Raw genomic sequence first — 57,671 nt, 5'->3', positions numbered from 1 at the left:
GATACGATTTGGTGCAAATGATCCGTTGAAGGACGAGCTGGTGCCGTTTCTTGTACGGCTTGAGGCTGCGCTGCTGGAGCGGCCGGCTGAACTTGTAATGGTGCAGGCGCGTATGTATGCGTAATTGGGGCCGCTTGCATATTCACCACTTCTGTTTTGCCAGGCTTGCGAATGAGCAGGCGAGTCCCTTCGTTTTCGATTTCCAGCTCATGAACGGAAGTTTGATCAACCAATTTGATCAACTCTTTGATCTCGCTCAATTTGAACATGAATATTTTCACTCCTTAAATTTGCGATAGCAAGATTGCTTCCATGGCTTGTAACCATTAATGGTGTTCATGCCATTATAACCAATTCTTTCACATAACGTATAACATTATATCATAAACAAGCCTGAACACGAATCATTTTTTGTTCAATCGCGGATGACAGTATAAAAAAAGGCCTTGCCGCCTCCAGCTAATATGCTGGAACGACAAGGCTTTTTCTCCGTATTAGAGCCATTCGTGCTGCTTAAGGGATATATTGTACCGATACTTGATCAGCATCTACATCAAGAGTGCTCATGACCAGTTTTATAATGTCAGCTGCTTGCTTTTTCTCAAGCTTCTCGCTTGAGACAACTACATTGTATTTGTCGCTTTGCTCATCGATGACTACATTTTCATATTGCTTGAGCAGCTCTGCTTCAATGCCAGTCAGCTTCGTATGTTTCTCTTCTAACATATCAAGCTCAGCTATTGCGGCAGATGCTTCTTCTGGTTTTTTGAGCGTATCGTTAACAGCCGCCATTACACGATTATCAATTTCGTTGTACTTCATTTCCCGTTTCGCGAGCAGTTCACTGAATACTCCACCTGCAGCCAAGCCTTGTGCATCAATTTGTTTTAATGCTTCTTTATCAGCTTCGCTTAAAATGGTTCCATCCACTGGCTGCTCCACTTCATTTACGACCAGACCATCACCGCTTGCTGCAGCCTCAGTCGCATTTTGCGCTGCTTGTTCCGTTTGTGTGCCATCCGTCAGCACATCTGGAGTCTCCACATCCTGCGTGAATAAATAATACGCTGATAATACCACCATCAAGCTGAGCATTGATACAAGCCATACCGTTTGTCTTTTCGTGTTCATGAGAACACCCTCCCCATCAATTCAATTTGGTTTTATTGTTTGCTTGGTACAACAGAAATTCGATTAACCGGCACACTGATGCCCTTCTCCACCGCATTGGTAATGATGCGTCTAACTGTTGCATTTTCAGCACCTTTGGCAACTATGAGGATACCGCGTATACGCGGGTTAATCGTTTTGGTTATGATCGGCTTTTGATCGCCGGAAACCTCATAAAATACGACCTGTCCGTCTTTTGAGATCGCCGTAATATGCCTCTTCCCACCGTTCGGGTCATTCTCATCGGTCACCTGTTGTGATTCTTGTGTATTTCGTTCATGGATGATTTCTTCCGTGGAATCGACCGTTACAAGTACATCAACCGTTCCCACGCCGACAATTTTCTCTAATATCTCCTTCAGTCTTACTTCTAAGGTATTCTCAATTGTGGTGAATACGGAACTTCCTGAGGACACCGAATTCCCCCAAGCAGCCTCGGTTTGAGGCGGCGGATTCGGATCCTGCACAGAGGGCTCAACTTCTTTAAAGGGTAAAAATGAATTCAATATCATTAGCGCTGCGCCAATCCCCCCAACGATTAGCAATATTCGCAGTGTCCGCACTCGCTTTGGACCGCCGGGACCGCCGCCAACCGCTGATTCTATGCCATCAAGCCATTTGGCCACCGCGCCTTACCTCCTCTCCATTCCTAACCTCTCACTTTGCCTCTTGTTGATCCGCTGGTTTTCTTACGATAATCTGTTCATCAGCAAGCCCCCACCCCTTCGCAATCAAGCTTTTTATCGCAACTGCTGTAGCAGGATCAGCTCTTGACCAATTCCCTTCAACCATCTCAGTCTCATTAGACGCTTCCAGATCAGCTTTATCATCCTTGCCGATTGGAGCTGAACTTCCATCTTCTATAGATGCTATTTCAACGTCTACAACAACTGGCTGCACCGCTTCCACGGAAGCACCTTCCTTTACTAATCCTTTTTTGTTATCTTCCGCTTTAAGAGTAACGATTACTTGACTGATATAAGGTGTTTGGGCTCCAGAAACCGTAGTCCACTTCAGTACGGCATCAACCTCGTCTACTGATGCTTTCGTCCGCTCGGTAAGCTCATTTCGAATGGACGCTTCCAATGTTCGTTCCGTCAATCTGGCAGCTTCCAGGCTGCGTTTGTTGCTCATCGCCTCAGCATCTCGCTTAATTTGGTTTAATCCACTCATTTGCGTCTCAACTGTCATAGCCGATTTGCTCCATTTCTCCATGCCTTCATCCAGCTTCGCACCGATGTCACTTTGTATGAGTTTCAATATGGGCGAGAGAATCGTCAGGAGAATGAACAAGCCGACTACTAGCCGAGCGTAGCGCTGCATCGCTTTGTTCGGGAGCAGAAGTTCGACGAACACTGCCAGTAGAATGACTGCTATAATATCTCTCAGCCAGTCGCTTAACCAAGCCATCACAGCTCTCGTCTCCTTCCTTACCTGACCATCATCGCCGCATTGCCTGCAGTCAAAATGATCGTAACCGCAAGAAAAAACATAAGACTGACAGCAGCCAAAGCCGCAAAAACGTAAATCATCGTCTTGCCTATTGTTTCTAAGCATGTGACGATCGGAGATTCTCCCAGCGGCTGCATGACAGCAGCGGCAATGTTATAGATGAGTGCTAGCGTCATTATTTTGATTGCAGGAAATGCGCTGATGAAGAGCAGAATAATGACACCTGCTAAGCCAATTGCATTTTTTGCAAGCATGGAAGCCGAGATTACCGTATCCGCTGCATCAGAAAACATTCTCCCTACAACAGGGACGAAATTTCCCGTTACGAACTTAGCTGTCCGCAGCGTAACTCCATCCGTGACTGCTCCTGTCGCACCTTGCACCGAAATGACTCCTAGAAATACCGTAAGCAGCACTCCCATTACGCCCACTCCGATGTTACGCAACAGATTCGCTAGTTGAGTAACTTTGAATTTTTCCGACAATGCACTTGCTATGTGAAGCACGGCCGAAAAGAACAATAATGGAAACACGAGCTTGTAAATGAGTGTTCCTACGGCATGAATCATGAAAATGATCAAAGGATGCAGTACCGATACGGTGACTACATTGCCCATTGATGCAAGCAGCGTAAGCAGCAGCGGGACCATCGCAAGCATAAATTGAATCATGCTCTCAATTGCACCTTTTGCATAACCCATTGCGACATGAAAGCTGTTCACCGCGATAATGATTAGCACCATGTACGTAATCGAGTATGCTACCTTGCTGACTGCGTTTCGTTCAAAAGCGTTTTGCAGCGTCTCGAGCACCATACTGAACACGGTCAGCATCACTATGGTCACAAGCAGCTTGCCATTGTAGAGCACCTCATGCCACAAATACTTCAGCAGGCCGCTCAGAATATCCGTAAGCTTAAGACCCTCACCTCCTGGTAGAATCATCTCCATGAAACTTGGAATATGCTGTTCTGGGAAATAACCGCCATATTCACTTCGGAGATTGTTCCAGTAAGACTCGACAGCACCCGTATCTAGTCCACCAATTTGCTGAGCCGTGAGCTCCTTAGAAAGCTCATCCGCATTAACTTGGTTATCTACAACTGGTGCTGCGCTCTCACCGCTTATGGCATAGGTGACAGTTGGCGCGATAGACAATACGATCATTGACACTAAGATGAACAGCATCAGCTTGGCCCTATCGCGCGCAGGAGTGAGCTTAATCATTCGCTTCACCCCCCATCCGGCAGCAGCCCAATAACTGTCTCAACAATGACGCTGATAATAGGGACAGCCATAACAAGAATAAATACTTTGCCGGCAAATTCGATTTTCGAGGCAATCCCCTCTTGCCCCGCATCTCTGACGATCTGTGCTCCAAACTCAGCAATATATGCGATTCCGATTATTTTCAAGATCGTCTTCAAGTAAATGGAAGGGATACCTGATCGATTAGCCAGATCCTCAAGCACGGAAATGACAATTTCGATTTTGCCGATCAAATACAGGAATATAAACAATCCCGTAAACGCGGCGAGCAAAAAAGAGAACATCGGCTTTTGCTCACGAACGACAATGATGAGTACCGAAGCCATCAGACCAAGACCAACGATTTGAATCATTTCCATTTGGCTCACCTGCTTGCATTCACGTCTGAATGATGACGTCTACTGGAACAAAAAAATCGATTTGATTTCCTGGAACAATTCATTAAGCATTCGAACAACCATAAACAATACGACAACAAAACCGATAAGCGTTACCCAGTGCGCCATATCTTCTTTTCCCATTTGCTTCAGTACCGAATGTATCATTGCGATAACAATTCCGATTCCAGCAATTTGGAAAATGGCGCTCACATCCATATTCATCAATGCGGCACCCCACTACACCATCAAAATGACGACCAGAACAGCGATCAATATACCGAGACTTTTCCACATCTTCTCGTAACGCCCCTGATCGTCTCTCGCAGCGTCCTCCTCAGCCTTCAGCTGCAATAACGCAAGATGTATATGCTTCATTTGATCTTCCTTATCGCTTATTCCAAGCGTTGATCCTAAACGTATAAGTACAGCCTGCTCGTTTTTTCGCATCGAGGTTGCATCCCACTGTGACTTTATCGCTTGCTCCCAGCTATCGCTAAAGGTAAAGCTTTCGGTTTCCCAGACCCCGCTTGCTGCCTTGCGAAATATGGTTGCTAGCGGCTCTGGCGTAGCTGATGCGGTTCTCTCCAGTGCTTCTGGCAATGGGGTATGACCATAGCCGATTTCTGTCTCCAGTCTTTGCAGCGCATGTGCCAGCTGTCTTAACTGCCTAGGACGCTCGGCGAATTTCGCCGCTTGTTGGAAGCCTATCATCGTGCCTGCAAACAGAACCAAAACCGCCCCTAAAAGCTTAATCACGGATCACCAGCTCGGTATCGTCCAGAGAAGGCAGGTGCGGTATCCGCAAGCGGCCGACCAGGTGGCTTAGGCTCGCGCACAGGGGTTCGATCGGCGACAGTCTCTGCCGGTACAACCCGGTGCATAATGCCTTGTTCTGTGCGCTTCAGCTCAACCACGTAGGTGAACGCTCCTTCTTCCAGCAGCTTCAGCAGTACAGGCCTGCCTCTAGCATCCTGCAAATCATAGGCGTGTGCAGTTGCGACCACACTGATTCCCGCATGGCTAGCTTCTCGGATGGCTTCCGCATCCTCTGGCCGTCCAATCTCATCAATGATCATGACCTCTGGCGACATCGAGCGCAGCAGCATCATCATGCCTTCTGCCTTAGGGCAAGCATCCATGACATCGGTTCTCGGTCCAACATCAAAAGTAGGAATGCCGCGAACGCAGGCTGCAATTTCCGAGCGCTCATCTACGATTCCTACCTTTCGGCCCTGCCAGCTGCTTGCTTCGAGAGTTGGCCACAACCCATAGCTGACTGATCTAGCGATGTCTCGCACGAGTGTCGTCTTTCCTTGCTGCGGAGGAGCTAGAATGAGAGTGGAATGCAACGTTTTTCTCGTCCGATCGATCAGCTTAGGCAGAAGAAGCGCACTCGCTCCGATCACCTCTCTGGCTACTCGGATATTGAATGCGCCAATATCGCGTATTCCGCGAACGGCTCCGCTGTCCAGTATCGTCCTGCCAGCCAGTCCAATTCGATGCCCGCCTGAAACCGTTATAAAACCTCTTCTCAGCTCCTCCTCCATTGCGTACAAGGAATAGTTGGTAATGCGTTCGAGCAGCTTGCGGCATGTGTCTGCCGAAGGCTTGTATGCTCCGTCGGCAGCTTGGCGCAGCGTCCCGTCAATCATCATAAATCGAGACTGTCCACGGAAACCTATTTCAAGCGGCCGTCCCTCTCGAATCCGAATTTCCTCCAGCTGCTCCTGCATTGGTTCAGGAAGGCGCTCTAGCAGCGTCTTCAGCTCCAAAGGCAATAAATGTGATACGCGTGCCAGCATATGATTATCACTCCCGGATGTTTGTCCTTCGTAGTTCCTATTTGTATGCGTGTATTGCGAAAATATGTCTGTCTCGTTTCACAAATGCTAGAGTTGAAATCTATTATTTTTTCAAAATACCGATCATCAAGCAAATAACGCCTGCTCCTACCCAAAGAAACTTCGCTGGGGACAGCTTATCGGACATCCCGACGAGCCCAACCGTTGTTGTTGCAATTAGAATGAGCGGACCAACTAAAGCTAGCGATGAGTTTACGACTAAGGCTTTGTCGATTTGGTTCAACCGAAGCATGAGCAGCGCAGCGCAAATCTCAATAGTCCCTGATGTCAGCCGTAGTGATGCCATCGTCAATACGATTTTATTAAGCATGAATGGAGTACCTCCTTTCAACAAACCCTCTATTTCTTAATCATATGCAGGCTTGTCTGCCTTTCATGCCCGCACCGGGTGGTAGCCCAGCGCATATCATATAGCATTGAGTTCGAGAAAGGCGGAATAACAACGATGCAAGTGCAGGTTATATCCAGTGTGAACGAGGCTAGTTCAGCAAGATTTCATCATAAGACGGCGATCATCATCGATGTTTTGCGAGCCTCAAGTACGATTGTTACCGCTATTGCTGCGGGAGCTTCATGCATAATACCTGCTGAAACCGTGATGGAAGCACGCGCGCTTCAGCGACCAGGAGATTTGCTTGGAGGAGAACGCTTTTGTCGTAAAATTGCTGGTTTCGATCTTGGAAATTCGCCAGAGGAATACACCGAACAGGTCGTTGCTGGCAAGAGAATCATCCTGACGACAACGAATGGCACTAGAGCGATTCATAAATCAATGAGAGCGGATTATGTGCTGACTGCATCGCTTCTAAATGCGGAGGCTTGTGCGCGCGCGGCGATTGAGCTGCGGAGGGATGTTGTCATTTTGTGCGCGGGGAGTCACGATGAATTTGCAATCGAGGACGGATTATGTGCTGGCTTTGTACTTGATAGACTTCAAGGCTTAAGTCATTTTGCGATAGAGATGGATGACTTCGGATATGCTATGCTGGCTTTGTACAGGAATCGATCCGCTCACATAAAAGAAACCATTATGAGCGGAATGACAGGAAAAAAACTAATGAAGCTTGGGATGAAAAAAGACATAGAGGCATGTTCTGCTATTGATATCTATCAAGAAGTTCCCAGACTTAACGGTGATCAATTAACGAGAAATGGATAACATCTTAAGTGTTTTTAGACAACAAAAAAAAGGCGCGCTCCTTAACAAGGGGCGTGCCTTCTTTACTTCTATTTGATTAACGACGATCCTGAGGGCCGCCAACGAATGCTTGTTCAGCCGTATCAAGGCCGTATGCAGTATGAAGTGCACGCACAACATCACTGAGAGGCTCAGCTTCAATAACGCAAGAACATTTGATTTCTGAGGTGCTTACCATCTTGATGCTTACTCCAAGTGAAGAAATCGATGCGAACATTTTCGCTGCTACGCCTGGATTGCTGACCATGCCTGCACCTACGATAGATACTTTAACAAGATCAGATTCCGACGTTGTCTCACGGAAAGAAACAGTGCCGCGAATTCCTTCGATAACCGAGATCGCTTTGTCTTTATCGTCGCCTGAAAGCGTGAAGGAGAAATCGGCTTTGCCGTCCTGAACACCGCTTTGTACGATAATGTCAACATCGATGCCGTTGCTTGCCAATGCGCCAAACACATTTGCAAGTACGCCAGGAACGTCCTCTACTCCCATAATGCTAATTCTTGCTACATTTTTGTCAAACGCGATGCCGCGAACGACCACGCCTTGCTCCATGACCGCTTCCTCCTTCACACTTGTACCTTCGTTTTGAGTAAAGCTTGAACGCACAACAAGCTTAACATTGTTATGCTTAGCGTACTCCACCGCACGCGGATGTAATACTGCAGCGCCTAAATTAGCAAGCTCAAGCATTTCATCATACGAAATTTCGTTTAGCTTACGCGCATTTTTCACTACGCGAGGATCAGTTGAGTAAATTCCGTCAACATCGGTATAAATCTCGCAAACGTCTGCTTTCATCGCAGCTGCCATAGCAACTGCAGTCGTGTCAGAACCGCCGCGACCGAGTGTTGTAATTTCCCCCTCTTCTGTCATCCCTTGAAAACCTGCAATAATAGCTACATTTCCCTCTTCAAGCGCTTTGAACACGCGCTCTGGATGGATATTCGTCATCTTCGCTTTTCCATGCACCGCTTCTGTACGAATGCCTGCTTGCCAACCCGTAAAGGAAACGGCCTTTGCACCAAGCTGGTGTACGGTCATCGATAGCATTGCTATCGAAATTTGCTCTCCAACCGTTAATAACATATCCATTTCCCGCGCCGGCGGATTTGGATTAAGCTGTTTCGACTGATCGATTAAATCGTCAGTCGTATCTCCCATGGCAGAAACAACAACAACGATATCGTTGCCTTCTTGCTGCCTCTCAATAATACGCTTAGCTACGCGCTGCATCCGCTCCGGCGATCCAACGGAGCTGCCGCCAAACTTCATCACTATCAACGACAAAGCCGATTCACTCCCAAACCTGACATGTACATACAAGTCAATATTATATCACATTGAGCTTATCTATGGGTATATCCTCTTACAAAAAAACCGTCCGAAATCCTTCGGACGGTTTATCAAGCTGCTTACTAAGCGCGCGAGATGTATTTGCCTTCACGAGTATCGATCAGCAAAACATCGCCTTCGTTAATGAACAGTGGAACTTGAACGTTAAGGCCAGTTTCAACCTTAGCTGTTTTTGTTGCGCCTTGCGCTGTGTTGCCCTTCACGCCTGGCTCTGTTTCAATAACTTTCAGCTCTACGCTGTTTTGCATTTGAATACCAAGGATTTCACCTTGATAGCTCGAAATGTTAACGTTCATGTTTTCTTTCAGGAAGTTTAGCTCCCACTCAAGCTGTTTCTTGTCCAAGTTAAATTGGTCAAACGTCTCGTTATCCATGAATGTGTACTCCGAGCCGGAGTTATACAAATATTGCACTTCACGGTTTTCGATAATCGCGCGGCCAATACTTTCGCCTGCACGGAACGTTTTCTCAACAACGTTGCCGTTGCGAAGGTTTTTCAGCTTAGAGCGTACGAATGCAGCGCCTTTACCAGGTTTTACGTGCTGAAAGTCAAGAACTGTAAAAATATCTGTGTCTACTTGCACGGTCAATCCTGTTTTAAAATCGTTTACTGAAATCATTGCTGATTCCCTCCTGAATGAATAGTCCTTAACCCAGAGTGATTAAATCCTTCGGGGATGAGGTTAATATTTTAATACCGGTTTCCGTAATAACGATGTCATCCTCAATGCGCACGCCGCCGAAGCCAGGTACGTAAATGCCGGGTTCTACCGTAACCGTCATGCCGGGGGTTAAAATCGTTTCACTGAATTTGGACAATCTAGGTCCCTCGTGAATTTCCATGCCTAGTCCATGTCCGGTACCATGTCCAAATAGATCGCCATAGCCGTATTTCGTAATGATGTCGCGAGTCAGCGCATCCGCTTCACGACCGGTCATGCCTGGCTTAATATGCTCAAGTGCATGTAATTGCGCTTCGAGCACGATATTGTAAATCTCAAGATGCTTAGCTGTCGGAGTACCGACCACGACTGTGCGTGTCAAATCGGAGCAATAGCCATTAAAATAAGCTCCGAAATCAAGCTTTACAAACTCATTATTCCCAATAATGCGATCACTAGCTACTCCATGCGGCAATGCAGAACGCTCGCCTGAGGCTACAATCGTATCGAAGGAAGAAGAAGTCGCGCCATGGCTGCGCATATAAACTTCCATTTCTAGTGCGATATCCGTTTCACGAACTCCCGGGCGAATCAGCTTCAAAATATGATTGAAGGTGCTGTCCGCAAGATCGGCAGCTTCCTGCATAATTTGAAGTTCAGCCTCGTCCTTAATGTTGCGAAGCTGTTCAACTAATCCTGAAGCAGGCTCAAGCGTGATGCCGTTTAATGTTTTCGACCAAGCTGTAAATTCGCTGTACACGACATGATCTTGTTCGAAAGCCAGCTTCGACAACTTATGTTGTTTTAGCAGCTCGAGCACATCCGCCAGCGGATTCGATCCATGCTCAACAATTTGAAAATTAACCGCTTGCTGCGGCGCTTGTGTGCGATAGCGGAAATCAGTAAGCAAATAGCTTTCGCTTAGCGTAATCAGCACCATTCCTGACGAACCAGTGAATCCGCTTATGTAGCGACGGTTATACTCGCTTCCAATTAGTATCGCTTCAAAGCGATGTTCTTCCATCAGCTGCCGAAGTCGCTTTACTCTATCGTTTGCCATAACCGCTACACCCTCTCTTAACTTATTGCTGTTTGTTCAAGTGACGCACGAGCGCAGTAAGACCAAGCTCATAGCTATCAGACCCAAAGCCAGCGATTTGACCGACTGCAATTGCAGCAACGACGGACATATGACGGAACGATTCTCTCTTGTGAATATTCGACATATGCACCTCGATGATCGGCAAACCAACGGTGCTAAGCGCATCGCGAAGCGCGTAGCTGTAATGGGTCCAAGCACCAGGATTAATGACAATACCGTCAACCTTGCCGTACGCACTATGTATTCGATCAATCATATCGCCCTCATGATTCGTTTGGAAAAATTCAACGGAGACGCCAAGTGTCTCAGCTTTATCCTTCAAGAGCGATTCGATGTCTGCAAGTGTTTCTGTCCCGTATACACTAGGCTCACGAATGCCGAGCATATTTAAGTTCGGTCCGTTCAAAACAACAATTTTGTGCATGAATGCACCTCCCAAGCAACCGAATCCATCATAGGTTCAAAGATCATTAGCCATTTTACCACAAATGTCTGCCGCTTGAGAAGTAGCACTCGTTACTGAGCTTTAGCAGGCTCTCTCGATGCTTCATCCGTAAACTCAAAAGCGATGGAATAACCTATGAATACACCCCATAGAAGAAAGACGCACAACTCCGTGTATAGCGTATTCCAGCCCGCTTTCGTGATACCTGGCATAACGCCGAGCATCGGACCCACAGCGATAAATATAATAGCCCACCACACAGCCCCATACAAAATACCCGGCCACGGTCCGCGCAGCTTCCCAAGTATTATTTTATAAAGAAACGCAGCAACAATTGAAAAGATAACGAACGCTCCAATCCCTACAACCTCTCCCCACCCTGTCTTCAGAAAGGAAGCCTTAAAAAATGGATCAGCTACGAAGCCGGGAAGCACTTTCGTAAAATTCATCTCAAAAAACATCCAGCGTACGACTCCCCATATTAAGCCTGCAAAAAATCCGATTTTGAATGAGTAGAGCCAAGGGTTTGTTACATGCTTCTGCCTATTAAATTGATTTCGTTGCGTTTTAACAGCCATTACAGCAATTCCTCCATTCCTATTTCCAAAGTTGTCCGAATTAGTATGTGAAATAATACCGAACGATAACCATACTTTACCGTCAGCTCACCTCGCGCTTCTTTTATGATGCTGACGTTGGCAATTGACTGATAGATCAAGTACAATAGACTTACAAAGTTAAGGTACATTCGTCGTAACAGCTAAGACGATATTCCATTCAAGGAAGGTGACAAGCACTTGCCGCAAGACTCCCGAAGCATATATGGCGGACAAGCGGTTATTGAAGGCGTTATGTTTGCTGGCAAACACGTTAACGTAACAGCTGTCCGACGCAAAAATGATGAAATCGTATTTTATGAAGTACCTCGCACAACCAAGAGCTGGATTCAAGCTCTAAAAAAAATCCCTCTCGTTCGAGGCGTTGTAGGCATTCTTGAATCAAGCGCCAAAGGCTCCCAGCATTTAAACTTCTCTATGGAAGCTTACGCTGAGGATGAAGCCGGTGAGGTTAAAGAAACAGATCACAATCAGCAACCTGCCGCAGTAAAGGAAGAAAAGAAACAAGGCTGGAGCCTCAGCATGGTTGTTGGCGTGGCTGTCGCCGGTGTACTTTCCTTTATTTTCGGAAAGCTTATATTCACCGCAGCTCCGGCAGCGCTCGAAGAGCTTCTCTTCTCTGGGGTATTTGAAAACAAAATCGGTCATAATTTATTAGAAGGACTCATCAAAATTATTTTGCTGCTTGCTTATTTATATTTCATTTCCATGACACCAATAATTAAGCGTTTGTTCCAATATCATGGAGCTGAGCATAAAGTAATTAGTACTTATGAAGCTGGTGAAGAGCTTACCATTCGAAATGTACAGAAATATAGCCGCCTTCATTATCGCTGCGGCTCCAGCTTTATCGTGTTCACAGTTATCGTAGGTGTTGTTGTATACTCGTTACCTATCTTTACTTGGGACACGATTTGGGAACGCGTCTATATCCGTATCTTACTGCTTCCACTCGTGCTCGGCCTTTCTTATGAGGTGCTTCGCTGGACTAATGCTTTGCGTGAAATTCCAGTGCTTCGTTACCTCGGATATCCAGGACTATGGCTGCAGCTTCTAACGACAAAAGAGCCACGTGATGAGCAAGTCGCGGTATCGATTGCTTCCTTCAAGCGTATGCTTGAACTAGACAAACAAATGAAATAATTCCTAATGAACAAGGAAAGGCGGTATTACAATGAGCAGAATACCAAGCAAATGGAATGTATGGTCCATCTCGTTTTTGGCGCTGCTGTTGATCGGTCTCGTATACAGCGTTATCCAAAGCCCAATAACTTTTTTAATTCCCATTGTGGTGCTTGGCGGCATTTTCTTGCTTTATAAATATCCGCCTTCTTTCTTAAGAGGATACAATACGCGACAAGGAGGAGCACATGTCACACAAAGACGTGCTCCAACTAGCAAAACAAAAACCAGCAAGAGCCGCTCCAAAACCGTGCCGTTTCGTGTCATTGAAGGTGGCAAGGAAGATGATGAAACGCCTAAATATCATTAACAACAAAAAAAAGGACTGAGGCTTAGATGCCCCGGTCCTTTTTTTTGTTCGTTCGTTTCGATATGTATTACTCGCTGTCCATTTCCGCACGCACGGCACGAAGCTCGTCCATACGCTGAGAGTCTCTCCGGAAATATTCAACTAAAGTTTCAATACAGGTTATAGAGTCCCAGCTAAGATGATGCTCAATTCCTTCAACATCCTGATAAATATTCTCGTCCTGTACGCCAATCGTCGTTAGGAATGACTCTAACAATTGATGTCGATCAACAAGCCTTTTGCCCATTTTCTTGCCTTTATTGGTCAGGACAAGCCCGCGATACTTCTCATAGATCAAATAATTATCTTTATCGAGCTTTTGAATCATCTTGGTGACTGAGGATGGATGCACCTCTAGTCCTTCTGCAATGTCCGAGACACGCGCATAACCTTTTTCATCAATCAACTTATAAATTCTTTCCAAGTAGTCTTCCATGCTCGGTGTCGGCACTGAAGAACCCCCTAACCATACTTCTTCACCTTTTTCGCAGGCGTTACTCATTGTATCATACACTGTTCATTGTGCTCACTGCAACCCAAGCACTTCTCCATAATAGATGACGAACCACAAATCCCACTTGAACTTACCAGTTTCAGTCCAGCTCCTCCTCCACACAATAAGATGATGTTGATTGTGATGAATCTACAGGAGGAATGAGCAATGAGCACCGCTATAATCGAGCGTCCAAAACCTGATCGCGCCACTCTTTCCTTTGTCCCTGAGCTTGTTTATTTTGAACCATCCGCACTCAATTATCCCAAAGGGCAGCGTATTTTTGAGTGGGTCAAAAAAGAAAGCATTCCTTATCGAATGACTACTTCCCATAACCGGATTACGAATTTACCTGGCGATACTGAGCTTGAACAATACAAAATCGCCAAAAGGACTCTAGTCGTCGGCATTCGCAAAACCTTGAAATTTGATACTTCTAAGCCTTCAGCAGAATACGCCATTCCGATTGCAACGGGTTGTATGGCTCATTGTCATTATTGTTACTTACAAACGACTTTAGGAGCTAAGCCTTATATTCGAGTTTATGTGAATATAGACGAAATTCTTCAAGCAGCACAGGGATACATCGATGAGAGTAAACCGGAAATTACACGTTTTGAAGCTGCATGCACATCCGATCCCGTAGGGCTTGAGCCGATTACTGGCAGTCTTCGCGAGCTTATCGATTTTATGGGGGAACAAGAACATGGTCGGCTTCGGTTTGTCACCAAATTTCACCATGTTGATTCCCTTCTTGATGCGAAGCATAATGGACATACCCGTATCCGCTTTAGCGTCAACGCAAAATACGTAATTAAACATTTTGAGCCAGCTACATCAAGTTTTGAGCAACGCATCGAGGCCGCCGCAAAGGTGGCTAGGGCAGGCTATCCAATGGGCTTCATTATTGCCCCTATTATTTGGCATGAAGGCTGGGAGGAAGGCTATGGCGAGCTTATAGCTTCTCTTGCAGACAAACTACCGCAGGATGTTACCAAGGATCTGACATTTGAACTTATTCAACATCGGTTTACAAAAACAGCAAAAGCAGTCATTGAAAAGCGGTATCCGCGGACGAAGCTCGAAATGGATATTGAAAAACGTAAATATAAATGGGGGCGCTGGGGTCAAGGAAAATACGTTTATCCTGATGAACAAGCAAATGCGCTCCGCATGTATATATCGGAGCGCATATTCGATCATTTTCCAGAAGCGAAAATTGAATATTTTACGTAGAAGACTTTGAAGCTTAAAATTTCAACCATTCTGGGGTAATCATATTGAGCCAGATCGTGATTTTGGTCATTTGATCGGTAAACAATAAAATACCCATCAAAATCATAACAGCTCCACCAACCTTCATCACACTAGCCGAATATTTCAGTATCCATCTTGCAGTACCAAGGAAAAAGGCTAATACAAAAAAAGGTATCGCAAAACCTAATGAATAAGCAGTCGTTAACTGAAACCAAGTTCCAGGCTCCGACGCTGCGAGGCCTAAAATTGCAGTAAGGGCGGGCCCTGTACATGGGGTCCAGCCTGCTGAGAAGCCAATTCCGAAAATAAAGGAGCTGACATAGTTTGCTTTTTTCGGAATAAGATTCATTCTTCTTTCTTTCATAAGCAGCTGCGGCTGGAATAGTCCAATAAGGAATAACCCCATCAAAATAATTAATATCGCAGATAATTGCCGTATCAGCTGTCTGTATTCGCTGAAAAATTCAGCAAACACATTCGTTCCATAACCTAATGCATAATACACGGTACAGAAGCCCAAAATGAAAAACAGCGTATGTGACATCGTTCGCATACGCTTTGGTTTTGCATTCGTGTTCCCTTTCAAATCGGCCACTGAAATACCAGTTATGTATGACAAATACGAAGGATAAAGCGGCAAACAGCAAGGCGATATGAATGATGCAAAACCAGCGCCAAACGCCAGCCAAATGTTAATATCTGACAAACCCTTTCACCCCAATTCTAATTAACTGCCTGGACGCACACCTCTACGGAATACGAGCAGCAATAGCAACACAGCAATTAGCAGCAAGACGATAGTGCCACCAGGCGCCAAATTCCACACACCTGCGATGAGCAAGCCCAATACAACAGCAATCTCGCCTATAATGACCACTGTTATAACGCTTTGACGAAAGCTGCGCGCGATAATTAAGCTGCATGCGGCCGGTATGGTCAACAATGCCGATACTAGCAGCGCACCTACTATTTTGATAGATACACTAATAACAAGAGCAGTAAGCACGCTAATCATAACATTATAAAATTTGACGGGCAAGCCGCTCACTGCCGCCGCGTCCTCGTCAAACGTAAGCAGGAAGAGCTCTTTCACTTGAAGCCTAATCGCAACAAGAACGATAAGCGTAACTACGCCTATAACGTAAAGATCAGTCGTGCTAAGTGTATAAATGCTTCCAAATAAGTAACTGTTCACATTGCTGTTGAAACCTTTGCCCATCGTAAATAATAACGACGCGAGTGCAACCCCGCCTGACATGATAATAGCAATGGATAACTCTGCGTATGATTTATATGCTTTCCTGAGCTTTTCAATGGCAAAGGAAGCTGCAATCGCAAACACAAACCCCATTGCTATCGGATACACGCCGATCAAGAAACCAAGCGCCACGCCAGCAATAGATACATGCGATAACGTGTCTCCGATCATTGAAAGTCTGCGCAGCACAAGAAATAAGCCGATTAGCGGAGCAGTTACGCCGATTAGAAGTCCGCCAATAAGAGCTCTTTGAAAAAATTCACTAGTTACGATCTCCAACCAAAACAACCTCTTTCCTGCTCTCCATTTGTTCCCTTAGCCCTTTCAGGCTGTGTGCTAGATCATTTTCTACGCAGTCCTGCGTTTCGTGCGAGTGTTTAATATGAAACTTGAGCTTCCCATTTCCAGCGGCTGGCTCTTGTCCCAAATAGGAGCGAATCATATCCAAATCATGTGAAACCATTAGAAATGTAATGTTATGATGCTGATGCATATGCTTGATCATATGAAAGAAGCTTTCCTGCGTTTCCGTATCAATACCTACTGTCGGCTCATCCAGTATAAGCAGCGACGGGTTGTTAATGAGCGCTCTTGCAAGAAATACACGCTGCTGCTGGCCGCCCGACAACTGGCCGATTCGTTTATCCTTTATATCTTCGATACCCATTGCTTGCAGAGCATCATCACATTTTTGGTAATCCGTTTTATTCATTTTCTTGAACAGCTTGCTGCGGCCATAAAGCCCAGATAGGACGACTTCCCGAACAGTGGCCGGGAATAACGGATTTAATGTGTTCTTCTGCGGGACGTATCCGATCCGCTCCCATTGCTTAAATTTGTCTACTTTCTCACCAAACAACCGAATGGTACCGCTGGTTGGTTTTATCAATCCAACGATCATTCGCAGCAGCGTCGTTTTACCAGCACCATTCGTGCCTATTAATCCGATAAAGTCCCGTTCCTTCACCGCGAAGCTAAGTTTCGATATGACCGTCTGCTGTTGATAAGAGAAGGAGACGTCCTCCAATGAAATAACCTCTTGGTGGCAGCTTGCATCTGCATTTGTCATTCGATTCGATTGCGCCATAATTTCTCTCCTCACAGCAATGCGGAGCATAAAACAGCTCCGCAGGTTTGCCTTTTGCTCTATTGTAATGCTTGCACAAGATTTTGCAAGTTTCGTTCCATTAGGGTTAAGTACGTTTCTCCCGCTTTATCTTGATCCGGCGTTAGGCCTTCGAGCGGATTAAGTACCATCGTCTCAACGTCAGCTTCGCTTGCAAGAGTTTTTGCAAGCTGATCTGAAACTAATTCTTCAAAAAATATATATTTTACATCGTTCGCCTTAACAAACTTCGAAATTTTGAGCAAATCCTGTGCACGGGGTTCAGCGTCTGGGCTAAGACCCATGATTGAAATTTGCTTCAAGCCGTAGTCGCGGGCTAGATAACCAAACGCTTGATGCGAGGTAACCATATTTTTGTTCGTTGTTTGCGCAAGCTTTGCTGTATAATCTGCATCGATTGATTCCAACTTTACTTTTAATGCTTCATAGTTTTTTTCATAATCTGCTTGGTTTACAGGATCAACTTCAATTAAGCTATTTTTCACATTCTCAGCTAACGTAAGTGCTGATTTCGGACTAACCCAAGTGTGTGGGTCTACTCCGCCATGCTCATGTCCTTCTTCTTCCGCATGTTCTTCATGTTCTTCATGTTCTTCATGTTCATCATCTGAACTCTCGATTAAAGAGATTCCTTTGCTGATTTCTTTGGTAACGACTTCGCTGTCCTTGGACAAGCCTTTCAGAAATCCGTCAACCCAGCCTTCAAGTCCCGCTCCATGATACAAAAACAACTGCGCCTTCGACGCCGTATCGAGGTCACGGCTCTTTGGTGTCCAATCATGCGGCTCTACGCCTGAAGCAACTAGATTAACCGCATGGACATGATTTCCGCCAATTTCAGATGCTAGAAAATATAAAGGATAAAAGCTGGTAACGACACCAACCTGTTTCACCTCTGTTTGACCAGCACCAGAACTGCCATTCGCTGGTTGGTTTGATGAGCCTGCATTATCCGTATTAGTGCCACAAGCCGCGACAATTAGCAGTATTGCCAATAAAAGAAAACTAAGCGCCATAGGTCTTGTCAATGATTTCAGTCTATTCATTTGGGTTTCTCTCCATTCATCTTTCTCTCTTGTTCGTAATCGTTATGATTACGTTTTGTATTATACGATGACCTGAAATAGACTGTCAACCTAATTTCATAGCAAAAGATAGTTTAGGTTTCATAACGATCATGAATCACGGCTGCGCAAAAATCATATAGATTATCTGTATTGACCAAAATGAAATGAAATATGATTAATGCTGATATCAGCTATTTTTGTATAACAAAAAATAAAGGCACCGCAGAAGTTATACAACTTCTGCGGTGCCTTCATATATAATCTTTTGACTTATTTCACTACCGCGCCGTTTGGCATATTGTCAGGAACAGTTGCAAGCGTAAGCTGATCACCATGCGATGCAGCAAGTATCATTCCCTGCGACATTTCACCGCGCAGCTTAACTGGCTTCAAGTTTGTGACGCAAATAACTTTGCGTCCAACCATTTGTTCCGGAGTGTAAAACTTAGCAATGCCAGAAACAACCTGCCGCTGCTCATACCCTAGATCCAATTGAAGCTTCAGCAGTTTATCTGCTTTGAGAACAGGCTCTGCAGAAATAACCTGAGCAACGCGAAGCTCTACCTTTGCAAAGTCATCAATTGCAATTTCTTCCTTGCTCTCAGGTGCAGCCTGTGGTGCTTCATCCGTTGCCTTCGCAGTATCCGCTTGCTCTGGCTGCGTACCGCCGCTCATTGCTGCCGCGATAAAAGCAGTCTCCTCCTCTGTATCAAGGCGTGGAAACAACGGCGTGCCCTTGCTAACTTTCGTTCCGCCAGGCAGCAAACCAAATTGCTTAGTGCTCTCCCATGAAGTTAATTCACCTTGCTCAAGTCCAAGCTGCTTCCACATTTCCCGAGGAGAATGCGTCAAGAACGGCTGGAGCAGGATCGACACGATACGCAGCGATTCCGCCAAATGGTGCATAACCGATGCAAGCTGTCCGTTTTTGGACTCATCTTTAGCAAGCGTCCATGGCTGTGTTTCGTCGATATATTTGTTCGTACGGCTTACAAGCTGCCAGAGTGATGAAAGCGCAACGGAAAACTCCATATTTTCAAGCGCCGACTCTACCTGAACAATCGTTTCACTTGTAAGGTTCTGCAAGGATTCATCAAAATCCGTTACACTGCCTGCAAAAGCTGGGATTACGCCGTCAAAATATTTATCGATCATCGCAACGGTTCGGTTAAGCAAATTGCCAAGATCATTCGCCAAATCGAAGTTGATTCGCTGAGCGAAGTTTTCAGGCGTGAATGTTCCGTCTGCTCCGAACGGCACTTCGCGAAGCAGATAATAACGGACTGCATCTAACCCGTAGCGATCAATCAGCATCACAGGATCAACAACATTGCCTTTGGATTTCGACATTTTACCATCCTTCATCAGGAGCCAGCCATGCGCAAATACTTTCTTAGGAAGCGGCAAATCGAGCGCCATCAGCATGATTGGCCAATAAATCGTATGGAAACGCACAATTTCTTTGCCGACCAAATGCACGTCTGCCGGCCAGAAATCTTTGTATTTCTGATCTTTTCCCTCATTGCCGTAACCTAGTGCCGTAATGTAATTGGATAGCGCGTCGATCCATACATAAATGACATGTTTAGCGTCTCCTGGAACTTTAATACCCCAATCGAACGTAGTGCGCGACACGGCCAAATCCTCGAGGCCTGGCTTAATGAAGTTGTTGATCATCTCGTTTTTACGTGATTCCGGTTGGATGAAATCTGGATTGTCCTCATAAAATTTCAACAAACGATCTGCATAATTGCTCATGCGGAAGAAGTAGCTCTCCTCCTTCACCAGCTCAACCGCGCGTCCGCAATCCGGACATTTGCCGTCTACTAGCTGACGCTCAAGGAAAAACGATTCACATGGCGTACAGTACCAGCCTTCATAGGTGCCTTTATAAATATCGTCCTGCTTGAGAAGCTGCGCGAAAATTTTCTCAACCACAAGCTTATGACGCTCTTCCGTTGTACGTATGAAATCATCATTAGAGATTTCCAGCTTCGACCACAGTTCTTTAATGCCTACAACGATATCATCAACAAATTGCTGCGGTGTTTGATCCTTTTCCTTTGCTTTACGTTCAATCTTCTGACCATGCTCATCGGTACCCGTCAAGTACAAAACGTCATAGCCGCGAAGACGTTTATAACGAGCCATCGCGTCACCAGCCACCGTCGTGTAGGCATGTCCAATGTGGAGCTTGTCACTTGGATAATAAATCGGCGTTGTAATATAAAACGTATTTTTTTTCGTCATTTGTACTCCTCCTATTGCATTAGTCTAAAAAAACGCAAAAAACTCCCGTCCATCATGGGACGAGAGTTAGAACTCACGCGTTACCACCCAAATTTCAATCCAGAAATGTTCGGTTGAACCGACATTTCTAGAAAGCTTCGTGTGCCGCCTGCATGGCGGCTTACGCCGTTAACGCCAGCTTCGCGTCGCTCCCTTACTCAGCGCTGCCGCTGAAGCTTGAAAGCGAATCCTCCCGGACCATTTTCCAATCGAGTTCCCTACCGGCTTGCACCATCTTTCCCGGCTCTCTGCAAAGGTTCTACCATTGTACTTATCCATTCCTCGGACATATAAACAAATCCAAAACTTATTTTACCACTTATAAATCAAAATATACCGAAATAGAGCCCTCTCTGTCAAGGAGCATCTATGTTGCTATCTTTTGCAGGCGGGACTGGGTCATAACCGCCAGCATTAAACGGATGGCAACGCGCAATTCGCTTCATGGCAAGCCATGAGCCCTTAGCCGCACCATGCTTCTCAATTGCTTCCAGCGCATACATGGAGCAGGTGGGATAAAAACGGCATGAGGGCGGGGTCAGAGGTGAAATAACCTTGCGATAAAAGTGAATCGGAGCTTGTGTCACTCTTCGCATGACTCGTTCTTTCGTCATTAGGCTTCGCTTACTGCTGACTCGTCTTGTACGCAATCCTTGCAATAACCGAATACCTCAAATTTATGCTTCACCACTCGGAAATCCTCAGGAACGCTCGTTTGCTCCATCGGGCAGAAGGTGATGGGATACGTCATTCCGCATTGCAGGCAAATCATATGATGATGATGATCATTTTCTCTGCAATGCAGCTTGAACTTGCCGCCATCCTCAAAAATAACTTGCTCCAGCACCCCAAGCTCTTCCATCACTCGCAAATTGCGATATACGGTATCAAAGCTTAAGCCTGTATACGATTTGCCCATATATTCATAGACTTCTTTCGGCGCCAAATAACCTTGCGTTTCTGAAAAAAGCTTTGCGAGCGTTTTCCTTTGATCCGTTATTCTCAATCCTTGACTAGACATGCGTCGTATAATGTCTTCCATTGTATGCATATGTCGAACCTCCGGACTAAAAATGATATATCTCCATAATGACGAAAAAAAAAGCTCTCGTCAATGAGAGCCTCGATTTAACCATTTAATCTCATGTTGATCATAAAGCTGGCCGACATCGCCACAAATAACAAAATACTGATTATTCCAACCAGTTTGCGCCTCGTATTCAGCTTTTTGATTAGTGCAGAATCGTTGGAGAGCCGCTTCGATTCCGAATAAGAGCGATGCATAAACATATAGCTGATAATGGAAACGACAAACAGCATGTTAATGAAAAACCATATAATTGTCCAGGTCAAGCCCTTACCTCCGGTTGTGATCAGCTATAAAAAAGTTATAGATACCACTTATTTAATATGTACATAAAGACTGCGAAACTAACGATCGCTCCAGCGAAACTAAACCAGCCTGTACGAAATTTTTGCTGAAACATCCGTAATATGCCAAAGCTCAGCAGACCGAAAATGAGCATTAAAAAAACGATTCCAAGTATGAATAGCGAAGGCGAAACACTGCTTACATCAACTAGTGACACTGAACACACTCCCTTTTTTAAAATATAAGAAACTATATCATTTTCTCATACTTATCTTATATTTCACCGTCAAAGCTACTTCAGCGTCTAAGGACGCCGAAGGCGTTTTTGCTTGCTAACATGTACATGTTCATTAGACATTATAAGGGATAGTGAGGCCATTAGCCAGCTGTAATCCCTGTCGATTTCGTGACAAAAAGAGCACATCTCATTCAGATTTGTGCCCTTACACTACTGGCATGCGTGATCTACCAGCGTACAATCGCTTCATGATACGTCCGATTGGTTGGCCGCTTCTGGAGCTTCACATGCATGATATTCTCCTTTACTAACGTTTTGCACACCCGGGGCTTCACAAGCTTAGGCAGCTTGATCGTCTCCTGTTTCCCATTCGGCAGTCCATCCAGGCGCAGCCGATCCTCTCTAACGAACAACCGCAGTTGCTCTTTATCAAAGCCTTCCGGCAATGTAATTTTCACATTCAAAAAATGACGAGTCTCGGAAAAAGTGGCTGATCCCCCTCCGATCATAACACCAGCCGCTTCAGGCAGTGCCTTAGTCATCATTTTACGTACATATTGTTCTACCCAAGCCGGTTCACGAAGCAGCTCAAAGCCTTTCGGCATCTGCTGCTTTTCCATCCACCGTTCCATATCATCCCATTTAGATGCCACAGCAAACACCCGCCTTCCAGCACTTCTACCAGCATATGCGCCTATCGGCTTTCAGGATACTTTCTGCTTAGTAACCTCTGGGCGAATGCCGCATAAGATATACCACGATCAATGCATTTATCAAAAATCATCTATACAAAGGGAGGAAGCTTATGCCAGCTGTCGTCGGTTTTGTCAAAATTGTTAGCGTTGGCTCCGGCTCCATTATTCAATTTGGAGACGCCTTGGAAGTGTCGCCAAATAGCACTTCCAAGACGTATGCGGGATCAGGATCATTCCTAACCGGTAGTTTAACGAACTCTAATAATGCTGTCAGCGCAACAAACACCCTTGATCCGGATGTGCAAGATAGCTCGAATAATGATGTGAGTGCAATATGAACCTGACCATTCACCAACAAATTACGATTCATCAGCTTCGTGTCGACAGCGTATCGAATAGCTCCGTCCTGCAGGTCGGCAGCGCCGGTTCGATACGCTCATTGTCACAGCTCTATAATTCAGGTGGGTTCACCGGACCCGCTCCAGAGCTATCCGTGGATAATCCGCTTTCCTTCGTACCTTTGCCCAACCCTAGATAAGCGGAAATTTGAACCCATGACGAGTAGGAGGAGCAAGTCACATGCAGCAGTCTAATCCGCTTTCCCCTTGGCAACTTTGGTCACTTGAAGTGCAAAATAGGCTTAAAGAGCAGTGTGAGCGGCTCGATGCACTTGAAGCGAAGGTCATCGCTTTATGTGAACAAGTAAAGCAGCTCGAAGCGCGCCCTACTTACAATATAGAAGGCATTCAATATCATTTTGATCAATTGAAGGTCGAGAAGCTGGATGGCACCCTTAATATTGGCATGACCGCTCCAGGCATGGGTGATGATTCAATTCCCGGAAGCATCGAGCAGATGGCTGTATCGAATACGCAAGTTTTCCCGACTGCTGGCACATCAATGCCATCGCCTAGCGGACTGTACAATGATATTTATGCAGGAATGACTCGTTATTTGGATACCGAAGCGGAGAAAAAGCTGCTTTCTTATGAAAACGAGTTCCAAATACCGCTAGATCCTTATCATAGACAAATCATTATTAATGATGTCCGCAAACAGGTCCCTACACGAATTCAGTACTATATGCAAAAGACTGAACGAAGTAGCGATGCTCAGCCATCTGCGAATGATTCCAATGCGATGGCGGCCGCCGTGCTAGCCAAAACAACGAGGGATGCTGATGCTGCGCTGCTCGCTTACATGCGCCAGCTGCAGAGTAACTCCACTTCAACCGGAGGAATGTCATAATGCTGTATTTTAAAGTGGTAAATCATCTTTTAAGTGTTGGTCAAATTGAAGTACTTGGCGTCTCAAGCGCATCTATGCTGCAAGTAGGAGATACCGATAACGTGGCCTTATACTCCATGTTCGATACACCTCCAGAGTCTGTCGTCATCGGACCGATGGCTCCTTTCCCAGCTCCTGAAGAACAGAGCGGCACGTTCGAGCAGAGCTAGGTGTCATCATGAATCGAATCAATGATCAATCTATAAATACCTACCACGTTCGAACAGCAACTGTCGGTTTCCTTCGTATTATATCCGTTGCCCAGGCAGGAATAGTACAGCTTGGAGATCGTGCTGAGACGAAAGCTAAACTTCGTGCGCTAGCTGTGCAGCGGAAGGAAGATCATCTGACATCAGGTGAAGTTTATTTTGATTCTTATGAGCTTTTTTCACGTCCCCTACCCATTCTCATCGATTCTGAATTTGACAACGCTCAAGGTATTGAACTGTTTCGAACCAATTGTGCACCGAATATTACGGTCGGATACATACAAGTTATTGCATCCGGCTCAGCTGCCAGCATTCAGATCGGCAATGGAGTGAATTTGAACGCAGAATCTCGAATCAAGCATATTCGGCAATTCCCACATCAAAATAGCGCTCCTTCTCTAGAAAGTTGAAAATGGAGCAAATCAAGTCTGCTGGGTGCTGTCTCCCTGCGGACTTTTTCTCATCTAATTCTTTAAGCCAAATGAAAGCTATGAACAAGCAGCAAACCGAGTCCAGCTAACAGGATCGAACCAATTAATCCCGCGATAAAAGGTTTTTTTCCAAGTTTCTTAAATACGACAAAATCGACTCCGAGGCCGAGGCCTGCCATCGCCATCGCGATAAGAAAATAAGCGGCGACAATCAGATTCCCTGTAACCGCAGTAGGAATGATGCCTAATGTATTGACTCCGCTCATTGCAAGAAACCCAACGATAAACCAAGGAATCGGCAGTTGCTTTAGGCTAACTTTATCTGCTTTATTGGCTTTGCGGCCATTCCAAATGCCAATAATAATGGCGACTGGGACAAGCATTGCAACGCGTGTCATTTTTACAATGACAGCCAAATCAATCGCTTCTTGCCCTCCAGGTGCCGCTGCTGCAATAACATGCGCAATCTCATGAAGCGTTGCACCTGAGAAAATACCATAACCGGTATCACTTAAATGAAGCACAGGATACAAGACCGTGTAGGCTAGTGTAAATATGGTTCCTAAAATGGCAACCGTCGTTGCGCTGACAGCTGTTTCATTTGGTGTTGCCTTCAATTGCGGCGCTATCGCTACAACAGCTGCAGCTCCGCAGATTGCCGTACCGCAAGCTGTTAAAAGGCCTAGATTCTTATCTATTTTCATCCATTTGCTTATCCCATACACTACAAATATCGTAAATATAATGTTTATAACGGAAAGCACAAACACTTTTGGCCCCGCATGTAAAATATCATTCAGGTTTAATCGCAGCCCCAGCAAAATAATGCCGAATCGCAGCAGCTTCTTGCTTGAAAACGTTATGCCGCTCGTCGCTTGCTCCGGCATGCCTATCCATGCGCGGCATGCAATCCCAAGTAGAATGGCTACGACCAGCTGCCCCATGACGCTAAAAAAAGGAAGCATCGCAATACATTTTGCAGCAATGGCAATACCCATTGTATAAGCTATTCCTTGCGTAAAACCAAAACCTCTATTGGGATTACGAAATAATACATTTTTTATGATCATAACTTTCACCTCTGTTCGTTGTTATAAGCAAGCGTTCCCTGTTGCATTCACTATAAAGCTCTGAGCAGTCTAAGTGAAATACCTATTTCCTATCCTTATCATTAGGAATGCTTATGATTGAATTGCTATTCTCTCGTTTTTGCCGTATTGTTACGATATATTTGAACAAATCGCAATCAATAATGAGGGATAATGATGATAATTGAAGCACTGCGTGTGTTCGTTACGGTAACAGAGCAAAGCCATTTTTCAAGAGCAGCAGATATATTAAATATTTCTCAGCCAGGTGTAAGCCTGCATATTCGAAATTTAGAAAATGAGCTCGGAACAAAGCTTTTGCATCGGTCTCCTAAGCAGGTTCGTCTTACTGAAGCTGGTGATATCATGTATCAACGGGCAAAGCAAATTTTATCTTTATATGAAGAAGCTAAGCAGGACATACAGCTTTTACAGGATAAAGTGACAGGTAGTTTACAGATTGGCGCAAGCTTTACGATTGGCGAATATGTTCTCCCAAGACGGCTAGCTGAATTTGCTGTTCAATACCCACTCGTCTCTTTACAAACGACAATCGGAAATACGGAGGAAATTGTTCAAGCTGTGAGGTCCAATGAACTGGATATCGGACTCATTGAAGGCGAGGCAAGCGCGACGGACTTAGTTGTTACGCCTTATATGAAAGATGAGATGATTCTGATCGCACCTTCTACACATCCGCTCGCTGCAGAGCGCTTTGTTGACGCCGAAATGCTGCAAAACCAAGTATGGGTGCTGAGGGAAAGCGGTTCAGGTACACGTGCTTTTAGTGATCAATTCATCCGTGATGCGAAAATAATCCAAAAACGCTCCTACATTTTCAATAGCAGTCAAAGCGTCAAACAATCCGTAATATCCGGTTTAGGTATTGCCATGCTGTCACGCTGGGTCGTAAAAAAGGAAATAGATTCCGGGGAATTGATCCAGCTCCGCTTGCATAAACAGCGCTTTGAACGTGATTTTACTATTATTCGACATAAGGAAGGAGCAGCTTCAATGGCTGTAACCATGCTGCTGCAGCGGCTTCTAACCAACAGTGAATAAGCGGATTAAACAAGTCATCTATTCCCATGCGATGATCTCCGACTGTGAGTGCTACTTGGCGCATATATATTAAGCAATTACGGTTGCAAAGGATGATTGCGCCAGATGGATATGAAACGAATCCGTGCAAGGATAGATGCTATGACTTCCGAACTGATCCAGCAGCAGTCTCAGGACGGTGCATGGCGAATGTGCTTTGATTCCGGTACGATGACGGATAGCTATTTAATTATTTTGCTGCGCCTATTAGGAAGAGCAGATGAGCGATTGATTCATATGCTTGCAGCGCGAATTGCCTCTAAACAAGAGGAAAATGGTGCTTGGAAGGTATATCCGGATGAGTCGGAAGGCAATTTGGACGCAACTGCTGAGGCTTATTATGCGCTGCTTTATGCAGGATTCTATTATGAATTTGATGCGCGTATGGTAAGGGCCAAGCAATTTATTCTCAAGCGTGGAGGCTTATCCGAAGTTAGATCTTTACTCACGCAGGTTATCTTTGCCGCAACAGGTCAAGCGGAATGGCCTCGGATGCTGCGTATTCCTCTTGAAGCTTTTTTCTCTGACCTCGGAATCGGTCTGGATTTATTCTCCCTTTCTGGACACGCGCGCGTTCATCTTGTACCGACTATCATTATGTCCAATAAACAATTTGTACGCAAAACGGGTACCATGCCTGAGCTATCTAATCTCTTTGTTGATGCCTCGCGCAAATTTTCGAATGATACAACTTGGATATCGGCCTTGAATGAATTTATATCCAGCTTGCCTTTAACCAGCCTGCTTCCTTCCAGCTCCAAAACAACGTTTGAGAAAGCTGAAGCCTTTATGTTCGATAGACTCGAGCCAAATGGTACACTGCTGACCTTCTCTACTGCGACAATATTGATGATTTTATCTTTACTTTCACTAGGCTACTCCGTTGATTCACCAGCCGTTAACCGATTATTGTCAGGTATACTCTCAGTCATGTGCGTCGATAGGCCTCATCTACAAGTCGCTTCTGCTGAAGTATGGGACACTTCAATGCTGACTTACGCTTTGCGAGAAGCAGGTGCCTCTCCGAGCATGCCTGCTCTTGAGAAGGCTGGGGTCTATTTGTTAGCAAGGCAGCAGGTTCGTTTAGGCGATTGGACCAAACGATTGCCGAATACGCCTGCGGGAGGTTGGGGTTTCTCAAACGTAAATACGCTGTACCCAGACGTCGACGACAGCGCTGCTGTCCTTCGCGCTATTCGACCCTTTACTTCTGAAGCAAATGGATTGCATGCCAACTGGCAAAGAGGACTGAACTGGGTATTAGCGATGCGCAACGACGATGGAGGTTGGCCTGCGTTCGAGCGAGAAGGAAACCAGCTGCCCGCCAGCTTCTTCACTTTTGAAGGTTCCTCTGACATCTCTACTGATCCTTCTACAGTGGACTTAACAGGTCGTGTACTTGGCTTTTTAGGGGATGAGCTCGATATGACTATCGGCAATCGCTGGCTTGATGACAGCGTGCAATGGGTTCTCTCGCAGCAAATGAGGGATGGAAGTTGGTACGGTCGCTGGGGAATCGCATACACGCATGGTACAGGTGCAGCAATAAAAGGAATGACAGCTGTTGGGGTACCAGACGACCATCCCGCCATTCAGAAGGGAGTCAAGTGGCTGTTGGACATTCAAAATGAAGACGGCGGCTGGGGCGAGTCATGTTTGAGCGATAAAGTAAAGCATTACGTTCCACTCCATGCTAGCACCCCCTCCCAAACGGCATGGGCGCTCGACGCGCTATCAGCTGTTTATGCAAAACCTAATGCCGCATTGGAAAGAGGCGTAGAGGCATTGCTCCAATCGCTTGAGCGACGAGATTGGACCTATACTTATCCGACAGGAGCAGGTCTTCCAGGCAGCGTATATGTTCACTATCCGAGCAATAACTATATATGGCCGCTGCTCACGCTGTCGACGATTTTGAAGAAGTACGGCTCATAATACACTATACAATTTTCGAATAAAAAAACAGCCGGCATACGCTGCTCGGCTGTTTTTCCTTTAAAACTATACATATTTTTGTTGAAACGCTGCAATGTTTGCGTATTCCTCCGTCAATAAACGAGAAACTCGGATATAGATCCGCATCAGCTCGGCATAGATTTTGGCGTTTTCCTTATTTGGCAAATGAAAATGTGATCCCCCTACCATATCCGCAACTACGTCCAGCGAATCTACCTCGCCTAAGCTGTACAACCCCAAAATAACCGCACCTAAACACGAGCTTTCGATGCTCTCAGGTACATGCAATTCTTGATCAAATATATCAGCCATCATCTGTCGCCAAAGCTCTGACCTTGCAAAACCGCCTGTTGCTTGAATTTGAGTTGGTTTGCCCGTTAATTCTTCAAGTGCCATCAGCACACTGTATAAATTATAAATGACGCCTTCTAATGCTGCCCGAACTAAATGTTCTTTCTTATGATGCAGCCCTAGCCCAAAATAAGAACCGCGCGCATTCGCATCCCAAAGCGGAGCACGCTCACCTGACAAATAGGGATGGAAGATAAGGCCCTCAGAGCCCGGTTTGGCCTTCGCAGCGAGCTCCGTAAGCAGCTCGTATGGATCGATGCCCCTCTCTTTGGCGGCAATAACTTCTTGCGTACCGATCTGATCGCGAACCCAACGAAAAATCATTCCCCCGTTATTAACAGGCCCCCCGATAACCCAGTGGTTCTCAGTTAAAGCGTAGCAAAAAATTCGACCCTTCGGATCTGTTACTGGCTTGTCCGTTACAGCTCGAATAGCCCCACTCGTACCGATCGTAACGGCAACTACTCCAGGCTTAATCGCATTGACACCCAAATTGGAGAGAACGCCATCACTTGCGCCTACTACAAATGGTGTGTTTGACAGCAAATTCATCTGCTTCGCAAAATGCTCTTCCAATCCCTCCAGCTTATACGTCGTAGGAACAAGCTCCGAAAGCCGATCCGCTGTAACGCCAGCAACACGGAGAGCTTCCTCATCCCATTGCAAATTGTTCAAATGAAACATTCCTGTTGCAGATGCGATCGAATAATCGATGACATAACGGCCGAACAATTTGAAGAACACATACTCTTTAATCGATATAAATTTATATGTTCGGTCAAACAACTCCTTATGATCATGACGCAGCCAAGTAAGCTTAGATAAAGGAGACATCGGATGAATGGGTGTGCCTGTACGCAAATAAATTTCGTGGCCATTCCATTCGTTTTTAATTTTATTTGTCCATTCGATACTCCGATTGTCAGCCCAAGTTATACATTTCGTTATCGGTGTTCCCTCGTGATCCACGGCGATTACACTATGCATTGCTGAACTGAACGAAACACATAATATATCTTCTTGCTGAACATTGCTTTTCGCTACTGCTTCACCAATTGTACCTAACACAGCATTAAAAATCTCATCCGGATCCTGCTCCGCAATCGCTGGCGAAGGAGAATGCAGCGGATATTCAATACCATGGCTTGCGACTATGGCCCCTTTTACCGTAAAGAGTACTGCCTTCGTGCTTGTCGTTCCTATATCAACACCGATAACATATTTTGTACTCATTCTTGTACCTCCGCATAGATTTGCCATTCCAACACCTGGCTTCATCATCGTAAACACTTCAATTGCTACAATATCGTTATTCCGACATTTATTCAACTAGTTCCATTAAGAGCTAACTACACTGTGTCCGCCAAACTCATTGCGTAGAGCGGCTACGACTTTCCCAGAGAACGTATTTTCCTCAAGGGATCGGTATCTCATCAAAAGCGACATCGCAATAACCGGTGTTGCTGTTTGCAAATCCAGTGCCGTTTCGAGTGTCCATTTGCCTTCACCCGAAGAATGCATGATGCCCTTTAAGCCGTCCAATCGTGCATCTTTAGCAAATGCGTTTTCCGTTAGCTCCATCAGCCACGATCTGATAACCGATCCATTGTTCCAAACGCGTGCAACCTTCTCAAAATCAAAGTCATAAGCGCTTTTTTCCAGCAGCTCAAACCCTTCTGCAATAGCCTGCATCATGCCATATTCAACACCGTTATGGACCATCTTCAGAAAGTGACCGCTGCCGCTTTCCCCTGCATGTAAATACCCGTCCTCAACGCAAATGTCACGAAACAGCTGTTCGACTGATTCAAATGCCGCCTTATTGCCACCGATCATCGTACATGCGCCTGATCTTGCACCAGAAGTTCCGCCGCTTGTGCCGACATCAAGGAAATGAATGCTCTTTTCTGCAAGCTGAGCCGCACGTCTAATCGTATCTTTGTAGTTAGAGTTACCGCCATCGATCAAAATATCACCAGCAGCAAGGAAGGTGCTAACCTCCTTGATGACCGCCTCTGTCAGCTCTCCTGCTGGAACCATCATCCAAATGGCACGTGGAGCAGCTAACGATTGAACCAATTCCTCAATCGATTTTACCCCCTTCGCCCCATCCTCTTCTGCTTTATGAACCGCGTCTGTATTTACATCGTAGACAACCGTTTTATGATTATGCTCCATTACATTCAGCATCAAGTTATAACCCATTTTACCTAATCCAATAATACCAATTTGCATCTTTATTCATCTCCTAATTGTTTAATAAACATAACTACTTTACTAAGGCTGAAAGGTCTGAAATATAGGATCAACCTTTCATTTATGTTATACTTTTCATGAAATATGCTGCTACGCGAGGAGAAGCAACGATCATGGTGCAAAACATGTTTGGAAAAATTCGTTCATATTATGCAAGATTCACTGATAAGGAAAAGAAAATCGCGAACTATATTTTAGATAATCCCGAAAAAATCATTCATAGTACCATAAATGAGGTTGCCTACGATTTGAATGTCGCGGAAGCAACTGTGTTTCGCTTCTGCAAACATATTGGCTATAAAGGGTATCAAGCAATGAAAATTGCGCTCGCCTCTGAAATTATGGCACCAACCCAAGCTATTTATGAAGAAATTAATGAGCATGACGATGAGAAAACAATTGCTGAAAAAGTGTTTAAATCCAATATTCAAACGTTGGAAAATACGTTTCAAATTTTAGACGGCGATGACTTTGCCGAAGCGGTATCCATCATTGCTGCCGCGAACCGTGTTCACTTCTACGGTATCGGCGGTTCCGGCGTCATCGCAATGGATGCGTTCCATAAATTCATTCGATCGGGAAAGCAAGCATTTGCTTTTACGGATGCACATTTCCAGCTCATGTCAGCTGCCCAGTTGACTAAAGACGATGTCGCAGTCGTCATCTCCCACTCTGGCACGAATAAAGATACGATTCGTATTTTGCACACTGCAAACGCCAATGGCGCAAAAACAATCGCGATTACGGGTTTTCCGAAATCTCCGATCAGCCAGCAGGCTGATGTCTCACTACATACTAGCTCCGATGAAACGGCGTATCGTTCTGAAGCGCTCGCGTCGCGAATCGGCCAGCTTAGCTTAATCGATGCTCTTTATGTCAATGTCATCATCTTAAACAAAGAAAAGGCAAAGACATCGCTTGAGAAAGTACGAGAAGCTATCTCCGACACGCGAATTTAAAAGCATTTCACTTCAAGGAAGAAAGGTGAGCCATTGACTGCGACGTCATCGGTTCACCTTTCTTTTGGTATTTACACGAAAATATCTACGACCAGAATTAGGCCAAGCGCCACAACGGAAATAATCGTTTCGAGCGCTGTCCATGTGAGAAGCGTTTCTTTTACCGACATTCCGAAGTATTCCTTGATCATCCAAAACCCAGAATCATTGACATGAGACAGGATGAGCGATCCTGCTCCTGTAGCGAGAACAAGTAACTCGAGATTGGCTCCCGGCACGATCGCTGCGATCGGCGCAACAATACCTGCTGCTGTCATCATAGAAACGGTCGCTGATCCAGTCGCAACGCGAATGAGAGCCGCAATTCCCCATCCAAGCAAAATCGGGGATACGTTGGATGATGTCGCTATTTCCGCGATGTACTCACCAATTCCGGAATCAAGCAAAACTCGGTTGAAAGCTCCACCAGCCCCAATAACGAGCAAAATCGTCGCTGTAGGCGCTAAGCAATCATTTGAAAATTTAAGTACTTTTTCCCTGCTAAGACCACGGAAGAAACCTAAGCTGAAGAAAGAATATACGGTTGCGATCAGCAATGCCGTAACCGGGTCCCCGATGAAGCGCAGTGCTTGATACAAGGAGCTTTCTTTCGCAAGAAACAACTCAGCGATTGACGCCGTAAGCATAAGAATGACCGGCACAAGAACGGTAAACACCGTATTGATGAAGCCAGGCAGCTTCTTGTCTTTATCCGCTTCTGAAAGTTGTTCTCCAATTTCCTTCGGTACTGATTTATGAATTCGATTGCCGATCCATTGCCCATACAATGGACCCGCAACGATAGCCGTAGGAAGACCCACGATGATTGCGTACAAGATCGTTAAACCAACATCAGCGTTAAAAATGCCCACTGCTGTCATTGCTGCTGGATGCGGCGGCACTAGACCATGAACGACCGAAAGGCCAGCGACCAGCGGTACCCCGATTTTGACAAGCGACACACCTGTCTGCCTTGCAATTGTAAATACCAGTGGAATCAATAGCACGAAGCCAACTTGGAAAAACACCGGAATACCAACGATGAAGGCAACAAACATCATCGCCCAATGCACATTTTTTTCACCAAAACGTTTAATTAACGTTTGTGCAATTTTCTCGGCGCCACCAGACTCCGCCATCATTTTGCCCAGCATTGTACCGAGTGCTAGTACGATGGCCAAGAAGCCAAGCGTATTGCCCATACCAGTCTTGATAGAATCAATAATGCCTGTCCCACCTGTTTCGGTTGTGAACAATGGCATTCCTGTTGCAAGTCCGACGCCGATCGCAGTGACGATTAGCGAGACGAACGGATTGAGCTTAGCTACTGTAATAAGAAGCAAAAGCACTACAATAGCAGCTAAAACGATAAGTAATAACATGGTATGCCCTCCTAAGTTGAATTCATAATATGCTGAGCAGCTTTTCAATTATATGAAAAAAAATTTCTCAAATCAATATTTAAAAATGAAAAATATTTTATTATTCGTTTTGAATATAACGTTATTTATTATGAGTAGTAATTTTTATTTCATTCAGCCATTCTTTTTTAACAAAAATACAACAAAAAAGAACCTGTATGCTTTGTAATAGCACACAGGTTCTTTTGTTTAATTTCACTTCGTGATTGTGATTTGAAAGCATTATAGCAAACCGTCGGACTCCGCTTCCAATCGTAGACGTTTATACTTCTCTGCATACTTGCTTACGCTATGCACGACAGTTGCATGCGACCAAGTTAGCGGCGCTACGGATAGCGGCGTACCATCGTAAGGATTAAGCTGCTCCGGCAGCAAGCCGCTTTGCAGCGCATGATCAGATACCCATTGCAGCGTTCTGCGCGGACTTTCCAACTCTTCAAGCGTTTTGGCGGAATCAATCTCAAAGTTAGCTACCCAGAGCGTACAAATTATCCATGGGTTGCCTGGTACCTTGTCAATTTCACCCGATTGCTGGAAATAATAATCGTTCGTGTAACGAGCAATGCCTCCGATATGAGTCTTGACTTGCAGACCTTCCTTGATTGCATGCATGGTCTGCACGACACGATAATCATCAACAGGCAGCACGCCAAATTCAAGAACACCGAATAAACTGCTCTCGAGCGTCATATCCTTCACCCAGCGATTATCCTTATGAATAAGTCCTCTTGCGAATCTGCCGGTTTCTTCATCCCACAAATTTGTAACAATACCATGTTTGATCGTTTCTGCCGTTCTTTTATAAAGATCGCTGCGCTCATAATCACCGAATAGATCCGTGAAGAATGAAGCAGCCATCAAACCGCCATATACGGATGCTGCGGTATATGTCCAGATACCGTAGCGCTCCTCCCACAAGTCATAGCTCGGTTTCGGCAGCGACAAGGTAGGCTCCATGTATGAGGTTAAAAAAGTAGCAGCCTTCCGAATGAGATTGCTGTATAAGGACTGCGGCAGCTCAATAACTTGATTACGTGAGTAGTCCTTCCATAATGCGAACAACACAAGTGCGGTTTCATCCTCTTGAATCGGCAATCTTCTGCTGCCCTGCACGATATACGGATGCCAGCTCGAGCCGACCGTGCCATCTGGATTGTATTTGTGATACAAATATCCTTCAGGCGACAAAGCTTGCGCGCAAAAATGGAAAAATGGAGCTATAACACTTTGATACCCCGCCATGGACATAGCGTCAGCAATAAGAGCACCATCACGCGGCCACATATAGCTGTAATGGTCACGATTGTATTGCAAAATGTCGGTATCATTCGCTGCTAATATAGCGCCTCTCTCATCAACCTGTGTTCTAACGAGAAGCAAGCTTTGTTTGAACATCTTTACTACATCATACGGCAGATCACCCAGGTCTGATTCAGCTCTGCGAAGCCAGTGCTTCCAGTAAATAACCATTCGGCTAAGAAGTTTCTCCGGATGATTGTCCTGCACATATTGGTTCAGCTCTTTTACTTCCTCTAGGTTCTGACCGATTGACATCCAATAATAAATGGATTTATCACTGTTCGGAGGTACGACTGTGCGGAAGCTGATCGTGCTATCAACAGAGCCTTGGGCAATCGAATTACCCATAAGCACGCCGTCCTCTGCGTCACGCCATGTTCCTTCCGCGGATTGGAACCTTTTGATGCCTGTTGAATACTGGGTCATACCGCCTTCATCCGATAAACCGTTGAACATGAAGTAATTATTACGTTTGTAATGATACAGCGTATGATTTTCCGGATAATAAACAGCTGTATCTCCAACTTCCGTCCCGTCGATCATCAAATCCTGATGGAAAAACAAACGTACTTCTTTCGTTTCATTCGTTTTGTTTGTAATAACTACCCGCTTAATGTAAATACATTCCCGCTGATGAATCCCGTCGTTCATATTAAGCTCGATTCCTAAACCATCGTGCTTAGCCGTAATATTCGTAACCAAAGAATCATCAATATAATCGAGATCAAACTTCCATTCCGGCTCATCCAGCCAGCTAAAGGTACCTTCTACCCATACACCTAAGCGGCAATATTGTCCGCCTACATGATTTAACTGCCCAACGAATGGATAATAAATATCCCGAATATAACAATGTTGATCCAAATTAAGGAGCATTTTTCCGTTGCCGATTACAAGATGGCGGGCCATGATACGTTCTCCTTTCGATGCGCTAAAAGTTGTGAGTAAACGGATATATAGGCTTTGGCAGATCGATTCCAGCTGTAATCCTCGTTGCTGCCATTACTCACGATTTGCTTCCAGACTTCCTGATTACGATAAAGAGCTAATGCTCTACGCACGGTATGCATATAGTCGTGTGCGTTGTAATTCGTAAAGCTGAAGCCATTACCTTCGCCAGTATATTCGTTATAGGCTTGTACCGTGTCCTTAAGTCCACCTGTCTCACGAACAATCGGGACGGAACGATAGCGCAGCGCAAGAAGTTGACTCAGACCACACGGCTCGAATTGCGAAGGCATTGCAAACATGTCCGAGCCTGCGTAAATTCGGCGTGCAAGTCTGTCATCATAGCCGATCCATACGGCAACCTTATCGGGATGACGATAAGCAGCATCGTTGAAAAAATGCTCATATTGCCCATCACCCGCTCCTAACACAACAAATTGAACGTTTTCTTGAAGCAGCTCTTCAAAAGTAGCCGTTATTAAATCAAAGCCCTTCTGCTCCACCAACCTTGAAACAATTCCGATTAGCGGTATTTCTTCGGACTGCGGGAGCCCTAGCTCACGCTGCAGCTCCACCTTATTTTTTCTTTTGCGATTCAAAGCATTTCGGAAAGGAATGTCAATTGCTGCGTCATTCATCGGATCAAACAGCTCATCATCAATTCCATTCACAATTCCGATTAAGTCACCAGAACGATATCGGAGTAGAGAATCCAGCTTTTCGCCAAAATATTCAGTCTGAATTTCTTGGGCATAAGTACCGCTTACCGTTGTCAGCTTGTCAGCGTAAACGAGACCGCCTTTCATACAACTGCCTGCTCCATGGAATTCCAAACTGCCATCAAGAAACATATCATCACCGGCTCCAAGCAAGTCCTTCAGGAGATCGATGCCGAATAAACCCTGATATTTTAAGTTGTGAATCGTAAATACCGATTTGGTATACGCCCAAGCCGGATCGTAATAATACCTTGTCTTCAGGAGAAACGGAATGAGTCCAGTTTGCCAATCATGACAATGAACAATGTCCGGATGAAACTCCATATACCGTACAGCCTCCATCACTGCAAAGCTGAAAAACACAAATCTTTCCGCATCATCACCGTAACCATAAAGCCCATCTCGCTTAAAATAAAACTCGCTATCGATTAAATAATAAGTAATGCCATCAAACTCAGCTCTAAGTAAACCGCAATATTGATTGCGCCAGCCAAAGGACACGTTAAAATGAGCGACAAGCTCGAACTGCTCGATAAGGGCAGCAGGAATTTGTGCATATTTCGGCAATACGACTCTGGTATCAACGCCCCGCTTATTCAGCGCCTTGGGGAGCGCCCCTGCAACGTCGGCGAGACCGCCAGTCTTCGCAAGCGGAACAGCTTCTGAGGTTGCGAACAAAATGTTCATAGGATTCTCCTTTTTCATGGACGCCGCATCAGCAATGCATGAACCCAACTGGAAACTGATTTCATCTTCCGATCATGGTATATTGCATTTTTCGCGGCAAAATAAAAGCTAGAATATGATGTAATTAACCATTAACTTATATTAAATAATCTTTCGTTTTCCTGCTAAGAATGGCGAGCTCGCCGCTCCCCTAATATCACGATCCGCTTCGACACGAACGTCTTTGTCCAAAATACTGTGCTGCAGAAAGCTATTTTCACCAATAACGCCGTTTTGCATAACGATGCTATTGCTCACTATAGCGCCTTTCTGAACGTGTACGCCGCGGAAAATAATGCTGTTCACGACGGTTCCTTCAATACGGCAGCCGTTTGCAATTAACGAATTCGTTACTTTAGAGTTGCCCAAATACCGAGCTGGCGGTTCATCTTTTACCTTCGTAAAGATCGATCCCGGCTGGTAAAATAGTTCCTTCCACACTTCCGGATCAAGTAAATTCATATTATTGCGATAATAACTGCTAAGTGTATTTACAACACCTAAATAACCCTCATACATATATCCATATACATTGAGCTGATCTAGTCTAGAAAAAATCGCATGTCGAACTAGGTGATCCTGACCTTGGGCAAGCGAGGTCTCTACTAGTTCCATTAACAGCTCTTTGCGCATTACATACATTTCCATAGAATTGATGTCACTTGCCATGCGGCCATAGTGATCTTGAATGGATGTGATTCTGCCTTCCTCATTCATTTTTACTTTGCGAGCCTTGCCCGCTAATAAATCAGCCTGCTGTTTGCACACGACTGTGATGTCAGCTTCCCTCTCCAAATGAAAATCGATAACCTTCTCGAAATCGATATTGCACACCATGTGGCTGCGTGTAATCACGACAAAATCAAGTGATGAACGATTAAAATAATCACGTTGTTGGTAAAAATGATACAAATCCCCGCGACTAATCTCTTGAATATCGTCAGTTGCTGGCGGAAGCACGAATAATCCACTTTGACGATGCTGCAAATCCCAATGCTTTCCTGAACCAAGATGATCCATAAGTGAGCGGTATTTCGTATGCGCAAATACGGCAACTTTGGATATTCCAGAATTAACCATGTTAGACAATACAAAATCAATCAATCGATATCGTGCGCCAAAGGGGACTGTAGCTAGGCAACGACTCTGTGTTAAATGCTCCAGCTCATCAGTTTCATGAATTAAATTGATGACGCCCATGACTTTATGCTTCATGAGTGCTCCACCTCCCGCAGCAAATGTTCGTTCGTCACATACTGATCAACTGCTATAACTGTAATGGCATCATCATCCGGGCTTCCAATCGTTACACCCGCTTGAATGACTGCCCCTTCGCCTATAATTGCTCTATAAATGCGTGCGCCTTCGCCTATTCTTACATTTGGCATGACTACTGATTCCGTAATGATTGAGTTTTTGGCAGCTTTGACGCCATAGAACAATACCGAGCGATCAACAGTCCCTTCAATCATGCAGCCTTCTGTAATTAAAGAAGAAGAAACCTGCGCACTCACTCCAATATGTTGAGCTGGCTGATTTGGACTTACCGAATAAATACGCCAATCAGTATCTGCAAGCTCAAGCGGCGGCTCATCGGCAAGTAAATCCATATTCGCTTCCCATAGGCTCTCGATTGTACCAACATCTTTCCAATAGCCCTTGAACGGATATGAATGCAGTCGTTTCCCGTCTCTCATCATGGCAGGAATAAGATCCTTACCAAAATCATGACTGGAGCTGCGGCTGGCCTCATCGTAAATCAAATATTTTTGGAGCTCGGACCAAGTGAAAATGTAAACGCCCATGGATGCGATATTGCTGGTCGGGATTTTTGGTTTCTCCTCGAACGCAGTAATCCGATCCTCGTCATCGATGTGCATGACGCCAAAACGGCTTGCTTCTTTCCAATCAACCTCGATCCCCGCAATTGTCACATCTGCCCCTGACCGTTTATGATGCTCTAGCATCAAGTCATAGTCCATTTTATAAATGTGATCCCCTGAAATAATAAGCACATACTCCGGATTATAAGGTTCAATGAAGGACATATTTTGATAAATCGCATTCGCTGTACCTTTATACCATACTCCGCCTTTTTGCTTCATAAATGGCGGTAAAATGGTCATGCCGCCATCACGACGGTCAAGTCCCCATGGACTGCCAATCCCAAGATAACGATTGAGCTCTAGCGGTTGATATTGCGTTAATACGCCTACAGTGTCAATTCCCGAATGTGCGCAATTGCTTAACGTAAAATCAATAATTCTGTATTTACCGCCAAAATAGACAGCCGGCTTAGCAAGATCCTTTGTTAGCACGCCAAGCCTTTTCCCTTCGCCTCCTGCGAGCAGCATAGCTATCATTTCTTTTCGGCCCATGGACACCAACTCCCTCTCAAATTGTGTTCCCCGGATCTAAGCTGTAGATCTGGAATGCCAGGGGGGGTAAGTGAAGCGTAATACTTTGATTGTGACCGTGCCAAGCGATGTTTTCACTGCTGTAGCATTGCTGTTCTTGTGTTTCCGTACCGCCAAATTGCTTCTCACTGCTATTTATAAAAGAGCGGTATGAACCAGGCTCTGGAACACCAATACGAAATTGTTTATAATCATTCCTGGAAAAATTCACAACCACGATAGAAAAATCGAGATTGCCGCGGCGGATAAAGGATATAACGGATTGCGCTGCATTATGAACATCAATCCATTCGAAGCAATCTGCTTCACTATCTCTCTCCCAAAGCGAAGGCTGTTCTTTATATATATGATTAAGTGTTTTCACATAGCGGTGCATGCTGTGGTGCAAATCGTATTCAAGCAGCATCCAGTCCAGCATGTCGGCGTCCTTCCATTCATCGAACTGCCCCCATTCTCCGCCCATGAACAAGAGCTTTTTCCCGGGATGCGTAATCCAATATCCGTAAAACAACCGTAACTGCGCGAATTTCTCTTCATAGCTTCCTGGCATTTTGTTTAACAGTGAGCGTTTGCCGTGTACAACTTCATCATGTGATAGAGGTAGAACATAATTTTCTGAAAAAGCATAAAGGAGCGAAAACGTAATGAGATGATGGTGATGCGAACGTTCGGCCGGATCCAGCGCCATATAGCGCAGCATATCGTTCATCCAGCCCATATTCCATTTAAAATTAAATCCGAGGCCGCCTTTGTAAGTTGGTGATGTAACAGCAGGCCATGCGGAAGAATCTTCTGCGTGCATCAAAGTATCGGGGTAGTAATGAAACACAGTTTCATTGAGCTTCTTAAGGAAGCGGAGAGCATCTAAGTTGTCTGGGCCGCCTAGGTAGTTATAGGTATGCATTTCCGGCGGTTTGTCCATATGTAAATTAATCATGCTGGCAACAGCATCAACACGCAAACCATCAATATGATATAAATCCATCCAGTAGATGGCATTTGAAATAAGAAAGCTGATAACTTCTTTTTTCTCGAAATCGAAAGACAGCGTTCCCCAGAGCGGTTTCTCCGCACGGTTCGCATCTGCTCCTTCAAAAATCGGTGTTCCGTCAAAAAGTCGCAAGCCATGGTCATCTTTGCAGAAATGACCAGGTACCCAATCCAAAATTACACCGATTCCAAACTGATGACATTTGTCTACAAAACGCATCAACTGCTTCGGTGTGCCGTAACGACTCGTTGCAGCATAGAAACCTGTTATCTGATAACCCCAAGATTGATCTAAAGGATGCTCTGATAGCGGCATAAGCTCGATATGCGTATAACCCATTTCAGCTGTATACGGGATCAAGTCTTCTGCTAGTTCCTCATATGTATAATAATCCTCTTTCCCCTTGATTTTCCACGATCCGGCATGTACCTCATAGATGAGTAAAGGGTTGGTGAAGGGAGGAAGCTCACGCTTCTTCTTTTGCCATGCATCATCATCCCATTTGTAACCTTTTAAATCGGTAACAATGGATGCCGTTTCAGGTCGACGCTCCGCAAAAAAAGCATATGGATCGGCCTTTCTAATCGTTTTACCTTCAAAAGTAACAATCTCATATTTGTATAGTTCTCCTTCACCAATGCCAGGAACAAACAAGCTGAAAACGCCTGTTGTACCGATCTTTGCCATAACATGACGAAGGCCATTCCATTTATTGAATTTACCAATAACTCGAACCTCTGCTGCATTAGGTGCCCAAACTGCAAAACGAACACCTTTTTTTTCATCCACTTTGACAATATGAGCGCCCATAAAACGGTAACTGTGGTACGAATTTCCTTCGTTGAATAAATATAAATCTTTAATGTTTAATCCGATAGGTGCCGTTTGAACCATTCTTGGTTTCACCCCCTGATGGATGCTTAAAGACATGTACAATAATCATCTGAACCGAATCACTTTATCCACATTATACATGGTTTTGAAAAAAAACACAGTCATTTTCATAGTTTCGACAATTATAATTAGTTAATGTCAGATTACGTAACATCGACCTCCACCTGTTTTGGAGCAAGCGTTCTTTGTATGTAATAATGCTTAGCACAAAAACCTTTCGTTATTGACAATTGGGTGCATTTTATCCATTTGCAATATGTAATTTGTTTGACTCTACGAGGTCTCACAATATAGGGATCACCGTGCCGTAGTAATCGTTGATGATGCATTGCACATAAATCTTTGGCTTTGATTGGCTTTTTACAGTTTTCAATGATGCAATGGTTCATATTCTGTCTCCCCTGTGTGTTAGCCTGCTGTGCTTTTATCTATTTATCTTTAGAAGAGCTATCTGATTTCATATTATCGGGAAACCGAATTAGAATAAAGCCTGCTATAGGAGAATTACAGGCGATTTAGATTCAATTTATGACTATATGCACCATATAGGTATCGTTTCAGCGTTCAAGTTTAATTAATTAAACTAATTAATCACTTTTGAATCATGTTTCAAAATGTAAAATTCATTGACTTGTTTGTTAGGAACGACTATTTTATACTTTTACTTGATTATGAGTCATGCAATGGGTTTAAGAGGAGTGTTCAGCATTGTCGATTTATAGCAAAATTTTTCAAATGATGAATCAGCCTATGATTCTATTGGGCCAAAACGAACATGAGGTACGCATAGAGGACGCGAACCAAGCTTTTCTTAGGTTGTCTGGTTATACGCTCAAAGCGCTGCAATCCAAAAAAAGCAGCAACTTGCTCCAAAAATATAAAATAAACATTTCAAGGCCAGTTATGAAAAGTGAAGTCATCATTTATACGAAATTGAAACGAAAAATTTCCGTACGAATTGATCTACAACCTTTACCATGGAACAGTGATGATACTTTTCGTTATGCTTTCATCATATTCGAGGATTTATCGCCTTACAATTGGATTCAGCAACAAGCTGATAGAAATAAAGTATTGATTAGCGGAATTATTGACAGAAATCATCATGTGCGTTTTTTGAGGGACAGACTAGCTCCCTTTCAGATCGAGCCTAACCAGCAAATGCAAGATGAAACACTGCTGCAATTCATAGCTGATACGGATCACGGGAGAATTTTGAAAATTATACAAGAGGCTCACCTGCGTAAAAAAGAACGAAGCTTAACACTTAAGACAAGCAAGTTAAACGGTATAGAATTTGAGTTATCCGTATCGTTCACGCCAATTATTGATGGCTTTGGTGATGTGCTGGAATTTGCGTTTGTCATCTGGGATCTGCGTCCTGTAGATGATAGTATCGATGCTTCGATGAAGCTGCGAATATGGATGGCCAAACGAGATATAACGGTCGGTTATTTATCTTCTTCAACCGGCATTTCCATTCAAACGATTTCCAAGCTCCGAAACGGAAAAATTTTGAAGCCCCATAGGCTTACAGCAGAGCTGATCGCCTCGGAGCTTCAAATAGCTGTTCATGAAATTTGGCCCGAGATTAGAAAGTAATACTAATTACAAAATAATGCTATTTAATAAATGGCGTGAGCTCTCCGGTATGGAAAAGATGAAGCTCATGCATTGCTCTTGTACACGCCGTGTAAAACAACTTCCTTTCACTCTCACGTGAATAATATTCATTGCTTGCATTGCTGATTACAACAGCATCAAACTCGACGCCTTTTGCTAAATAAGTAGGAATAACGATGATCCCTTTCTCAAACGTAACGGTTTCTTTCTCTACAAGGCGGAGCTTAGGAAGGTAAGATTGCAAGGCCGCGTGCATGCGTTTGCTTTCTTCCGCCGTTTTACATATAACTGCAATGGAGTGATAACCACTTAGTACCAGCTGATTTATTTGTTCCTGTATGCTCTCTACGAGCTCCATATCCCCTGAGACTTTAGTTATCGTCGGCTCTGCACCGTCTCGGTTGAATGCCTCTATTTGGTCGCCGCCTTCAATCATCCGACTCGTGAAAGTTACAATCGGCTTGGTCGAACGATAACTTCTTGTTAGAACAATTTTCTCCGTTTCTTCCTCACTATAAAGCTCCGATAACGGCTCAAATCCATTTCCTGTTACAGCATGTGCAAATATGGACTGATTGAGATCACCCAGCACGGTCATTTTGCAGTTTGGAAAAATTCGCTTTAAATAATGATATTGGAACGGCGAATAATCCTGCGCTTCATCAATAAACAAATGTTTAACTAATGTATTCGTTTGAAACCCTTCGAGCTTTTCCTTTAAATATAAATACGGCGTTGCATCCTCATAATAGATTTCTTTATTATTTAGTTTTGCAATCGTTTGCTCACTAATTTCATTCCATTTTTCAGGCAACTGATGATCGCTAGCTTTAAAGCGTTCCAACATATTAGCATGATCCTCAAACAAGCGTTTATAAATCGTCGGTACATCCAAAAACAATAAATGCTTCACTCGTCTGCGCAGCTTTTTAAACTTCTTCTGCACAACCATAGCCGCTAAATAATCACGTTCTGCATCAAAATCATCAAATGTATTTCCCGCAAAATGTTTTTTGCGTTCCAGATCTTCAAATGCCGTCACATATTCCTCTTGATTGAGCAGCTCGATCTGATCCTGAACCCAGTCCTGATCGCGCTCCTCGCGGCTTAGTCTCGTCAGCTCTTTAAGAATCCATTCTGCCGTAAGACGTATCCGATTTCCAATGGTAGATGAGCGATTCAAACTATAAAATTGCTCCGAAATGGTTGCTGCGGAAATTAATGTCCGCCCTCTAAACGTGATTGCTTTAAAGGCTAGACCCGATTGACCAAGCTCTGCAACGTAATAATCGATCAAATGCATGAAAGAGTTGCTTGATTTATAAGTAATGGCAGCTATTCTAGCCTCATAACCTTGCTCCTTAACAGCGGCGAGCGTATATTCCATTTGTGAGAAAGGGTCCTCAAGCGCAAACGTTTGTCCCAGCCTGTGCTCAAGATATTGCTGATAGGTCGTTTGCTGCATATTTTGCTCGCCAAGTTCAGGCAACACGGTTGCCACGTAACTGTTGAACATCGGATTGGGTGAAAATAATACGATTTGATTCGCATTTAACCAGCCACGATACCGATAAAGTAAATAAGCAACTCTTTGAAGCGCTGCTGACGTTTTCCCGCTTCCTGCAGCACCTTGAACGATCAGAAGCCTCGCACGTTCATTACGGATAATGCGATTTTGCTCCCGCTGAATTGTAGCTACAATACTTTTCATTTGGGCGTCAGATTGCTTACCTAACACTTCCTGAAGCAGCTCATCACCGATCGTGACGCCAGTATCGAACATACTGCGAATCTTAGCATCACGTATAATGAATTGACGCTTAAGCGACATTTCTCCTTTAATCACGCCGCTTGGCGTTTCATACTGCACCGGACCTGGGCCATAATCATAATACAGACTTGATACGGGTGCGCGCCAATCATAAATGAGGTACTCATATCCGCTTTCATCAAGCAAGGAGCCTACACCTAAATAGATCGGCTCGGATTTGGGCTGTCCCTCCTCTTGGAGGTCAATTCTACCGAAGTATGGAGAATGCTCAAGCTTATACAGTGTTTTAAGCTGTTCCTCCGCATGGCGATGGCTTCTTTCACGCTCAGAGAGTACCTCTGCTTGCTGCTTCATGCTTGCGTGCGACTCCGCTGATTCCGCCGCATCCTCAAAATTTAGCGTTACATCGTCCCAGAAATTTCGACGGATATCGACGATATCCTCGCGCATACCTCCAAGCTGATTGCTAAATTGTTCTATCCGAGTGCGGATGATTTCCGTCACGTCTTTGACACGCTGCTGCTCTTGCTTCTGTTGTTCATTAGAATTAGTCACTTTACCACTCCTTAACTATTAGTAAGGTTAACCAAGTCTTTGGCATACCATGTTTTAAAACGTGACATCCATTTTACCATCTTCTGCTGCCTAATTGAAACAACAATCAAAAGTTATTGCTCAGCTCCTAAGAAGCGTTTATAATGACAAAGGCAGAAAAACAAGTCTCAGTCAAGCAATTCGCGGTTCGAAAACTCCCGCGTTATCAAAACTAGGAGGTAACATGCAACATGTTTAATTTATGGTTCGGCGCGATCTTCATGCTCGTTCATTTTTCATTATTTCTACTTTCGTATCGCTTTTTTGGCCGGGTTGGCATTTACGCTTGGATTGGAATGGCTACCGTGTTAGCCAATATTCAAGTCGTCAAAACAATCGATATCCATGCCTTCGGGATGATTATTGCTATAACGCTTGGCAATACGATGTATGGCACTATTTACTTAGCCTCAGACCTTCTAAATGAAAAATATGGCGAAAAAGCTGCTAAAAGAGCTGTTTGGTTCGGATTTTTCACGCTTATTACTACGACCATTATTATGCAGATGGCGCTTCTTTTTAATCCGTTAAATGAAGATTTTCCACTGCAGGTTCAAGGCGCTATGGAAACTTTATTCGGTCTCATGCCAAGAATTGCTCTAGCAAGCCTATGCGCTTATTTTGTCAGCCAATTTTTGGACGTTAAAATTTACTCGACATTAAAGCGTTTGTGTCCAGCTCCTAATCAGCTATGGATTCGCAATAACGGGAGTACTATGGTAAGTCAGCTTGTCGATACCTTTATTTTTTGCACAATTGCATTTGCAGGCGCACCAGGTTACGACAACAAGCTTTGGCTCTCTATTTTCATATCGACTTACGTCATTAAATTTATCGTATCGCTTTGTTCAACACCATTCTTATATGCTGCAAGAAGCTTTACCTTTAAAGAAGAAAAGGAAAGTCTATCGAGCTGAGGCCTATCAGGGCTAAGCACGTTATTTATTCATCCATATAAGGTTGTAAAAGCGGGATGCCAACTGCCAGGCATCCCGCTTTTATTTTTGCTCTCTATGACATGAACCCGATATCATCAATCATCACTTTTCCAGGTCCATTGACGAAACGAAACGTTATACGGCTAATTTCATCCGCTTTTATCGATAATGCTTCAGAACTGAATAACTCTAGCGGCAGCGTATAGGTTTGAAATACAGGCTCTGAAGATTCCTTATATTTCTCATCTTTTATGCGCTCCTCCAGCCAAGGTATCGTCATAAATGCAGTATATGTTGGCGGTGCCACTGGCATTATCTCGTCCAACTCAAGTTCCGTGCTCTCACCATCAGTCGTTGTAAGTTCAATCTCAATGACTGGCAGTGGCGGCGGTTCACTCACCTTAAGCGCATCATTTGCCGTTTCACCTTTGTCTTCATCTTCGGCCGCGATCAAATCACGTTCAAGATTTGCCATCGAAAATACAAGATTGCCGTCGGAAAGTTCTGCGGCTTCATCGCTCGTTTTTGGAGATAATTCCAAAGCATACTCCGCCCCTGGCTCAGACCACTCAAGCTCGATTCCTTTTGTTCCCTTGTTCTTGCCATCGCGATCCTCTGCTGATGCAATCTTCCATTCTGTCATTCCTGTAACACTTGCCTTGCCGCCATCTTTAAGCGCTGTTTTTTGCTTACCATCATCGTACCTGGCAATTTCGGTAAATTCCGACGCTTCGTACCGATTGAAATAAGCTGTATCTGGCAGCCAATCAAGCCCAGACCGATAATCTTCGAAAAGTTGTTTGTAGCTGCCTTCTTCAAGCAATGTCGCTTGCAGGAAAGCCGATACATAAACTTTGGAAATTTGACGTTGTTCACTAGCCGCGAGCAACTCCTTGCGACTCAAAAACAAACCTCCCGGCGGGCGCTCATCCATTCTTCCCCAGTCTGAATTAAATTGACTGTGATTGGCATCCGCAATATAAAGAGCTGCCTTAAATTTGTCCGATGACTCCTGGAACTTCGTTCTGCTGTACTGTCGATCACCATAAAAATTGTTTACATCCGCATCTCTTGCGCCTTGAAGCGTCAAGTAGTTTACATCCGACAATCGAGCTGATTTATCATCTACTTGCTTATCCGTGGGGGCTATTGCGACAACGGATTCGATAACAATATCCTTTAGACTCTCTAAAGTCTTATCGTCTTTAAACCACCGCTCTGCATCCGCAGCCATTGCAACAGCCTGACCACCGCGTGAATGCCCAATTAAAGCAACCCGATTTAAATCCACTTGTCCGCTAAAAGGATTGCCTTCTACTTGATTCAACTCTTTAATTTGCTGCAAATGCTTGAGAAGCACCCAAGCTCGCACCTTCATATCATTATTAGGTATGCCTGACCAAACGGAGTAGTTCAAGAAATTCTCATCCACAGAAACGGCTATTATTCCTTGACTAGCAAGCAGCTCTCCTAAATACTCATATCCTCCATCAGAGAAATCCTCCATCAGATGATTCCCATGAACAATAAGCGCGATTGGATACGGTCCAAGGCCCTCAGGCATCCATACACGGCCATTTAAGGGCAGTTCATCTTCGTCAAATCCCCAAAATTTTGTTTTGAGTTTTGACCATTTCGTAATATAGTCAGATGCATCAACTGCCGTAGAGTGAACGTCAACCTCATCTCCAAAAATCACTCTGTGCTTGTCTAGCCCGCTTCCATACGTGAAAGCCTGGAATGCGAAATTCCCTTTCTCTGCTGGGTCAGGCGCATTAATTGTGTTAACAATGCCGGAACTAGTGTCCAGCGAGGCATCTGCACTTTGTGATGTGGCAGCAGTCCCCGGCCAATCAGCGAGCACATAACCTACCGCTGCTGCTGAAGCTGCGCCCAGCACAAGAATAGACTTGCTCCAAGGCTTTATTTTCAGCTTTAAAAGGTAGCCGAACAAAGAACCCGCACCAGCCCCCGTTAACGTAAAAGCTAGAGCAATGACAACCGACATGAGAATGCCAAGCTCGGCAAAGTACAATATCAAGTACGTCTCTATTGAAGCGTATGTCCATACTGCCGCCAACCTGCGAGGAATCGGTAAATACAATACATTATATAGAAATGATAGCAAATTAGCTGCTAAGCTCATTGCAATGATATTCAAAATGACAAAAATAAAGATATCAATCGTCGTACCAAATCCAGTTGGCATGCCGAGTGCGGCTGTAATCATCGCTAACGATGCAAAAAGTGCTGTGCTGCCAGTAGCCACTCTCGCTACAAAATGGTCTCGTTCATTCCTAAGTGCAAACCGGCCATGCAACCACGCCATTGTTTTTTTCCTTCGATTAGGCTCAGGAGGCTGCTGCAGCTGCGGCTCTTGCAATACTAATTCCATAAATCCCCCTTTACAGTAATCCAGTTTCGTCCATTCCGCTTCTCAATATCGACAGGTACTGCAAAAAATTCACTCATTAGCGCTGAAGTTAGCACATCAGAAGTGTCACTCGCTGCAAACACCTTCCCCTCTTTAATTAAAAGCGTTTTTGCAAAGCAAGGCAATATCTCTTCCACATGGTGGGTCACATAAATAATGGTAGGAGCATCTCGTTCGCCTGCCACAGCCGCTATCATCTGCAGCAATTGCTCTCTGGCAAACACATCAAGACCTGTACATGGCTCATCCAATATTAGAAGCTTAGGAGAAGCCATAAGCGCCCTGGCGATCAACACTCGTTGCTTCTCACCCTGCGACAGTGTGTTGTATGTACGCTCCATTAAGCTTGTACAGCCGAGCGTTCTCATTAGCTCTTCAGCTTGGATCAAGTCAGCTGAATCGGTATGATCATATAAACCAATCGTAGCAAACTTGCCGCAAAGTACAATTTTCAGTGCAGTCTCTGAGCCATAAAACTTTTCCTGCAGTGAAGTACTAACCCAGCCAATACTTTTACGGAGCTCGCGCAAATCAAATTCACCGAATTTTTTTCCGAGTACAGACATGCTGCCTTCAGAAGGCCATATATAGCCATTAATCATATTCAGCAATGTTGTTTTGCCAGATCCGTTGAGTCCAAGCAGGCACCAATGCTCCCCTTCGAGTACTTTCCAGTTTATTTGTTCCAAAATTTTATTGTTATTTTGTTCCCAAGAAACGTTATGAATGTCTATCATCATTGTTAACTCTCCTATCGGTTGACTTTTAAGCATGCTATAAATTTGACTTGGCATATAATATCGACCATTATAATAATACAACGATTATCGCCAAAGTCGAAACCGTTCAAGCTTAAAATCACATATATATATTTGTTATATCAGGAGTGATCTGCAAATGAAAACGAACGAATTAAAACAATGGGCTCATTTTTTTCTAACTTATAAATTTGCCCTCGATGCTGTAGAAACGAAACTTAACATTTTAAATGAAGAATTCCAATTCATTCATGACTACAACCCGATCGAGCATATGAAGACGAGAATCAAAGCGCCAGAGAGTGTGATGCAGAAGCTGCAGCGCAAAGGACTCGCCATAACACTCGAGGATGCAAAAGAGCATATTCGTGATATTGCTGGTGTACGAGTGATTTGTTCCTTCTCTACAGATATTTATCAAATCGTCGATATGATAAGCAAGCAAAGCGATGTACGTGTCGTCGAACTCAAGGACTACGTCATCAATCCAAAGCCAAATGGCTATCAGAGCATTCATTTGCTAATTGAAATACCCGTCTTTCTTACTGATCGAACAGAGAATGTACTCGTTGAAATTCAAATTCGCACGATCGCTATGGATTTCTGGGCTAGTCTCGAACATAAGATCTATTATAAATTTAATGAGCAAATTCCGCTACATATACAACAGCAGCTCAAAGGCTCTGCCGATATGATTCATTTACTGGATCGGGAGATGCTTGCTTTGAATGTAGAGGTACAGAAGCATCGCGAGCAAGCTCTAAAATAAAACAAAAAGCTCCATCCCGATACGCCGGGATGGAGCTTTTTGTTTTATTTGGTTAGGTTATCGCGTAATAAAAAGGTACGATGATTAAATTTAACATTAATGCAATAGCTCCGATCGCCATAGACCAACCGCCTAGTCCGCGTGCACCTTGTCGGTATGCTATAAAACCAAGTACCACTGATGTTGCACCAATGAGTACTGGCCATAGAAACCAAGACGCAATTGCAAACACAAGCGAAACCCAGCCAAGAGCGTAACCACCCGAATGGGCACTCACCCGCTCTTCCCTATCCTCATACCGGTCATCTCTCCGCTCCGCATGCACTACTGGATTGCTGATTGCAAAGTCAGCAGCCATTTCTTCATTTACATCAAGCAAGCTGTCCGTCCCCACAACTGGATGGCTTGTACGTTCAGATCGATCTCGATCATCCAACAATTGATTATAATCGTCTTCATATTTACCCATCGACCTTCACTCCTTTGGTTTAAAGGTAAGGCAGCATGTTGACTTTGATTCCTCTGCTTGATCTTGATGAAATAGTCCGAGGTCATCTGCAGCAAATTCTTCATTAAAATGGGCGCCTGCATGTTGATCGATTTCGATGTTGATTTCACTAGCTCCACAATTATTGCCTTCTTTCCAGAAGTTGCAGTTAGCGACACTACAAGACACGCCTTTTGGCATAAAAAAAATCACCTCCACTATCAAGTTTCCCTGACCGGAGGTGATTCATTCTGCCTTATTTTTGTCCTTGCATACGACGCTGTGTCATGTAATCATTTTCGTAATACGCTAACTCATCACGCAGTTCTTCAAAAACCTTGGAAACACTAAGTACGATACCACGAGAATCACGATTCGGTTTAAAACGGAAACGAATCGCATCTTGGCCAGTATAGGCATAACGGCCATCTTCGGAATAACATTCGTTCTTCGGATAGAAAAACGCGCTTACGCATTGATGGTAAACCTCATACAGTACGCGTTCCGCATAATCTGTATCGAAATTGGGCCGTCTGAGCAATACTCCCAGCTTTTCAACCGAGACTTCAGAAAACACCAATAAATGTCTCAAATCGGATAAAAGGCCTTTGTAAAAAGTATGTGCTTCTTCTCCATTATCTTCGCCGGTTAATTGGGGCAAGGAATTGTTGTTCAGAAACGGTTCCAGTTGGCTTAACGCATCCTTTAGCTTTGTGCGAGTTGATTCCGTTAGTGCTTTGACGTTGGCAGTTGGCATATAGGTAGTTCCCCTTTCATAATCCAAACACACGTAAAAACTACAATCATCACTATCGTACCACAAATTACATTTAAGTGGTACTGGCGATTACCGCTTTCGTTCGCATATTTTAAGCCTTGGAATCCGAACCTATAGATTAGACTTAGCGCTAATTTAGAACGATCAATGGAGGTTTCAGGCATGCAAAGAAAATGGATTGGTGGCCTTACAATTTTAGCCTTAGCTGCTCTACTTATACCAATGACGCCTATTTTCGCCCCTAAAGACGTCAAAAAACCACCTCAAACGTCTAGTTTTTCTGCAAAGCGCGAGCACACGCTCAAAATTGCTGCGCTGCAATCGGATATGAAAGCGACAGCGATGCTTTGCTCCACAGAATGCACCAAAGATTTTCAGAAGCTGATGAGTACAAGCATGGGATCAAAAAATGAAGCGGATCAGCAAATAAACCATATGATGCATGAGCATGCGCATATGGCTTATATTAGCTGGATTTCGGGTAATCGCAGTGTTAACCGAGGTGTTCTTCCACAAACTGAGGATGCGAAAGTTAAGTCTTATGTATCGGAAGCCAAAACACAAGTAAGCAAAGGCGCTAAGTATGAATCTCCAACTTTTACTGCTAAAAATGGCAGCCGCTTCATGGTGCTTGGTGTGCCGGACTCCAAACACGTCGGTATCGGTGTTGTTGGTGTCATTAAACAAGATATTTTGAAATCCGTTGAACAGCATCAAATGCGCAATCTGAGACTTGTTCCTTATCCTGCTGAAGGAAATTACAAGATTGAATCCGTGAAGCCAAATTCAACAATCGATACAACTGTCCGTACCGGCGAGGAGAACGGAAATGCCAGCCACTATCATGTTCGTGATGTTGTTGTGCATTTCGTCAAACCGCTTTCGAGCAACGAGCTTGAACGGGTAAAACGTGATATTAATGCCGAATGGGTTAAGCAGGTCGGAGATACATTTATTTTCCGCTCACGGAATATTGAAACTGACCAGCTTGTCCGATATTTCAAACAAACGTGGAATACCGAATATACAGAGCCTCATTATTTATATCTGACAAATGAGACCTCAGCAGCAATTGTCCCGAATGATGCTCTCTACTCCGAGTATCAGTGGAATTTGCCATCGATTGAAACGGAGAAAGGTTGGGGCATATCCAAAGGCAATGACAAAGTCATTATTGCCGTTCTTGATACCGGAGTGCAAAGCAATCATCCGGATTTGAAGGGCAAGCTTGCTAAAGGCAAAAATATTGTAGATGAAAATGCGGCTCCGGATGATGATGTTGGTCATGGAACGCATGTATCTGGCATCATTGGCGCAACAGTTAACAATAATGAAGGGGTTGCCGGGTTGTCATGGTATAACAAAATTATGCCTGTCAAAGTTCTGGATAGCAGCGGCGCAGGTTCCACCTATTCCGTCGCACAAGGCATAATCTGGGCTGTCGACCATGGTGCCAAAGTTATTAACATGAGCTTAGGTAACTACGCGCAGGCTGATTTTCTTCATGATGCGATTAAGTACGCTTATGATCATGACGTCGTTATGATCGCAGCTAGCGGCAATGACAACACGGATCGGCCGGGATATCCTGCTGCATATCCGGAAGTGTTCGCTGTTGCGGCTACGAACAGCAGCAAGGAGAAAGCTTCATTTTCTAACTATGGAGATTATATAGACGTTGCTGCACCTGGGGACAGTATCGCGAGTACGTATCCTGGCAGTCAATATGCGGCATTGTCAGGCACATCTATGGCAAGTCCGCATGTCGCAGCATTAGCCGGATTGATTCGATCTGTCAATCCTGAGCTATCCAACGTTGAGGTCATGGAGATTATGAGAAAATCGGCTATTGATCTAGGTGCAAAAGGCAAAGATGATTATTTTGGATATGGTGAAATCGATGTAGACAAAGCGCTGCAAGCTGCCTCAAAATATGGTGGAGCCTTGCAAACTTATCCGGATCAGGTAAAAAGAAGACTGGACCGGATTTTGAATAAGTACGGGAAGTAACGCAGTAAACACAATTAAGCACCCATCTCATGCGATGGGTGCTCTTTGTTTGTTTTAAGTGTAAAGTCGTGCGGAAAGTTTGTCGTAAGCCGGGTTCTGTACTTCTAGTGGTTCAAACGGGAACGACCCTCCCACGATGAAGCGACAATCATCTATCTAGGCCGCACATTGCTATACGGCTCCAGCAACCAACCCGGACGCGCCTCAGGCTAAGGCTGCAGCTTAGGGGCTGCGGCGTCCTCTCGGTCTTGCTCCAGATGGGGTTTACCAGGAACGTAGTCACCTATGCTCCTCGTGGTCTCTTACACCACGGTTCCACCCTTACCTGTTCCGGCTAAAAGCCGGCCATCGGCGGTCCATTTCTGTGGCACTATCCTTCAGCTCGCGCTGACTGGACGTTATCCAGCATCCTGCCTTGCGGAGCCCGGACTTTCCTCTCGCGGCAACAAGGCCGCCAGCGATTGTCTGTCAAACTTTCCGTGGCATCGTTAAGTATACAAGGTATTTCGAAAAAGCTCAACCCTGAAAGCAATACCAATATTTAAATAGTAAATCTATACGAAAGTAAACGGTTCTGTATTCAAGGTTGAAGCTATTGCCGATGTTTCATATTTACTGCCAACAAGCTGTTGGTTCAGCCACTCTGCAACTTGATGCTTCATGACCTTTTCGATGTTATGACCAGGGTCGATGATCGTCATTCCCGCAGCTAACGCATCATGTGCTGTGTGGTAATCAATGTCCCCAGTAACAAGTACATCCGCCCCGGAAAATACAGCATGGCGTACATATTTCCCGCCTGCGCCTCCGAGTACAGCTGCTTTACGTATAACTCGGTCAAGTGATCCTACGACTCTTACTGATGGAACATCGAATATTTGCTTCGCCTGTTCTGCAAGCTCGCCAAGAGTCATTGGATTAGCCAATTTGCCGACACGTCCCAAACCGAATGATCGGCCCTTTAAATCAACCGAATATAAATCATAAGCTACCTCTTCATACGGATGTGCTTTAAGCATAGCTTGTACGGTTTTCCGATGAACGCTGTGAGGTACAATGGTTTCAATTCGTATCTCATCGGCATGCTCAAGCTTTCCTTCAACGCCAATGAACGGGCTCGTTCCCGGTCCAGGAATAAAAGTCCCTGTCCCTTTAATATTGAAGCTACAATTGCTGTAGCTGCCAATCTTACCCGCTCCTGCGCGCCAAATCGCATCAAGAACTTGCTCGTGATGGCTCTCTGGTACGAATACAACAAGCTTGTAAAGCTTATCCGTATGCACCTCCTCCAAACACTGACGAGTATCCGGCACGATGCCAATCAGATCAGCTAGCCAATCATTAATGCCGCCGTCTGCCACATCAAGATTGGTATGTGATATATAAACGGCAATGTCGTTTTTGATAAGCTTCTCATATAAGCGACCCGCAGCTGTCGATGTATCCAGCTTGGCAAGCGGCCGATAAATGATAGCATGATGAGCAATGATGAGCTCAGCACCTTGCTCGATCGCTTCATCAACAACTGCATCCGTTACATCCAATGCCACCAGGATCTTCTTGATCGGTTTATTTAATGTGCCAAGCTGCAGGCCTATTTTATCGTTTTCTACCGCATAATGTTTAGGCGCAAGCTGCTCCATTAACTGGATCACGGTTTGTCCATTGGCAAACATTGCAAAACCTCCTCAATCACATTGATCTCCGCAAGAAACTGCTCACGTTTTATGGATGACTCTTCCAGCTCTGATCCAGCTAGCTGTTCACATATACGTTCAAGCTTGTTCAGCTCATGACGCCATTTTTTAAGTAAAACAGGCTGCGGCTCACGAAGTAAATATGGTCCCATTTGTTTCAAAACACCAAATAGCTTGTCAGCTTCCAAATTAAGCTTCAAGAATCGGCCGTCATATAGCTCACTATTGCGTGCTTTTGCATCGGATACACGAATGGCATGCATTACCTCATAAATTTTGCCGTCTTCTTCGAGAATGCTTTCTGCTGCCAAATACCAATTATGCTTCAAAAGCCATTCCCGTACGACCTCTTCACCTACATTAGGCTGCAATACGAGCTCCATAACCCCTTCTAGCTTACCAGCCGTATGACCTGCCTCCAAAATATCGCTCATTAGGCTGCCGCCCATACCGGCGATTGTGACCGTGTCAGCCTCACCAGGCTGAAGCACGTTCAGACCATCTCCTTGGCGAACCGTCAAACGAGAGGTAAGTCCAGCAGCAGCACCTTGCTTCTTCGCAGCCTCATAGGGACCGCGATTCAGCTCCCCTGCAATCGCTGTAGGGCATTTATCCATTTGAAGCAAATAGACAGGAAGCATCGCATGATCGGAGCCGATATCAGCAACACGCGAGCCCACAGTTACATAATCCGCAATCTTCTGCAGACGTCTTGATAGTTTTAACATTATACAACCCACACCATCCATTGTTTTCGCATTGAAAATAATATTATGCCACCAATTGCTATTTTGACAATGAGCTGCAGTTGCAACAAAATCGCGTCATCTACAAACATGACCGAGTATAGCTCGGGCATAAACCACACGAGTGCGCAAGTTGCAAAAAGAACTGCAGATACCGGCTTTGACCAGCGATGTACAAACCAACTGCTCCAGCCAAACAAGCAAGCGATAGGCAGCCAGTATAGCTGCACCTCATACCATTTAGAATCCAACATAAATTGTGACAGCAGCCATGCATAAACAAGAATAGCTGCCAGCCAGCCACATAAATGCAGTGCAGGAATGCGAGCCTTTATTCCGTAAATAACCCAAAAGAGCGAACAAAAGGCAAGTAAACCCGTTTTCCAGCCCCATTGATCGATACCATGTACATTCAGCATATACAATCCCCCGCCCAGCAGGAGGAGCATTCCAGTACTTGTTATTGCTAAACCAGCTGACTCATTACGACTCCGAAGGCGTTGCCCCGTACGCAAAAAAACAGCCACCGCGCCGACCACAACAGCCATTTGCAATAACAGATGAAATTCGTTAAAATAAAGCACAACAAAGGAAATTAAGGTAAAAGTTCCAAAAGTAAGAAGCCATTGCATGCCTGTTGCCCGTTGTACTGCGGCGATTGCTTTTCCTACTGTATGATGCTGTTCTTTGGCTGTTTGGATCGTATCTTGATCAGCATACAAATTCAGCAGAAAGTCACAATATTGATCAGGCAACAGCTTGCTTCGCCGCCAATGATCAATTTCTTTCACGATAATTTGCCGACGATCCTGATTCATAAAATCCCGTTATCCTTTCGGTGTCGACCTGCTGTACAAGTCCTTATGTATGAGGTTTCCACTTTAGAAAAAAGACCTCGCTGCACGAGCAGAAAGGTCTATATGCTAATCATCAAGTTTTTATTCGAGGAAATCCTTCAAACGTTTGCTGCGGCTTGGATGACGCAGTTTGCGTAGTGCTTTAGCTTCGATTTGACGAATACGCTCACGCGTAACACCAAATACTTTGCCGACTTCCTCAAGCGTTCTCGTGCGTCCATCATCAAGTCCGAAGCGAAGACGAAGTACATTTTCTTCTCTTTCAGTCAAAGTATCGA

At 44.6% G+C, this 57,671-nt stretch carries 60 protein-coding genes and 1 other RNA gene (2 of these 61 running past the window's edge); 16 read left to right on the top strand and 45 right to left on the bottom strand.

Features of this window, described 5'->3' with window-relative positions:
- From accB to AC787_RS07915, 10 genes are all read right to left on the bottom strand, one after another.
- Positions 1 to 269: the 5' portion of an acetyl-CoA carboxylase biotin carboxyl carrier protein gene (gene accB / locus AC787_RS07960; protein WP_054024285.1), read on the bottom strand. 223 nt of this gene lie to the left of the window's left edge; the window shows 269 of its 492 coding nt (coding positions 1-269); it begins with the start codon at positions 267 to 269; its stop codon lies off the left edge, out of view.
- A gap of 244 nt (positions 270 to 513) precedes the next feature.
- Positions 514 to 1,131 carry a SpoIIIAH-like family protein gene (locus AC787_RS07955; RefSeq protein ID WP_054024284.1) on the bottom strand — a complete coding sequence of 206 codons (618 nt, stop codon included), beginning with the start codon at positions 1,129 to 1,131 and terminating at the stop codon, positions 514 to 516.
- 32 nt (positions 1,132 to 1,163) lie between these two features.
- Complete coding sequence (spoIIIAG, locus tag AC787_RS07950) at positions 1,164 to 1,796, bottom strand: stage III sporulation protein AG (RefSeq protein WP_054024283.1); 633 nt, start codon at positions 1,794 to 1,796, stop codon at positions 1,164 to 1,166.
- 31 nt (positions 1,797 to 1,827) lie between these two features.
- Entirely contained in the window at positions 1,828 to 2,580 is a 753-nt protein-coding gene (gene spoIIIAF, locus AC787_RS07945; RefSeq protein ID WP_054024282.1) for a stage III sporulation protein AF, read from the bottom strand.
- 20 nt (positions 2,581 to 2,600) lie between these two features.
- Positions 2,601 to 3,848 carry a stage III sporulation protein AE gene (gene spoIIIAE, locus AC787_RS07940; protein WP_063847498.1) on the bottom strand — a complete coding sequence of 416 codons (1,248 nt, stop codon included), beginning with the start codon at positions 3,846 to 3,848 and terminating at the stop codon, positions 2,601 to 2,603.
- Positions 3,849 to 3,853: 5 nt separating this feature from the next.
- Positions 3,854 to 4,249 carry a stage III sporulation protein AD gene (gene spoIIIAD, locus AC787_RS07935; RefSeq protein ID WP_054024281.1) on the bottom strand — a complete coding sequence of 132 codons (396 nt, stop codon included), beginning with the start codon at positions 4,247 to 4,249 and terminating at the stop codon, positions 3,854 to 3,856.
- A gap of 39 nt (positions 4,250 to 4,288) precedes the next feature.
- Entirely contained in the window at positions 4,289 to 4,492 is a 204-nt protein-coding gene (spoIIIAC, locus tag AC787_RS07930) for a stage III sporulation protein AC (RefSeq protein WP_054024280.1), read from the bottom strand.
- 15 nt (positions 4,493 to 4,507) lie between these two features.
- On the bottom strand, positions 4,508 to 5,026 hold the full coding sequence (gene spoIIIAB / locus AC787_RS07925) for a stage III sporulation protein SpoIIIAB (RefSeq protein ID WP_054024279.1): 519 nt from the start codon (positions 5,024 to 5,026) through the stop codon (positions 4,508 to 4,510).
- A complete protein-coding gene (gene spoIIIAA / locus AC787_RS07920; protein ID WP_082360672.1) occupies positions 5,023 to 6,072 on the bottom strand; it encodes a stage III sporulation protein AA in 1,050 nt (349 codons plus the stop codon). Before spoIIIAA ends, spoIIIAB begins: the two co-directional genes overlap by 4 nt.
- Before the next feature lie 103 nt (positions 6,073 to 6,175).
- Positions 6,176 to 6,442, bottom strand: a complete 267-nt coding sequence (locus AC787_RS07915; RefSeq protein ID WP_054024278.1) for a YqhV family protein — start codon at positions 6,440 to 6,442, stop codon at positions 6,176 to 6,178.
- Between the two features lie 135 nt (positions 6,443 to 6,577).
- On the opposite strand from AC787_RS07915, the gene AC787_RS07910 reads away from it, so the two are divergent.
- Positions 6,578 to 7,291, top strand: a complete 714-nt coding sequence (locus AC787_RS07910) for a 2-phosphosulfolactate phosphatase (RefSeq protein ID WP_054024277.1) — start codon at positions 6,578 to 6,580, stop codon at positions 7,289 to 7,291.
- A 76-nt stretch (positions 7,292 to 7,367) separates the two neighbouring features.
- Here AC787_RS07910 and AC787_RS07905 read toward each other — a convergent pair whose 3' ends face one another.
- The 5 genes from AC787_RS07905 to AC787_RS07885 all read right to left on the bottom strand — a co-directional run bounded on the left by AC787_RS07905 (position 7,368) and on the right by AC787_RS07885 (position 11,474).
- A complete protein-coding gene (locus tag AC787_RS07905) occupies positions 7,368 to 8,621 on the bottom strand; it encodes an aspartate kinase (protein WP_054024276.1) in 1,254 nt (417 codons plus the stop codon).
- Between the two features lie 128 nt (positions 8,622 to 8,749).
- Positions 8,750 to 9,307: an elongation factor P gene (gene efp / locus AC787_RS07900; RefSeq protein ID WP_053376760.1), complete on the bottom strand. Its 558-nt coding sequence runs from the start codon at positions 9,305 to 9,307 to the stop codon at positions 8,750 to 8,752.
- A 28-nt stretch (positions 9,308 to 9,335) separates the two neighbouring features.
- A complete protein-coding gene (locus tag AC787_RS07895; RefSeq protein ID WP_054024275.1) occupies positions 9,336 to 10,409 on the bottom strand; it encodes a M24 family metallopeptidase in 1,074 nt (357 codons plus the stop codon).
- Between the two features lie 22 nt (positions 10,410 to 10,431).
- The gene (gene aroQ / locus AC787_RS07890; RefSeq protein WP_054024274.1) at positions 10,432 to 10,875 is read right to left on the bottom strand and encodes a type II 3-dehydroquinate dehydratase; all 444 of its coding nucleotides are present in this window, start codon (positions 10,873 to 10,875) and stop codon (positions 10,432 to 10,434) included.
- Positions 10,876 to 10,967: 92 nt separating this feature from the next.
- Positions 10,968 to 11,474: a YqhR family membrane protein gene (locus AC787_RS07885; protein WP_054024273.1), complete on the bottom strand. Its 507-nt coding sequence runs from the start codon at positions 11,472 to 11,474 to the stop codon at positions 10,968 to 10,970.
- 219 nt (positions 11,475 to 11,693) lie between these two features.
- Between AC787_RS07885 and AC787_RS07880 the strand changes: the two genes are divergently transcribed.
- Together AC787_RS07880 and AC787_RS07875 are read left to right on the top strand one after the other, a co-directional pair.
- The gene (locus tag AC787_RS07880; RefSeq protein WP_054024272.1) at positions 11,694 to 12,656 is read left to right on the top strand and encodes a DUF1385 domain-containing protein; all 963 of its coding nucleotides are present in this window, start codon (positions 11,694 to 11,696) and stop codon (positions 12,654 to 12,656) included.
- A 31-nt stretch (positions 12,657 to 12,687) separates the two neighbouring features.
- A complete protein-coding gene (locus tag AC787_RS07875; protein ID WP_054024271.1) occupies positions 12,688 to 13,005 on the top strand; it encodes a hypothetical protein in 318 nt (105 codons plus the stop codon).
- 67 nt (positions 13,006 to 13,072) lie between these two features.
- On the opposite strand, the gene mntR is transcribed toward AC787_RS07875, so the two are convergent.
- A complete protein-coding gene (gene mntR / locus AC787_RS07870; protein WP_053376766.1) occupies positions 13,073 to 13,495 on the bottom strand; it encodes a transcriptional regulator MntR in 423 nt (140 codons plus the stop codon).
- 210 nt (positions 13,496 to 13,705) lie between these two features.
- Between mntR and splB the strand changes: the two genes are divergently transcribed.
- Complete coding sequence (gene splB / locus AC787_RS07865; RefSeq protein ID WP_054024270.1) at positions 13,706 to 14,773, top strand: spore photoproduct lyase; 1,068 nt, start codon at positions 13,706 to 13,708, stop codon at positions 14,771 to 14,773.
- 13 nt (positions 14,774 to 14,786) lie between these two features.
- Here splB and AC787_RS07860 read toward each other — a convergent pair whose 3' ends face one another.
- From AC787_RS07860 to AC787_RS07815, 9 genes are all read right to left on the bottom strand, one after another.
- The gene (locus tag AC787_RS07860) at positions 14,787 to 15,500 is read right to left on the bottom strand and encodes a cytochrome c biogenesis CcdA family protein (RefSeq protein WP_054024269.1); all 714 of its coding nucleotides are present in this window, start codon (positions 15,498 to 15,500) and stop codon (positions 14,787 to 14,789) included.
- A gap of 21 nt (positions 15,501 to 15,521) precedes the next feature.
- A complete protein-coding gene (locus tag AC787_RS07855; RefSeq protein ID WP_054024268.1) occupies positions 15,522 to 16,331 on the bottom strand; it encodes a metal ABC transporter permease in 810 nt (269 codons plus the stop codon).
- Positions 16,315 to 17,139, bottom strand: a complete 825-nt coding sequence (locus tag AC787_RS07850) for a metal ABC transporter ATP-binding protein (protein WP_235560927.1) — start codon at positions 17,137 to 17,139, stop codon at positions 16,315 to 16,317. The genes AC787_RS07855 and AC787_RS07850 overlap by 17 nt, the downstream gene beginning before the upstream one ends.
- Before the next feature lie 59 nt (positions 17,140 to 17,198).
- A complete protein-coding gene (locus tag AC787_RS07845) occupies positions 17,199 to 18,224 on the bottom strand; it encodes a metal ABC transporter solute-binding protein, Zn/Mn family (protein ID WP_054024267.1) in 1,026 nt (341 codons plus the stop codon).
- Between the two features lie 291 nt (positions 18,225 to 18,515).
- The gene (metG, locus tag AC787_RS07840; RefSeq protein WP_054024266.1) at positions 18,516 to 20,495 is read right to left on the bottom strand and encodes a methionine--tRNA ligase; all 1,980 of its coding nucleotides are present in this window, start codon (positions 20,493 to 20,495) and stop codon (positions 18,516 to 18,518) included.
- Positions 20,496 to 20,890: 395 nt separating this feature from the next.
- Entirely contained in the window at positions 20,891 to 21,130 is a 240-nt protein-coding gene (gene yidD, locus AC787_RS07835; protein ID WP_054026964.1) for a membrane protein insertion efficiency factor YidD, read from the bottom strand.
- A gap of 17 nt (positions 21,131 to 21,147) precedes the next feature.
- Entirely contained in the window at positions 21,148 to 21,585 is a 438-nt protein-coding gene (locus AC787_RS07830; RefSeq protein ID WP_054024265.1) for a Fur family transcriptional regulator, read from the bottom strand.
- A 77-nt stretch (positions 21,586 to 21,662) separates the two neighbouring features.
- Positions 21,663 to 21,887 (bottom strand): hypothetical protein, encoded by a 225-nt coding sequence (locus AC787_RS07825; RefSeq protein WP_054024264.1) that lies wholly within the window; start codon positions 21,885 to 21,887, stop codon positions 21,663 to 21,665.
- A gap of 484 nt (positions 21,888 to 22,371) precedes the next feature.
- Positions 22,372 to 22,797 carry an Hsp20/alpha crystallin family protein gene (locus tag AC787_RS07815; protein ID WP_054024262.1) on the bottom strand — a complete coding sequence of 142 codons (426 nt, stop codon included), beginning with the start codon at positions 22,795 to 22,797 and terminating at the stop codon, positions 22,372 to 22,374.
- A 152-nt stretch (positions 22,798 to 22,949) separates the two neighbouring features.
- Here AC787_RS07815 and AC787_RS07810 point away from each other — a divergent pair, with 152 nt between their 5' ends.
- From AC787_RS07810 to AC787_RS07790, 5 genes are read left to right on the top strand one after another with little or no spacing between them, the layout of a single operon-like run.
- Complete coding sequence (locus AC787_RS07810; RefSeq protein ID WP_054024261.1) at positions 22,950 to 23,177, top strand: spore germination protein; 228 nt, start codon at positions 22,950 to 22,952, stop codon at positions 23,175 to 23,177.
- The gene (locus AC787_RS07805) at positions 23,174 to 23,377 is read left to right on the top strand and encodes a spore germination protein GerPB (RefSeq protein ID WP_054024260.1); all 204 of its coding nucleotides are present in this window, start codon (positions 23,174 to 23,176) and stop codon (positions 23,375 to 23,377) included. Before AC787_RS07810 ends, AC787_RS07805 begins: the two co-directional genes overlap by 4 nt.
- A gap of 41 nt (positions 23,378 to 23,418) precedes the next feature.
- Positions 23,419 to 24,087 carry a spore germination protein GerPC gene (gerPC, locus tag AC787_RS07800; RefSeq protein WP_054024259.1) on the top strand — a complete coding sequence of 223 codons (669 nt, stop codon included), beginning with the start codon at positions 23,419 to 23,421 and terminating at the stop codon, positions 24,085 to 24,087.
- A 2-nt stretch (positions 24,088 to 24,089) separates the two neighbouring features.
- A complete protein-coding gene (locus tag AC787_RS07795; protein ID WP_082360952.1) occupies positions 24,090 to 24,296 on the top strand; it encodes a spore gernimation protein GerPD in 207 nt (68 codons plus the stop codon).
- Positions 24,297 to 24,304: 8 nt separating this feature from the next.
- Positions 24,305 to 24,745: a spore germination protein GerPE gene (locus AC787_RS07790; protein ID WP_054024257.1), complete on the top strand. Its 441-nt coding sequence runs from the start codon at positions 24,305 to 24,307 to the stop codon at positions 24,743 to 24,745.
- Between the two features lie 62 nt (positions 24,746 to 24,807).
- Here AC787_RS07790 and AC787_RS07785 read toward each other — a convergent pair whose 3' ends face one another.
- Positions 24,808 to 25,830: a YeiH family protein gene (locus AC787_RS07785; protein ID WP_414730973.1), complete on the bottom strand. Its 1,023-nt coding sequence runs from the start codon at positions 25,828 to 25,830 to the stop codon at positions 24,808 to 24,810.
- 201 nt (positions 25,831 to 26,031) lie between these two features.
- On the opposite strand from AC787_RS07785, the gene AC787_RS07780 reads away from it, so the two are divergent.
- Together AC787_RS07780 and AC787_RS07775 are read left to right on the top strand one after the other, a co-directional pair.
- Positions 26,032 to 26,916 carry a LysR family transcriptional regulator gene (locus tag AC787_RS07780; protein ID WP_054024255.1) on the top strand — a complete coding sequence of 295 codons (885 nt, stop codon included), beginning with the start codon at positions 26,032 to 26,034 and terminating at the stop codon, positions 26,914 to 26,916.
- 105 nt (positions 26,917 to 27,021) lie between these two features.
- Positions 27,022 to 28,890 (top strand): prenyltransferase/squalene oxidase repeat-containing protein, encoded by a 1,869-nt coding sequence (locus AC787_RS07775; protein ID WP_235560926.1) that lies wholly within the window; start codon positions 27,022 to 27,024, stop codon positions 28,888 to 28,890.
- Between the two features lie 66 nt (positions 28,891 to 28,956).
- Here AC787_RS07775 and gntK read toward each other — a convergent pair whose 3' ends face one another.
- Together gntK and gnd are read right to left on the bottom strand one after the other, a co-directional pair.
- The gene (gene gntK / locus AC787_RS07770) at positions 28,957 to 30,495 is read right to left on the bottom strand and encodes a gluconokinase (RefSeq protein ID WP_054024254.1); all 1,539 of its coding nucleotides are present in this window, start codon (positions 30,493 to 30,495) and stop codon (positions 28,957 to 28,959) included.
- A 105-nt stretch (positions 30,496 to 30,600) separates the two neighbouring features.
- A complete protein-coding gene (gene gnd, locus AC787_RS07765) occupies positions 30,601 to 31,497 on the bottom strand; it encodes a phosphogluconate dehydrogenase (NAD(+)-dependent, decarboxylating) (RefSeq protein WP_054024253.1) in 897 nt (298 codons plus the stop codon).
- Between the two features lie 134 nt (positions 31,498 to 31,631).
- Between gnd and AC787_RS07760 the strand changes: the two genes are divergently transcribed.
- Complete coding sequence (locus tag AC787_RS07760; protein WP_054024252.1) at positions 31,632 to 32,477, top strand: MurR/RpiR family transcriptional regulator; 846 nt, start codon at positions 31,632 to 31,634, stop codon at positions 32,475 to 32,477.
- 71 nt (positions 32,478 to 32,548) lie between these two features.
- On the opposite strand, the gene AC787_RS07755 is transcribed toward AC787_RS07760, so the two are convergent.
- The 6 genes from AC787_RS07755 to glgB form a co-directional block, all read right to left on the bottom strand.
- Positions 32,549 to 33,898: a GntP family permease gene (locus AC787_RS07755; RefSeq protein ID WP_054024251.1), complete on the bottom strand. Its 1,350-nt coding sequence runs from the start codon at positions 33,896 to 33,898 to the stop codon at positions 32,549 to 32,551.
- A gap of 261 nt (positions 33,899 to 34,159) precedes the next feature.
- Positions 34,160 to 36,145, bottom strand: a complete 1,986-nt coding sequence (locus AC787_RS07750) for a glycoside hydrolase family 15 protein (RefSeq protein WP_054024250.1) — start codon at positions 36,143 to 36,145, stop codon at positions 34,160 to 34,162.
- Positions 36,127 to 37,590, bottom strand: a complete 1,464-nt coding sequence (gene glgA, locus AC787_RS07745; protein ID WP_054024249.1) for a glycogen synthase GlgA — start codon at positions 37,588 to 37,590, stop codon at positions 36,127 to 36,129. Before glgA ends, AC787_RS07750 begins: the two co-directional genes overlap by 19 nt.
- Positions 37,591 to 37,731: 141 nt before the next feature.
- The gene (gene glgD / locus AC787_RS07740) at positions 37,732 to 38,844 is read right to left on the bottom strand and encodes a glucose-1-phosphate adenylyltransferase subunit GlgD (RefSeq protein WP_054024248.1); all 1,113 of its coding nucleotides are present in this window, start codon (positions 38,842 to 38,844) and stop codon (positions 37,732 to 37,734) included.
- A complete protein-coding gene (locus AC787_RS07735; protein WP_054024247.1) occupies positions 38,841 to 40,007 on the bottom strand; it encodes a glucose-1-phosphate adenylyltransferase in 1,167 nt (388 codons plus the stop codon). The genes glgD and AC787_RS07735 overlap by 4 nt, the downstream gene beginning before the upstream one ends.
- A gap of 16 nt (positions 40,008 to 40,023) precedes the next feature.
- Entirely contained in the window at positions 40,024 to 41,931 is a 1,908-nt protein-coding gene (glgB, locus tag AC787_RS07730) for a 1,4-alpha-glucan branching protein GlgB (protein WP_054024246.1), read from the bottom strand.
- 708 nt (positions 41,932 to 42,639) lie between these two features.
- On the opposite strand from glgB, the gene AC787_RS07720 reads away from it, so the two are divergent.
- Positions 42,640 to 43,533 carry a helix-turn-helix domain-containing protein gene (locus AC787_RS07720; RefSeq protein ID WP_054024244.1) on the top strand — a complete coding sequence of 298 codons (894 nt, stop codon included), beginning with the start codon at positions 42,640 to 42,642 and terminating at the stop codon, positions 43,531 to 43,533.
- 19 nt (positions 43,534 to 43,552) lie between these two features.
- Here AC787_RS07720 and helD read toward each other — a convergent pair whose 3' ends face one another.
- Positions 43,553 to 45,880, bottom strand: a complete 2,328-nt coding sequence (gene helD / locus AC787_RS07715) for an RNA polymerase recycling motor HelD (protein WP_054024243.1) — start codon at positions 45,878 to 45,880, stop codon at positions 43,553 to 43,555.
- 230 nt (positions 45,881 to 46,110) lie between these two features.
- Here helD and AC787_RS07710 point away from each other — a divergent pair, with 230 nt between their 5' ends.
- On the top strand, positions 46,111 to 46,836 hold the full coding sequence (locus AC787_RS07710) for a queuosine precursor transporter (RefSeq protein ID WP_054024242.1): 726 nt from the start codon (positions 46,111 to 46,113) through the stop codon (positions 46,834 to 46,836).
- A gap of 94 nt (positions 46,837 to 46,930) precedes the next feature.
- On the opposite strand, the gene AC787_RS07705 is transcribed toward AC787_RS07710, so the two are convergent.
- On the bottom strand, positions 46,931 to 49,252 hold the full coding sequence (locus AC787_RS07705; protein WP_054024241.1) for an alpha/beta hydrolase family protein: 2,322 nt from the start codon (positions 49,250 to 49,252) through the stop codon (positions 46,931 to 46,933).
- Complete coding sequence (locus AC787_RS07700) at positions 49,243 to 50,031, bottom strand: ABC transporter ATP-binding protein (RefSeq protein WP_200930705.1); 789 nt, start codon at positions 50,029 to 50,031, stop codon at positions 49,243 to 49,245. Before AC787_RS07700 ends, AC787_RS07705 begins: the two co-directional genes overlap by 10 nt.
- A gap of 157 nt (positions 50,032 to 50,188) precedes the next feature.
- Between AC787_RS07700 and AC787_RS07695 the strand changes: the two genes are divergently transcribed.
- Positions 50,189 to 50,818, top strand: a complete 630-nt coding sequence (locus AC787_RS07695) for a GTP pyrophosphokinase family protein (protein WP_054024240.1) — start codon at positions 50,189 to 50,191, stop codon at positions 50,816 to 50,818.
- Positions 50,819 to 50,870: 52 nt separating this feature from the next.
- Here the strand turns inward: AC787_RS07695 and AC787_RS07690 are convergent, their stop codons facing one another.
- The 3 genes from AC787_RS07690 to AC787_RS07680 are packed head-to-tail and all read right to left on the bottom strand — an operon-like array spanning position 50,871 to position 52,062.
- A complete protein-coding gene (locus AC787_RS07690; protein WP_054024239.1) occupies positions 50,871 to 51,287 on the bottom strand; it encodes a DUF4190 domain-containing protein in 417 nt (138 codons plus the stop codon).
- Positions 51,288 to 51,293: 6 nt separating this feature from the next.
- Entirely contained in the window at positions 51,294 to 51,506 is a 213-nt protein-coding gene (locus tag AC787_RS07685; RefSeq protein WP_054024238.1) for a DUF1540 domain-containing protein, read from the bottom strand.
- 55 nt (positions 51,507 to 51,561) lie between these two features.
- Positions 51,562 to 52,062 carry a YpuI family protein gene (locus AC787_RS07680; protein ID WP_054024237.1) on the bottom strand — a complete coding sequence of 167 codons (501 nt, stop codon included), beginning with the start codon at positions 52,060 to 52,062 and terminating at the stop codon, positions 51,562 to 51,564.
- A gap of 183 nt (positions 52,063 to 52,245) precedes the next feature.
- On the opposite strand from AC787_RS07680, the gene AC787_RS07675 reads away from it, so the two are divergent.
- Positions 52,246 to 54,093, top strand: coding sequence for a S8 family peptidase (locus AC787_RS07675; protein WP_054024236.1), 1,848 nt, complete (start codon positions 52,246 to 52,248; stop codon positions 54,091 to 54,093).
- Positions 54,094 to 54,163: 70 nt separating this feature from the next.
- On the opposite strand, the gene rnpB is transcribed toward AC787_RS07675, so the two are convergent.
- The 5 genes from rnpB to rpoD all read right to left on the bottom strand — a co-directional run.
- An RNA gene (rnpB, locus tag AC787_RS22360) (RNase P RNA component class A) lies at positions 54,164 to 54,570 on the bottom strand.
- Positions 54,571 to 54,647: 77 nt separating this feature from the next.
- On the bottom strand, positions 54,648 to 55,769 hold the full coding sequence (locus tag AC787_RS07670) for a Nif3-like dinuclear metal center hexameric protein (RefSeq protein ID WP_054024235.1): 1,122 nt from the start codon (positions 55,767 to 55,769) through the stop codon (positions 54,648 to 54,650).
- The gene (locus AC787_RS07665) at positions 55,745 to 56,518 is read right to left on the bottom strand and encodes a tRNA (adenine(22)-N(1))-methyltransferase (RefSeq protein ID WP_054024234.1); all 774 of its coding nucleotides are present in this window, start codon (positions 56,516 to 56,518) and stop codon (positions 55,745 to 55,747) included. Before AC787_RS07665 ends, AC787_RS07670 begins: the two co-directional genes overlap by 25 nt.
- On the bottom strand, positions 56,518 to 57,354 hold the full coding sequence (locus tag AC787_RS07660; protein WP_054024233.1) for a hypothetical protein: 837 nt from the start codon (positions 57,352 to 57,354) through the stop codon (positions 56,518 to 56,520). Before AC787_RS07660 ends, AC787_RS07665 begins: the two co-directional genes overlap by 1 nt.
- A gap of 120 nt (positions 57,355 to 57,474) precedes the next feature.
- Positions 57,475 to 57,671 carry the 3' end of an RNA polymerase sigma factor RpoD gene (rpoD, locus tag AC787_RS07655; protein WP_053376806.1) on the bottom strand. Its footprint extends 934 nt past the window's final position, so 197 of the gene's 1,131 nt are visible here — the last part of the coding sequence; its start codon lies beyond the right edge, outside the window; its stop codon occupies positions 57,475 to 57,477.

It is taken from the genome of Bacillus sp. FJAT-28004, assembly GCF_001280845.1.
Taxonomy (GTDB): Bacteria; Bacillota; Bacilli; order Paenibacillales; family Paenibacillaceae; genus Pristimantibacillus.
This window is presented reverse-complemented; position numbering and strand designations above follow the sequence as displayed.

Excerpts from the sequence above, each read along its gene's own strand:
- AC787_RS07705 (WP_054024241.1), bottom strand. The coding sequence starts at position 49,252 with ATGGAATTAGTATTGCAAGAGCCGCAGCTGCAGCAGCCTCCTGAGCCT.
- AC787_RS07760 (WP_054024252.1), top strand. The coding sequence starts at position 31,632 with ATGGTGCAAAACATGTTTGGAAAAATTCGTTCATATTATGCAAGATTC.
- AC787_RS07805 (WP_054024260.1), top strand. The coding sequence starts at position 23,174 with ATGAACCTGACCATTCACCAACAAATTACGATTCATCAGCTTCGTGTC.
- AC787_RS07875 (WP_054024271.1), top strand. The coding sequence starts at position 12,688 with ATGAGCAGAATACCAAGCAAATGGAATGTATGGTCCATCTCGTTTTTG.
- spoIIIAA (WP_082360672.1), bottom strand. The coding sequence starts at position 6,072 with ATGCTGGCACGCGTATCACATTTATTGCCTTTGGAGCTGAAGACGCTG.
- AC787_RS07955 (WP_054024284.1), bottom strand. The coding sequence starts at position 1,131 with ATGAACACGAAAAGACAAACGGTATGGCTTGTATCAATGCTCAGCTTG.
- AC787_RS07695 (WP_054024240.1), top strand. The coding sequence starts at position 50,189 with ATGAAAACGAACGAATTAAAACAATGGGCTCATTTTTTTCTAACTTAT.
- spoIIIAD (WP_054024281.1), bottom strand. The coding sequence starts at position 4,249 with ATGGAAATGATTCAAATCGTTGGTCTTGGTCTGATGGCTTCGGTACTC.
- spoIIIAE (WP_063847498.1), bottom strand. The coding sequence starts at position 3,848 with ATGATTAAGCTCACTCCTGCGCGCGATAGGGCCAAGCTGATGCTGTTC.
- AC787_RS07830 (WP_054024265.1), bottom strand. The coding sequence starts at position 21,585 with ATGCATACAATGGAAGACATTATACGACGCATGTCTAGTCAAGGATTG.
- AC787_RS07680 (WP_054024237.1), bottom strand. The coding sequence starts at position 52,062 with ATGCCAACTGCCAACGTCAAAGCACTAACGGAATCAACTCGCACAAAG.
- AC787_RS07700 (WP_200930705.1), bottom strand. The coding sequence starts at position 50,031 with ATGATGATAGACATTCATAACGTTTCTTGGGAACAAAATAACAATAAA.
- AC787_RS07755 (WP_054024251.1), bottom strand. The coding sequence starts at position 33,898 with ATGTTATTACTTATCGTTTTAGCTGCTATTGTAGTGCTTTTGCTTCTT.
- spoIIIAC (WP_054024280.1), bottom strand. The coding sequence starts at position 4,492 with ATGAATATGGATGTGAGCGCCATTTTCCAAATTGCTGGAATCGGAATT.
- AC787_RS07735 (WP_054024247.1), bottom strand. The coding sequence starts at position 40,007 with ATGGGCCGAAAAGAAATGATAGCTATGCTGCTCGCAGGAGGCGAAGGG.
- glgB (WP_054024246.1), bottom strand. The coding sequence starts at position 41,931 with ATGGTTCAAACGGCACCTATCGGATTAAACATTAAAGATTTATATTTA.
- AC787_RS07685 (WP_054024238.1), bottom strand. The coding sequence starts at position 51,506 with ATGCCAAAAGGCGTGTCTTGTAGTGTCGCTAACTGCAACTTCTGGAAA.
- AC787_RS07915 (WP_054024278.1), bottom strand. The coding sequence starts at position 6,442 with ATGCTTAATAAAATCGTATTGACGATGGCATCACTACGGCTGACATCA.
- AC787_RS07885 (WP_054024273.1), bottom strand. The coding sequence starts at position 11,474 with ATGGCTGTTAAAACGCAACGAAATCAATTTAATAGGCAGAAGCATGTA.
- glgD (WP_054024248.1), bottom strand. The coding sequence starts at position 38,844 with ATGAAGCATAAAGTCATGGGCGTCATCAATTTAATTCATGAAACTGAT.
- AC787_RS07675 (WP_054024236.1), top strand. The coding sequence starts at position 52,246 with ATGCAAAGAAAATGGATTGGTGGCCTTACAATTTTAGCCTTAGCTGCT.
- AC787_RS07660 (WP_054024233.1), bottom strand. The coding sequence starts at position 57,354 with ATGAATCAGGATCGTCGGCAAATTATCGTGAAAGAAATTGATCATTGG.
- AC787_RS07845 (WP_054024267.1), bottom strand. The coding sequence starts at position 18,224 with ATGAATAGACTGAAATCATTGACAAGACCTATGGCGCTTAGTTTTCTT.
- AC787_RS07665 (WP_054024234.1), bottom strand. The coding sequence starts at position 56,518 with ATGTTAAAACTATCAAGACGTCTGCAGAAGATTGCGGATTATGTAACT.
- AC787_RS07690 (WP_054024239.1), bottom strand. The coding sequence starts at position 51,287 with ATGGGTAAATATGAAGACGATTATAATCAATTGTTGGATGATCGAGAT.
- AC787_RS07750 (WP_054024250.1), bottom strand. The coding sequence starts at position 36,145 with ATGGCCCGCCATCTTGTAATCGGCAACGGAAAAATGCTCCTTAATTTG.
- AC787_RS07775 (WP_235560926.1), top strand. The coding sequence starts at position 27,022 with ATGGATATGAAACGAATCCGTGCAAGGATAGATGCTATGACTTCCGAA.
- AC787_RS07790 (WP_054024257.1), top strand. The coding sequence starts at position 24,305 with ATGAATCGAATCAATGATCAATCTATAAATACCTACCACGTTCGAACA.
- aroQ (WP_054024274.1), bottom strand. The coding sequence starts at position 10,875 with ATGCACAAAATTGTTGTTTTGAACGGACCGAACTTAAATATGCTCGGC.
- AC787_RS07910 (WP_054024277.1), top strand. The coding sequence starts at position 6,578 with ATGCAAGTGCAGGTTATATCCAGTGTGAACGAGGCTAGTTCAGCAAGA.
- glgA (WP_054024249.1), bottom strand. The coding sequence starts at position 37,590 with ATGAACATTTTGTTCGCAACCTCAGAAGCTGTTCCGCTTGCGAAGACT.
- AC787_RS07810 (WP_054024261.1), top strand. The coding sequence starts at position 22,950 with ATGCCAGCTGTCGTCGGTTTTGTCAAAATTGTTAGCGTTGGCTCCGGC.
- AC787_RS07710 (WP_054024242.1), top strand. The coding sequence starts at position 46,111 with ATGTTTAATTTATGGTTCGGCGCGATCTTCATGCTCGTTCATTTTTCA.
- gntK (WP_054024254.1), bottom strand. The coding sequence starts at position 30,495 with ATGAGTACAAAATATGTTATCGGTGTTGATATAGGAACGACAAGCACG.
- splB (WP_054024270.1), top strand. The coding sequence starts at position 13,706 with ATGAGCACCGCTATAATCGAGCGTCCAAAACCTGATCGCGCCACTCTT.
- yidD (WP_054026964.1), bottom strand. The coding sequence starts at position 21,130 with ATGCGAAGAGTGACACAAGCTCCGATTCACTTTTATCGCAAGGTTATT.
- efp (WP_053376760.1), bottom strand. The coding sequence starts at position 9,307 with ATGATTTCAGTAAACGATTTTAAAACAGGATTGACCGTGCAAGTAGAC.
- gnd (WP_054024253.1), bottom strand. The coding sequence starts at position 31,497 with ATGCAAATTGGTATTATTGGATTAGGTAAAATGGGTTATAACTTGATG.
- AC787_RS07850 (WP_235560927.1), bottom strand. The coding sequence starts at position 17,139 with ATGGCGCAATCGAATCGAATGACAAATGCAGATGCAAGCTGCCACCAA.
- AC787_RS07780 (WP_054024255.1), top strand. The coding sequence starts at position 26,032 with ATGATAATTGAAGCACTGCGTGTGTTCGTTACGGTAACAGAGCAAAGC.
- gerPC (WP_054024259.1), top strand. The coding sequence starts at position 23,419 with ATGCAGCAGTCTAATCCGCTTTCCCCTTGGCAACTTTGGTCACTTGAA.
- metG (WP_054024266.1), bottom strand. The coding sequence starts at position 20,495 with ATGACGAAAAAAAATACGTTTTATATTACAACGCCGATTTATTATCCA.
- spoIIIAF (WP_054024282.1), bottom strand. The coding sequence starts at position 2,580 with ATGGCTTGGTTAAGCGACTGGCTGAGAGATATTATAGCAGTCATTCTA.
- AC787_RS07895 (WP_054024275.1), bottom strand. The coding sequence starts at position 10,409 with ATGGCAAACGATAGAGTAAAGCGACTTCGGCAGCTGATGGAAGAACAT.
- AC787_RS07670 (WP_054024235.1), bottom strand. The coding sequence starts at position 55,769 with ATGTTTGCCAATGGACAAACCGTGATCCAGTTAATGGAGCAGCTTGCG.